The sequence below is a fragment of the Hyphomicrobium sp. CS1GBMeth3 genome (assembly GCF_900117455.1).
In the GTDB taxonomy this organism is placed as follows: Bacteria; Pseudomonadota; Alphaproteobacteria; order Rhizobiales; family Hyphomicrobiaceae; genus Hyphomicrobium_C.
In genome coordinates this window covers 1193646-1249542 of record NZ_FPHO01000003.1, presented here as the reverse complement: position 1 = coordinate 1249542, position 55897 = coordinate 1193646, and the positions used below count along the sequence as shown (strand labels likewise).

Below are 55897 nucleotides of genomic sequence, written 5' to 3'. Positions count from 1 at the left end.
ATCGATCCGGCAGCCGGTACGGAAAGCGGCCGCATCGGCAACCTCAACCCGCAAAGCGCTCTCAAGAAAAAATAATCCGATCGACACGCGATCTCAAAGAAACCTGCCCACAAGGAGACTTGTATCCATGACCAAAGCACTCGATGGCATCAAGATCATCGACTTCACGCACGTGCAAGCGGGACCGGCCTGCACCCAACTTCTCGCCTGGTACGGCGCGGACGTGATCAAGGTCGAGCGTCCCGGTTCCGGCGACGTGACGCGCAACCAGCTTCGCGATATTCCGGAAGCGGACGCGCTCTACTTCACGATGCTGAACTCCAACAAGCGCTCGCTGACGCTCGACACCAAGAAGCCCGAGGGCAAGGAGGTGCTCGAGAAGCTGATCCGTGTGTCGGACGTGATGGTGGAGAACTTCGGACCCGGGGCACTCGATCGCATGGGCTTCACCTGGCAGCGCATTCTCGAGCTCAATCCGAAGATGATCCTCGCCTCGGTGAAGGGCTTCTCGGACGGTCACCACTACGACGATCTCAAGGTCTACGAGAACGTCGCGCAGTGCGCTGGCGGTGCCGCATCCACCACCGGTTTCTGGGACGGTCCGCCGGTCATCAGCGCCGCCGCGCTCGGCGACAGCAACACCGGCATGCATCTCGCGATCGGCATTCTCACGGCGCTTCGTCAACGTGATCAGACGGGCAAGGGCCAGAAAGTGGCCGTCTCGATGCAGGACAGCGTCTTGAACCTTTGCCGCGTCAAGCTGCGCGACCAGCAGCGTCTGGATCGCGTCGGCCACCTCGAGGAGTATCCGCAGTTTCCGCACGGCTCGTTCTCCGATGTCGTGCCGCGCGGCGGCAATGCGGGCGGCGGCGGTCAGCCGGGCTGGATTCTGAAGTGCAAGGGATGGGAGACGGATCCCAACGCCTACATCTACTTCACGATCCAGGGTCATGCCTGGGAGCCGATCTGCGATGCTATCGGAAAGCCCGAGTGGAAGACCGATCCGGCGTACACGACGGCAAAGGCGCGCCAGCCGCACATTGTGGAGATCTTCGAAACGATCGAAGCCTGGCTCGCAGACAAGACCAAGTTCGAAGCGGTTGACATCCTCCGCAAGCACGACATCCCGTGCGCGCCGGTGCTGTCGATGAAGGAGCTGGCGAACGATCCGTCGCTGCGCGCGAGCGGCACCATTGCCGAGGTCGACCACAAGGTCCGCGGCAAATATTTGACGGTTGGAAGCCCGATCAAGTTCTCGGATATGCAGGTCGAGATCACTGGTTCTCCGCTGCTCGGCGAGCACACGGAAGAGGTGCTGGCGGAGCTCGGCTACACCAAGGACCGCATTCAGCAGCTCCACGCGGCGCAAGCAGTTTAACCCCTAGTCGATTCCTCCCCTGGGGTACCTCGCGACGCCGCAAGGCGTCGCCTTTTTTTCTGGCTCGGATTTTCGAGGAGGTCCGATATGAAAACGACTGTCGATCTCGATGCGCTGGTCTCAGCGATGGGCGATGCGGTCGTCGTCAGCGACGTCGATGGCATCATCACGTTATGGAATAAGGCGGCGGAACGTCTGTTCGGCTACACGGAGGCCGAGGCGCTCGGCCAGTCGCTCGACATCATGATCCCCGAGCGCCTGCGCGAGCGGCACTGGGATGGCTATAGCGTGACCATGGAGACCGGCGTCACCCGCTATGGCACCGAGGTGCTGCAGGTGCCGGCTATCGACAAAGCGGGCCGCTCGTTCTCGATCGCGTTCACGGTGGCGCTGCTGCATGCACCGGATGGCAAGGTCTCGGGGATCGCGGCGGTCATCCGTGACGATACGCGGCGTTTCGAAAGGGACCGTGCACAGCGCAAGCGGATTGCGGAGCTCGAGCGCACAGCCAATGCCGCGGTCGCTTCGGTGCCAACTACTGTTATGCGTGGCGAAGCGACGGGATGTCCTGTGCGAGCGGCAGATCGAGGCTGAGAGCATCGATATGCAAAACGCGCCGGACTCCCAGTGGAACCTGGCGCGCTGCCTACTGCGGAACTACGAGAGTCAGTCAAAGATGCCTTCGCTGTGCTCATCGACGTAGGTGGCGAGGCCCAGCGTATGATCGCGGGCCAGCTTTTCGGCGAGCTCCGTGTCGCGCTTTTCGATCGCCTCTATGATCTTGAGGTGATCCTGGATCGACCGCTTGGCGCGGTCGTCACGTCCGATCGTGATCTGGCGGATGCCACGAACATGCAGCAGAAGGTTCTCCGTCATTTCGGCGAGAAGCGCTGATCCCGTCAGCTCGATGATCGTCTGATGGAAGCGGATGTTGGCGGCCGAGTACTCGCTAACGTGGTCCTCGGGTTTGTGCTTCTCGTTGAACTCTTTGAAGAGCGCTCGCAGGCGCGCGATGTCGACGTCGCTCGCGCGTAGCGTGACGAGGCGGGCTGCCATGCCCTCAAGAGCCGCCCACACCTGGATCATCTCGATGACTTCGCGCTTCGTCTTCTTGACGACCATGATGCCGCGGCGGGGCACCGACTTCACGAAGCCCTGCTGCTCCAGCATGGCGATCGCTTCGCGGACCGGCGTACGGCTCACGCCGAGGCGCTCGGACAGTTGGCGCTCGTCGATCCATGCCGGTTCGGACGAGCTGTAGATGTCCATGTTGATGATGGCGCGCTTCAGCGCATTGTAGGCCTTGGTCTTGTATGTTTCCTCGGGCGCAAAGGGTTTCAGGACGAGGTCCGGGGTCGTTGCCTCGCCAACCGGCCAGCGTGCTTGGGCTTGGGAATTGTCAGCCACGTATTTGTCTCCCAATGGCGTCGGATTTGTTCTCTGGCATACTATAGACCATAGGCGAGGTTTTTCCCACCACGGCCGACGGTTATTGCGCACGGAGGCTCGGAATCCCGACAAAATAGCCTGGGGCGACGTTGCTGCGCCGCCCCAGGCTTCCGAGCAGACAGGGGACTGTCGGCTTATCGTTGTGCAGTCGCCAATTGGCCGCTCATCACCATTTTTCCTCGATGGTCGAGAACGACGCCATTCTGAGCATGGTGGCGGCGGAGCAACGGCCTCAGGATGAAGACGGCGGTGAGGGCCGCGGTGATATCCATGGCGCCCATCATATAAAGCACGGTCGACCAGGTTCCTGTGGCTTCCATGAGTAGGTTGCCGAGAGGTACGAGCAGTGCGGCAATTCCTTTGGCGCAGTAGAGAACGCCGTAGATCTTGCCGATGTGCTTGGTGCCGAACGCGTCGCCGGCCGTGGCGCTGAAGAGGCTGTACACCTCGCCCCAGGCCAGGAAGACGATGCCTGAGAGGATCACGAATGCCCACGGGTTGTGGCCGAAGGTGCCGAGCGCGAGGATGCCGATGCCCTCGATCATAAAGGCGATAAACATCGTCCTCTCGCGGCCGATATGGTCGGAGATCCATCCGAACAGTGGCCGCGAGATTCCGTTCATGACGCGGTCGGCCATGAGCGCGAGCGGCAGTGCAGCCATGGTGAAGAAGTAGACGTTGACTGGCATTTCGCGGACGCCGAGATCCTGGGCGATCACGCCGAGCTGTGCGACTGCCATCAGTCCACCAGTCACCGTTCCGGTGAACATGGCCAGCATGACCCAGAAGACCGGGGTGCGCAGTGCCTCGCCGAGCGTATAGTCACGACGCGACTGCATGACCTGGTCGGAATAGACCGTCTCCCCTTCTTTCGGTGCCCGGAGGAAGCCAGCAACAAGGAGGATCGCAAGGCCCTGGATCAGGCCAAAGGTGAAGAAAGCGTCCTGATAGCCGCTGCTCTTGATCATGTTTGCGATCGGGATGATCGTAACGATCGTGCCGGAGCCATATCCCGCTGCCGTCAGGCCCGCTGCGAGACCGCGACGATCCGGGAACCACTTGAGTGCGTTATTGATGCAGGTCGCGTAAACCGCGCCGACGCCGATGCCACCCAGAATGGAGCCGACGTAGAAACCGGTGAGGGTCGTTGCATAAGAATTGACGACCCAGGCGACGCCGACGAAGAGACCGCCGATGAGCACGACGGTGCGTGGGCCGTACTTATCTACGAAGTGTCCGACAATCGGGGTGCCCCACGTCTGGACCACGACGAAGATCGTGAATGCAGTCTGGATCGCGGCGCGGGTCCAGCCGTGAGCCTGTTGGATTTCAGGTACGAAGAGTGTCCAGGAATACTGGATGTTGGATGCCGCGACCATACAAGCGACGCCGACGATGAGCTGTATCCAGCGGCTTGATGGGGGGTGCCCTTGCACCTCTGCGGGTGCACCGATAGTGGCCGACATTGACCGTCCCTCCTTCGTTCGAGCGATTCGTTCAGAGGAGTGACGATTCCCTCTGGGCTCGCCCTTTCTACAAAGATTTAACCGCGACATCCTGGTATATTGAATGCCAGATGGCAAGTCAGAATTCCGTCATGACGGGCTTGGGAGCGCTCCAAACGGCCAGATTTGACCGTTCAGCCCGCATCGTCAGATGCCGCCAGGGTTTTCAAATACAATGATAATTTGTCGCAGGCGAGCGCTAGCCGGAGGGGACGAAAAAAAATTGAAAATAATTCACCGGTGCCCTTCCGTCCGGGTTGGAGGGGGTTGAGCTAGGCCACTGTGGTCGTCGTCCGAATGGAGAGATTGCGTGCGTGTGTTGTCGAAACTTTTCCGGGAAATGTCTTTTCATCAGTAACTTAAGGCCGCCTTCGGTGGAAAAGGCGGCCTTCAATCGCGTGGTTCAGGCTGAGAAGTACAGCCAGGACAGGCGCTTCGGCTCCTTGGAGCCTTTGCGGCTGTAAATCTCCCCCAACCTTGCCGACAGGGCGGCGAAGAGCGCACTCCACGTAAAGCCGTCCTGGGTTTCGTGGCCTGAGGTGCGGCGCAGCAAAGTGGCGGTGCTCATCATTCGTCTCCTTTGATTTCGGCCTCGGCGCCCCATGGCGCGGGCTGCTCATGTGCTGGTATCTAGCATGCCAGACGCGTGTGACCAGATTTCCTACCGCATTGCAGCGATGCGAAAAGCGCATAACTCGCGGGTTCTCATGCGCAAAATGAGCGTGGCTGAATGTCACATCTTCAATTGACATACTGGTATTTGGTATGCCAGAGTTGATGTATGTCGCAGATGTGCTCGGCTCTTGCGCACGCGGTGGTTGGGCATTCGGGCTGCCCCGTCGCACCGACGGTATGGGGCGCAGACGAAGGAATGCAGACCAATGGGATCGCTCGCCGCAGGACGGTTAGGCATCGCGACGTTAAGCGACCGCGGCGGGTGCCCGGGATCCGAGGTGGCTGCCCTATGAACATGACCGGACGCAGACATTGATCCCTGCCGAACGCAACAAACAAAAAATACTCGAGGAGGAAACATCGATGGGGAAGGCGCTAGAGGGGATCCGCATCCTGGATTTCACGCACGTCCAATCGGGGCCCACCTGCACGCAGCTTCTGGCCTGGTTCGGCGCCGACGTCATCAAGGTGGAGAAGCCGGGTATCGGCGATGTGACACGCACACAGCTGCGCGACGTGCCGGACGCCGACAGCCTCTACTTCACGATGCTGAATCACAACAAGCGGTCGATCACTCTCGACACGAAGAACCCTACCGGTAAGGCTGTCCTCGAAGCGCTGATCAAATCCTGCGACGTGCTGGTCGAGAACTTCGCCCCCGGTGCGCTTGATCGCATGGGCTTTTCCTGGTCGCGCATTCAAGAACTCAATCCGCGCATGATCGTTGCGTCCATCAAAGGGTTCGGACCGGGACCCTATCAGGACTACAAGGTTTACGAGAACGTGGCGCAATGCGCGGGCGGCGCGGCGTCAACGACAGGCTTCGAAGATGGGCCTCCGGTTGTGACGGGCGCGCAGATCGGCGACTCGGGCACCGGTCTTCATCTGGCGCTGGGCATCGTCACGGCGCTCTATCAGCGTACGGTGACGGGGCGTGGCCAGCGCGTGGATGCAGCCATGCAGGACGGCGTGCTCAACCTCTGCCGCGTCAAGCTGCGTGACCAGCAGCGGATCACGAAGGGCCCGCTCACCGAGTATCCGCAGTATCCAAACGGCACGTTCGGCGAAACCGTTCCGCGCGCGGGCAACGCCTCGGGCGGCGGGCAACCGGGCTCGATCCTCAAGTGCAAGGGCTGGGAGACGGATCCCAACGCGTACATCTACTTCATCACGCAGGCGCCTGTATGGGGCGCGATCTGCAAGGTGATCGGCAAGGAAGAGTGGATCACCGATCCCGACTACGCGACGGCGGCGGCGCGCCTCCCGAGGCTCAACGACATTTTCGCGACCATCGAGGTATGGACCAAGACCAAGACCAAGTTCGAGGCGATGGACATCCTCACGGAATACGACATTCCTTGTGGCCCGATCCTGTCGATGAAGGAGATTGCCGAGGATCAATCGCTGCGCGACAGCGGAACCGTCGTCGAGGTGGATCATCCGGTGCGAGGGACATACCTCTCGGTCGGCAATCCCATCAAACTTTCGGACAGCCCGACAGAGGTGACGCGCTCGCCGCTGCTTGGCGAGCATACGGAAGAGATCCTGCGCGATGTGCTTGGGCTCGACGCGCAGGGACTTCGTGAGGTTCAGGCAAGCGGTGCTCTCGGCGAAAAGGTTCCCCTAGCCGCTGAGTAATTCCCGCCGCAAGCCTCGGCGGCGGGGATTGCTCTTCCCAATCTCCGCCGCCTCTTCGGTCGTATGACTCGAGCTCAACAGGAGACGCACATGCAGCTCCACGAGTTTCAAACGAAGCAGATCCTGTCGGATTTCGGACTGGCCTCACCTGACTGGGGCGTCGCGATCACACCGGAGCAAGCGCACGCTATTGCGGCCGGTCTCGATGCATCGCGCTTTGTCGTCAAAGCACAGGTTCCTGGCGCACGCCGTGGGCGTCTCACGGGCGCGCATCTGGTGAACTCTCCGAACGAAGCGGGCCGGACGGCGCGCGAGCTTCTCGGACAGACGGTCGAGATCGATCCGGCTCGCTCGCAGAGCCAGACCATCAAGCGCGTTTTGGTGGAGGCTGCCATCAGCACGGAGCGCTCCGTCGCGCTTCATCTTTTTGTCGATCCGTCGGCTGGGGGCATCGTGCTTTCGGCAAAGGATGCGATCGTGGCGGGCGAGGTTGGCGTACGCCGGTTGTTTCTCGGGACCGGCGAAGCCGTCTCTGCGGAGGATATCGCGCAGCTCTCGCTTAAGCTCTCCATTCCGGAGACCGTGGTTCCGGCCTTCGCGGATCTTGTCGATGGGCTTCTGCGTGCGTTCGTTGCTCTCGATGCGACCCGCATCGAAGTCGATCCGCTTGCCGTCCTGCCCGATGGTCGAATGCTGGCACTGGGGGCCCGGCTCACCGTCGACGACAACGCGCTGTTTCGCCAGCCGACGCTGCTCGCGCTCCGCGCCGAGGACGAGATCGAGGTCAAGGCGCAGCACCATCAGCTCAACTACATGCGGCTCGATGGCGACATCGGCCTCGCTGCAAACGGCGCCGGCCTCGGCCTCGCCACGCTCGACATGGTGCGTGCGGCCAAAGGCCAGCCGGCGAACTTCATGGACATCCGCACGACCGCGACCAGCCTCGATATCGCGCACGGGTTCGGGCTCATTCTCGACAATCCGAAGGTTCGCACGCTGCTCATCAACGTACACGGCGGCGGCATGCAGCCCTGCGATACCATCGCCGACGGTCTCGGCATTGCCATGCGCCGCACCGGGCGCTCGCTGCCGACGGTCGTGCGGCTGGCCGGCAACAACGCGGCGTTCGCGCGTACACGCTTCGAAAATTTCGGATGCCCGATCATCGACTGCCCCGACATGTGGACAGCGGCAAAGGAGGCCGTCGCCGCAGCACGCTAGTCATCTGCTTCTGCCGAACCGGCAACACTCCAGGAGGAGACCATGGCTATCCTTGTCGATCGCAATACCCGCGTCGTCTGCCAGGGCATGACCGGCTGGGCCGGCACGCATCACACGGCGAAGATGATCGAATACGGGACAGCGGTTGTTGCCGGCGTGACGCCAGGAAAAGGGGGGCGGACGCATCTCGGCTTGCCGGTATACGAGCGCGCGACCGAGGCTGTTCGTGAGACGGGCGCCAATGCCAGCATGATCTTCGTGCCGCCCGAGACTGCGGCCAAGGCCATGATCGAGGCGATCGAGGCCGAGATTCCGCTGGTGGTCACGGTGACGGAACGCGTGCCGGTGCTCGACATGGTGCGCGTTCTGCATGCACTTGATGGGTCGCGGACGCGGCTCATCGGACCCAACTCACAGGGCATCCTGGCGCCGGGGCTCTGCAAGATCGGCGTCATGGCGACGGGCAACGAGAGGATCGGCTCGGTTGGCATCATCTCGCGTTCGGCATCACTTGCGAGCGAGGTTCTAGCGCAGGTTTCGGCAGCAGGTCTTGGGCAGTCCACGACGGTGGGAGTCGGAGGCGACCCTGTGCACGGGCTCAGCATGAAGGATTGCCTCGAGATGTTCCTGGCCGATCCGCAGACAGAAGGCGTGGTGTTGATCGGGGAGATCGGCGGCATGGAGGAGCAGGATGTTGCGGACTACATCCAACAGGTGAAGCCGAAAATTCCGATCGTTGCGCTAGTCGTCGGTCGCTATGCGCCGTCCGAGCGGCGCATGGGGCATGCGGGTGCGCTGATGACGCGCGGGCGCGACACGGCGGCGGCGAAGATCACGGCGCTTGCCGAAGCCGGTGTCATTATTGCGCCGGGCCCGCATCTCGTCGGCGAGGCGATCGCAGACGCACTTCAGGCTGATGCAAGGCTGCGGCTCGCAGTCGGTTGAAACTCATTCCGAGGGGTGTCCCGCCGCAAAGCGGGGCTGAGACGGCAGATGCCGAACCCTATGAACCTGATCCGGATCATGCCGGCGAAGGGACGGAACTTCAAAGCGCCAGAGATGGTGTCCGCCCTCGCGTCATCCCGGATCGCTCAGGCAGATGGCAGGAGAGATCCATGAACGCACCTACCCGTCCGAAGCAACTGCAAGCCGCTCCCGACACCGTCACCACGGGGCCGGTCGCGGGCTCGCACAAGGTCTATGCGTCTGTGCGCGGGCGGCCTGACATCCGCGTGCCGTTTCGCGAGATCACGCTGTCCGATCCCAAGGAAGCGCCGGTGCGGGTTTATGATCCGTCAGGCCCCTACACGGAAACCAACGCGCGGATCGATCTCGCCAGCGGCCTGCCGCTGGTGCGAGACGCGTGGATTGCACGGCGCGGTTTCGAAGCCATCGCGGGCCGCGCGGTGAAGCCCGAGGACAACGGCAATGTCGGTGCCGATCGGCTGGTTCCGCAATGCCCGGCGCCGCGCGCCCTGCGTGCCGGAAAAACGGGGCAGCCTGTCACTCAGTTCGAATTTGCGCGGGCTGGTATCATCACCGAAGAGATGGTCTACGTCGCGCATCGCGAAAATCTGGCACGCGAGGCGGCGCTCGAAGGAGCGCGCGAGCAGCTTCGTGATGGCGAAAGCTTCGGCGCGTCGATACCGGAGCATGTGACACCCGAGTTCGTGCGGGATGAGATCGCGCGTGGGCGCGCGATCATTCCCGCCAACATCAATCATCCCGAGCTCGAGCCGATGATCATCGGTCGCAACTTCCTGGTGAAGGTCAACGCCAACATCGGCAACTCGGCGATCACGTCCGGGGCTGCCGAGGAGGTTGAGAAGATGGTGTGGGCGATCCGGTGGGGCGCCGACGCGGTTATGGACCTCTCGACGGGCCGCAACATTCACAACATCCGCTCCTGGATCCTACGCAATGCGCCGGTGCCCATCGGCACGGTGCCGATCTATCAGGCGCTGGAGAAGGTCGATGGAGATCCGATCAAGCTCGACTGGGAGGTGTTCAAGGACACGCTGATCGAGCAGGCGGAGCAGGGCGTCGACTATTTCACGATCCACGCCGGCGTGCGGCTTTCTTATGTGCCGCTCACCGCCACTCGCGTGACGGGCATCGTCTCGCGCGGCGGGTCGATCATGGCGCGGTGGTGCCTCGCGCATCACAAGGAGAGCTTCCTCTACGAGCGCTTCGACGAGATTTGCGAGATCGCGCGCCGTTATGACGTGTCGTTCTCGCTTGGCGACGGATTGCGGCCGGGCTCCATCGCGGATGCCAACGACCGGGCGCAGTTCGCAGAGCTCGAAACGCTTGGCAAGCTGACGCGCATCGCGTGGGACAAAGGCTGCCAGGTGATGATCGAAGGTCCCGGCCATGTTCCGATGCACAAGATCAAGGAGAACATGGACAAGCAGCTTCGCGAATGCGGGGAAGCGCCGTTCTACACGCTCGGGCCGCTCACGACCGATATCGCGCCGGGATATGACCACATCACGTCCGGCATCGGCGCGGCCATGATCGGTTGGTTCGGCACGGCGATGCTTTGCTACGTGACGCCGAAGGAGCACCTCGGGCTTCCCAATCGCGATGACGTGAAAACAGGTGTCATAACCTATCGCATCGCGGCGCATGCGGCGGATCTCGCCAAGGGGCATCCGGCGGCGAAAGTGCGCGATGATGCGCTGTCTCGCGCGCGGTTCGACTTCCGCTGGGAAGATCAGTTCAACCTGTCGCTCGATCCCGATACCGCGCGTGCGTTCCACGATGAGACGCTGCCCAAGGACGCACACAAGGTCGCGCACTTCTGCTCGATGTGCGGCCCGAAGTTCTGCTCGATGAAGATTACGCAGGATCTGCGTAAGGAGGCCGAAGCGCTCGCCGGGATGGAGGCGAAGTCGCAGGAGTTCCTGGATCGGGGAGGCAGCCTTTACGTGCCAGCGGCGGAGTAGCGGCGATGACGATCATCTGGAACGGCGCTGAGCAAGAGGTGCAAAGCCAGAGCCTGGCGGAGGTTCTGCGTGAGCTTGGCTATCAGGACGATGCGGTCGCAACGGCCGTAAACGGCACCTTCGTGCCGGCTCGGCAGCGGGGAACGCTTCTTCTTAACTCAGGCGACGCGCTGGAAGTGCTCGCACCGCGGCAGGGAGGCTGAGATGGAGGTCTATGGGACGAAGCTCGCGTCACGCCTACTGCTCGGGACGGCACAGTATCCGTCGCCGCAAGTGCTGGCTGATGCGGTGCGCTCATCCGGTGCGGAGGTGGTGACGGTATCGCTTAGACGCGAATCCGCACGCTCGCGCGCCGGCGACAGATTCTGGTCGATTGTACGAGGGCTTGGGGTGAACGTGTTACCGAACACTGCCGGATGCTACTCGGTCAAGGAGGCTGTCACGACGGCGCAGATGGCGCGTGAGGTTTTCGGCACCTCTTGGATCAAGCTCGAGGTGATCAGCGACTTCGATCTTCTCCAGCCGGATGTTTTCCAGCTTGTGGAAGCGGCGAGGATTCTTACCTCAGACGGTTTCCAGGTGTTTCCGTATACGACCGATGATCCGGGTGTTGCCGAGAGATTGCTTCTGGCCGGTTGCCAAGTGCTGATGCCGCTTGCCGCGCCGATCGGTTCGGGGCGTGGTCTCAACAACCCATTCGCGCTGCGGGTGTTGCGCAACCGTTTTCCGGATATCCTGCTTATCGTCGACGCCGGGATCGGGCTGCCGTCACATGCGGCTGCTGCGATGGAGCTCGGCTACGACGGCATTCTTCTCAATACTGCGGTGGCAAAGGCCGGAGATCCGGTGGCCATGGCCGAGGCTTTCGCCAAGGCTATCGAAGCGGGTCGCGCGGCTTATTTCGCGGATCCGATTCCGGCGCGCGATATGGCGGCGCCTTCGACGCCGCTTGCTGGAATGGCGATGCTGTCCTGAACTGGGCAGACTTTTCGCAGTCGCGAGAAAGCCTTGGCCCATCAGACACTTTGCCGCTCGACTGTGGCATGCCAAAATTGGTATACCACTGAAAACGAAAAACGCGGGAGGACACCATGAAAGTCTGCATCTACGGAGCGGGCGCCATCGGGGCGCATATCGGCGTCCTCATGAAGCTCGCAGGCGTGGATGTGTCGCTGATCGCGCGCGGCGCGCACCTTGCGGCAATCCGCGAGAATGGCCTGACGCTCGAGATCGGCGGCGAGACCAAGATCGCGCGTATGCCAGCTTCCGACAATCCCTCCGATCTCGGGCCGCAGGACTACGTGATCATTGCGCTGAAGTCGCATCAGGCGTGGGAAACGGCCGAGCAGGTGAAGCCGCTGCTCGGGCCGGAGACCGTCGTCGTCACGGCGCAGAACGGCATTCCGTGGTGGTACTTCTATGGCTTCGAAGGACAGTACGCGAACCTGCAGCTCGAGAGCGTCGATCCGGGTGGGCGGCAGTGGAAGGCGATCGGGCCTGAACGCGTAGTTGGCTGCACGGTCTATCCCGCGGCCGAAATCGTGTCGCCAGGTGTTGTCAGGCACATCTACGGCGATCGCTATGGGCTCGGTGAGCCGACGCGGAAAGTTACGCCGCGCGTGAAACGGCTCGCCGACGCGTTCGAAGCCGGCGGCTTGAAGCCGTCGATCTATCCCGAGATCCGAAACGACATCTGGCTGAAGCTCTGGGGCAACCTCTGCTTCAATCCCATCTCAGCGCTGACGCATGCGACGCTCGACGTGGTGGCGACCGACACCGGCACGCGCGCGGTAGCACGGCAGATGATGGAGGAAGCGGAGATCGTTGCGCGGCGGATCGGTGTGCATTTCCGCGTCAACATCGAGCGGCGCATCAACGGTGCGGCCTCTGTCGGCGCGCATCGCACGAGCATGCTGCAGGATCTCGAGAAGGGGCGCGCGCTTGAGCTCGATGCGCTGCTCACCGTCGTGCAGGAGATTGGCCGATTGGTTGAAGCGCCGACACCGACGATCGATGTCGTGCTGGCGCTTGCTCAGCAGATGGGGCGTGTTGCTGGCGTCTATCCCACGTTTCCCGAGGTTGTGCTCGACGACGACCGCGCAGTCGCGGTTCACTGAGTGGGTAAAGAGGGCGAGGCTATCCGCTGTTCGGCGAATTGCGGAAAGTCTCAGTCGTTATGTTCTACGCGTGGTTGGCGATCACGTCGTTCCACTCCGGGTGCTTCTTGTACTGTGCCTGCACATACGGGCACAGAGGGATAACCTTGAATCCCTTGGCGCGCGCGTCGGCGATCAGGTGTTCGACGAGCGCCAGAGCAACCCCAGTTCCGCGCAGGGTGTCGGGGGCTTCGGTGTGATCGGCACTGATCACATCTGCCGCGCGAACCGTGAAGGTCAGCTCCGCCTCGCCGTCCTTGCCCTCGACCGTCGCGGCGTAACGGCCGCCATGAGAGGTCGTTTCCTTCCGGATCGATATTGCAGTCATTCATGACCTATTCGTTTTGTTTGCGCCGTTCGCGATCATGCCCGCGTGGGCAGCGTGCTGTAAACACGTGATCGCTGCAAATCATGAAGAGCACTCCGGAACCATTGTCTTCTTGCCGCCGTTCCCAGCGGAAAGGAGGATGCCATGCCAAACACGAAAAGTCCTGAGCACGCGTTCCGGGTGGAGCACGGTAAGCGCGCAATCAGCCGCCGTTTTGACAATGATAATACGGACCTGGACCCGACGCGGCAGGAGGCGCCCGATAAAAACGAAGTTCCGGACCGGATAGGCCGTGCGGCGCCTTCGAAACGCCAACCTGGCGCTCTCGACGAGGAGGAATGACGCCTTGCGCCATCATCGAAATCCAAACTCATTTGTGATTGAGCGGTTGCCGTTCGCCATCAGATTGATGCTCGCTCACTTGTATCGTGCAGAACAACAGAACGAAATCGGAAGCGTGGCGGCACGAAGCGACAGGTCAAAGGCTGTCGTTACTTACGAAGCAACGCGCGGTTAGAAAGCCGCTTGAAGTAAGCTGTTCCTTTTACGATCGGCTCAGCTTTACAAGCCCGTCAGTCCGCGCGGGTTTGCTGTGGGCTTGGGTGCAGCGGTGCGATTGCTCATCCATGGCGGATAGATGAAACGCTCCGTATTGTAAGGCTCGGGAGCGATCATCGACAGCGGCTCGCGGAAATCCTGGATCTGGTAAAAGATGTGCGGCATGCCGAGCGATGGATCGCGCGTCACGACGGGGTAAGGCACGACTGCCTGCCAATCGGGATGATAACGGATTGTGCCGTGAACCGTGCGATAGATCATTCCCTTGAGCGCAAACGCTACTTTCTTGTTCTGCTCGAAATCTCCGGGCGGCCCCGATCCTCCGGCCATCGCGGCGCCAACCGCATAGTGGTGCAAATTGCTATAGGTTTGGCAGCCGATCGTCGGCGTGGAGCCTGCTCCGAACCGGGCTACGTAGCGCGCCTCGAACCGCTTGCCCATCTCATCGCGCAGGAGGCCGATGACAGACGAGACGATGACGCCCACGCTTGCTTCCTGTGCGATGTCGATGAAGGTGCGGTGCACGGCGCCGTATTGAAGATAGACGAGGCAGTCTATGGGCTTTGCGACGAACTGCCGTTGAAAGTGTGCGAGGTCGCCGGCGTAAAAATGGGTGTTGGCGAGCACGGCCGGGTTGGTGGCTCGCACTTCCTCGATCACGTCCCGCCATTGGCTGGTCGGGGTTTGCACGATCCTTGGGCCGAAGCAGACATTCCAGCCGAAGCTGCTTGCTGCCTTCGCCATGGCATTGGCGATGACGATGCTGTAAGGCGTCGACCCGGAAATAATCGCGAGACGATCCGAGCTCGGCGTCCACTGCCCGCTGTCTCGCAGCCAAGACAGGAATTTTATGAACCCTGGTCCGTACCAGTAATCCGCAGGGTCAGCCATAAAGCAGCCGAAATAGCGGTCTGGATCGCTCATCACCGTGTCGTGGTGCTGAAGCAGTGTGTTGGCATGGACGTAGATGATGCCGGCGTCGGCGATCGGCTCATACTCTGAGTTCTGTGCGCCGATGTTGTAGCCATTTACGATGGCGTGAACTTCGTGTTTCTCGATCAGCCATCGGGCAGCGGCAACGACTTCATTGGCTGTTTGGCGACATGTGTCCGCAAAGATCGGTTGAATGGGACGACCGAGGAGACCGCCGCGGGCGTTGATCTCCTCGCAGGCGAGGACGATGCCGTTCCTGAATTCTGCGCCATCTGCGGCCGACGGGCCGGTAAGCGGAATCATGCTGCCGATCGGCACAGGTTTCGTACGGTCACTCACGCGAGGCTTTGTCCTTCACTCAGGTCTTTGGTTATCCGTTGCATCGGAATGGTTGGGCTCGAAGAGCAGTTTATGCATCAGCACTCTGAGGCGCGGTGGGCTGACGGGCTTGATCAAAACCGGGACGCCAGCGTCGCGGATGCCGCTTATCACTTTTGGTTCCGCGTCCGCAGTCACAACGAGCGCAGGAACATCGTCTCCCACCGCGGCCCGTATCGCATTTATGACGTCGAGACCTGTGCGGGCCTGAAGATTGAAATCGGCGATAATGACTTTCGGGGTGACGCCAGCCTCTGAAACGAGCGCCAATGCTTCTTCTTCATTGGCGGCGGCGTGTACGTCAACGCCCCAGCGGCGCAGCAGCCGGACCATGGATTCGCGCAGGATCTCGTCGTCCTCGACGAGCAGCACCGGCGTTCCCGCAAATTCGCCTGCCACGGCTTCGCTGATGTCAGCCGCGAAACCAGTATCACTATGCCAAATGTTTCCGAGCGGAACCCATACAGAGAAGGCCGAGCCCTTGCCGAACCGAGAGCGCAACTTGATCGGATGCTCCAGCAGCTCTGCCAACCGGCGCACGATATTGAGCCCGAGCCCGAGTCCCTTCTTCTGTGCGCGGTTCTCGTCCGCCACGCGATAGAACTCGTCGAAGACGCGCTCTCGATGCTCTTCCTTGATGCCGCGTCCGGTGTCGACCACCTCTATTCGCAGCCCCCGGCCATCCTTGCGGCAACCGACCAGAACTCCACCCACCTCCGTGAAGCGGATGGCGTTCGCGACAAAATTGCTGAGGATGCGTTCCAGCAGCGCGCGATCTGTCGATACGGTTTTGTTCGGGGTTACGAACCTAAGTCGAATACCTTTCGACTGCGCCTGATGACCGAACTGGATTTGCAGGCGCTCAAAGAGATCCGCGAGCTGGAAGGACGTGATGCGTGGCTGGATCCGTCCAGCATCGAGCTGACCGATCTGAAGCAGAGCACCGAGGAGGTCTTCCATGATCGAGGTTGCCACGCTCATCGCGTGGAGCGTTTCGACTCTTTGCTCCTCGTCCTCTTCGCGGAGGCAATTGTAGATCAGGATTTTCAGTGACGCGAGCGGCTGACGAAGATCGTGGTTCGCCGCTCTGAGGAAGCGTGATTTTGCTTCATCGGTCGCTTCCGCCGCCTCTTTCGCCTCGCGCAGCTCCCGTTCATTGCGTTTCACCGCCGTGACATCGGTGAAGATGACGACCATGCCGCCGGTTGTTGGGATCGGCCGCTGCGCAACATGCATGAAATGACCAGTTGCCAGCTGGTAGTCGGCATCCTTGATTGCCGCGAAATCCGCGATCTTCTCGCGCGCCCAGTCCTCGGGTGTTCCTGGAATCACCCACTCGCTCGAATAGGCGAGCGCGGCGATATAGTCGTCGTACTGCATGCCGAGCGTGACCGGCAGGTCGCAGTTCCGACGAAAGCCTTCGTTGATGTAAATCAGCTGCCGATCACTCGACCAGATGAGGATGCCGTTGTCGACGACATCCAGCCCGGCCCATACAACATCAGTTATAGGATCGCTCGCACGCGGAGCACTGCTGTTGTCAGTTAGCGGCATCAGTGGTTCGGCCGAAGTGCGTGATCGCGTAATGGACAGCGCCTGACCGGTCCTGAATGTTCAGCTTCTTCATCGCATTTCCAAGATGAATACGAACGGTTTGGCTGCTCAGCCCAAGCCGTTCGGCGATGTTTTTCACAGATGCCCCGCTGCCGAGCAACGCCAGCACGTCACGCTCTCGCTCGGTGAGCTTGTCGAGATCGCGATCGCTGGGTGCCTCCTTCTTGCGAGCCGGTGGCGCGGAGGAGCGCTCGATGATCCTGCGCGGAAATGAAACCTCACCCGCAAGCACGCGCTCGAGTGCGCGTTCAACCTCGGCACCGTCTGCCGACTTTGGGATGTAGCCGATGACGCCCTGCTCTACGGCGCGGATGACGTGGTCGACATCCTCGTGCACGGACACGACAACGACCGGAACGTCGGGAAACTTCGTCCGCAATGCGCTCAGGCCGCCAAGCTCCTCGAACCCCGGCATCACCAGATCCAGCAGGATGAGACTGACGTCCGGATGCTCCTCCAGCAGCTGCGTGAGTTCGCCGAAGGTTTCCGCCTCGTAAGTCTCAAGCGTTTGGTCCAGTCTTCGCACAACGTGCTTGAGGGATTGCCTGACCACCCAATGGTCATCTGCGATAATGATCTTCATCCCTCACCTGCCAGTCCCCTTCGGACCGCCCTACGCGCGCTGTCGTATGCGTTACGTCTAGCGACATTTTTGATTCTGTTCCTGCGATACACGTCTTATTCACATTTCGCTTGCGCTTCTGGAGGCGGGGACGCCGCCTGATACGGCATCCAGATGTAGGGTACATTGTAACTTTCGCTGCTATCCATCATCCGTTGGGTTCACAGCCGGACATACGCTGCGCGTTAAACGAGGCATTTCATCTAGATACCTATTATGCCCTTCGTTGCGGCATGTTGCACGCATAAAAAGCTGCGCTTGCACTGCAATTTAGCAGTGCCTCGCGGCGCTCAATAAATTTTCCTCCTGGGCAAAAAAATCGATTGACGCTGCGTCGCAATATACGCAAACGTCTAGACGTGAGGTGTGTGGCCTTGCATAAATATCTAGCGCCGCGTGTCGCAACGATACGCTCCCTTCCGCATCCGGGAGACCTGACCAACATGGACTTCACCCGCCGAAAGGTTCTCAAGACGACTCTGGCCGTATCTGCCGCAGTCGGCATGCCTCACCTGTGGCTGCCGACCTCCAAGGAGGCCTGGGGAGCGACCCTCAAGAAGGGCGAGCCTATCAAGGTCGGCCTGCTGTTCTCTCTTACCGGCGCGCTTGCTGTGCCGGAGGAAGATTCCACCCTGGTGCTCCAGTACGCCTTCGACGAGATCAACGCGAACGGCGGGATCAACGGTGTGCCGGTCGAGCCGGTCATCGTCGATGCAAAGTCGGACTTCAATGTCTATACGGATAAGGCCAAGGAGCTCATCCTTCGCGAGAAGGTCATTGCCCTCTTTGGCTGCTACACGTCGGCCAGCCGGAAGGCCATCCTGCCGACGGTGATGCAGCGCAATCATCTGCTGTACTATCCGACCTGCTACGAAGGCGCCGAGTGCACGCAGAACACCATCTGCACCGGTCCGCTTGCCAACCAGCATTCGAAAGACCTGATCCCCTTCATGGTGGAGAAGTTCGGCAAGAAGGTTTTCTTCGTCGGCTCCAACTACGTGTGGCCGAAGGAATCGAACAAGAACGCCAAGATCTGGCTCGAGCAGGCCGGCGGCGAACTGCTCGGCGAGGAATACATCCCGCTCGGCAGCTCCGAGTTCGGGCCAGTTCTGAACAAAATCCGCGACACCAAGCCCGACTTCATCTTCTCGACGGTCGTCGGAGCGTCGGATATCGCGTTCCATAAGCAGTTCAAGCAGGAAGGCTTCAAGGTGGACTCGATGCCGATCGCGTCGCTCACCACTGGCGAGATCGAGACCCGCGCGATGGGCGCAGAATTCGGAGCGGGGCATTTCCTCTCAGCGCCGTACTTCCAGACGCTGGACAATCCCACAAACCAGAAGTTTGTCGAGGGCTTCCTCAAGAGCAAGTACGGCAAGAACGGCACGACACACTACAACATGGAAGAGACGTACCTCTCGGCTTACGTCTTCAAGGCCGGCCTGGAGAAAGCTGCGGCCGCCGTGGGTGTCGAGAACGTCACGCCGCGCGCCATTCGTGATCACTCTGGCGGCATTCGCATCGAGGATGCGGTGTCTCCCGAAGGGCTGATCTGGATCGACGAGAACAACTTCAACACCTGGCTGAAGCCGAAGATCGGCCAGTGCCAGGCCGACGGCACCTTCAAGATCGTGAAGTCCGCCGAAGAGCACGTCGCTCCGGATCCCTACTCGATTTATCCCGACATCGGCACTTGCACGAAGGATGGCTTGAAGGCCTCTGACGGCAAGGTCCGCACGAACGTCATCTGACAACGCAGCGGGGCCTGCGCCGCCTGGCACTGCAGGCCCCGTTCCATCGAGCTGAGCCGAGCTGAATGCAGACTCTGCCGAGGGTGGCGGATGAGCGGCCGACTGCGCTCTGTCCGCAAGGAAAAAATTGCAATGGATCTAGGTTCGCTTCCGAATGCGCTCATCCTCGGTATCAGCATCGCCAGCATCTGGCTCATAGCGGCGCTCGGTCTGACAATCATCTACGGCACCGCCGGCGTGATCAACATGGCGCATGGCGAGTTCATCATGCTCGGCGCCTACAGCACCTTCATGCTGCAGGCCTACCTTGGGCTACCCTTTCTTCTCTGCATTCCTGCATCGTTCGTGATCGTAGCGCTGGTCGGACTCGCGATCGAGCGTGGGCTCATTCGATATCTCTACAATCGTCCGCTCGATACGCTGCTCGCAACCTATGGCGTCTCGCTCGTGCTGATGCAGGGTGTGCGGCTGATTTTCGGTAGCGACCCGAAGTTCATTGCGGCGCCCGCGATTTTCTCGAGCAATATCGAGATCGGGCCGGTGTCGATATCCACGTTCCGGATCTTCATATTGCTCGTCACGGCCCTTCTGGTGCTCGCGCTGTGGTTTCTTTTCTACAAAACGCGGTTTGGCGTTCAGCTGCGCGCTGTCGTGCAGAACAAGGAGATGGCCGCCTCATTCGGGATCAACTCCGATCGAATTTACATGATGACCTTCGCGCTCGGCGCCGGATTGGCCGGTATTGCCGGCTCTCTCTTCGGCGTGCTCGCAATCGTGCTGCCGACCATGGGTCTGAGTTACGTGGTGCAGGCCTTCCTGATGGTGGTCGTCGGCGGTGGGTCTCTGGCGGGCACTGTCGTGGCGAGTGGCGTGACCGGCGAGCTGCAATCCGTGTTCGCGTCGTTCACCAACGATACCTTCGCGCGCTTCATCATCTTCGTGTTGATCGTCGTGTTCCTGAGGTTCAGGCCGCAGGGTCTCTTCGCGCAAGGGGGCGTGAGACGATGAAACGAATAACGCGACACGATCGAGGGGCCACTACGTGATGGACAACATCTACCACAACAAGACGGCGCAGTGGCTGACCTACACGGCATTCTTCGTTGCGATCGGAGCTATCCCGCTCATGGTCGAGGATGCCTTCCTGCTCAATCAGCTGGCAACCTACGGCGTCTTCGGCATGCTCGCATTGTCGATCAGCCTGTGCTGGGGCTTCGGCGGCATCCTCAATCTTGGGCAAGGCATTGCCTTCGGGCTTGGCGCTTACGGCATGGCAATGACCATGCAGATGCAGATGCAGACGGACTCGAATCCGATCCCGCCGTTCATGTTGAACAACGGCCTCGACAGCCTGCCGTTTCTCTGGATGCCGTTTCAGAATACCGCAGCCGGCCTCTTCCTTGCGGTTGCCGTTCCGACCTTTTTTTGCGCGCTCTTCGGCGGGACCATGTTCCGCGCGCGAGTGTCGGGCGTGTTCTTCACCATCATGACGTTGGCCATGCTGTCGGCGTTCTACACGATCGTTCTCGACCAGCAGCCGTACACGGGTGGCGCCAACGGCTTGACGCCTCCGTCCGCATTTCAGATTGCGGGCTACGAAGTCGATCCCTACAGCCCGGCGGCATACTGGATCGTGTTTCTCTGCCTTTGCGCGGCGACCGTGCTCGCGAAGCTTATCACGCAAAGCTCCTTCGGATTGGTCACGCAGGCTATCCGCGACGATAGCGAGCGTGTGCGCTTCCTTGGCTACAACGTCGCCGGCTACGAGACCATGATCTATACGATCTCGGGCCTGATCGCCGCGGTCGCGGGCTGTTGCTGGGTTCTGCTTGTCCAGTATGTGTCGCCGGCGCAGCTCGATGTCGGCTTCAGCATCTCCATGGTGATCTGGGCAGCGATCGGCGGACGTCTCTCGCTGCTTGGCGCGATGATCGGTGCCTTCATCATCCAGGGCGCGCAGAGCTACCTCGGCGACGCGTTTCTCTCGACCTGGCTGCTGCTTCTGGGCGGCTTCTTCATCGTCGTCGTGCGCTTCCTTCCCAATGGTCTCGCGAGCCTCGTCGAGCTTGGTCTCGGGTTGTTGAGCTCGAAGATTGGCGCAATGCGAAAGGGCTATGGCGCTGTCGCGCCCGTGTCCGCCGAGCAGAAGGGGGCATACCGATGAGTGGGCTTCTCGAAATCCATAACCTGTCGAAGAGCTTCGACGCCACCAAGGTGATCAACGATTTCAGCATGAGCGTTGATGAGGGGACGATCTGCTGTCTTGTCGGTCCGAACGGTGCCGGCAAGACGACAACGATCGACCTCATCACGGGCCGTGTGAAGCCGACCTCCGGCCAAATCCTGTTCGCCTCAACCGATATCACGGGGCTGGAGGAGCATCTCATTGCGCGCGCCGGCATCGGGCGCAAGTTCCAGGTTCCGGCGGTGCTTCGCGACATGACGGTGAGGCAGAACCTCGAGGTCGCCTACAGCCGAGAGACAAATCCGCTGTGGAACATGTTCAAGTTTCGCCGGGCCGGGCTCAAGGAGAAGCTTGGCGAGGTTGCGACGATCGCTGGCCTCACCGAGCGTCTCGACATCCGAGCCGGAATTCTGTCGCACGGTGAAACGCAATGGCTGGAGATCGGCATGGTGCTGATGCAGGAGCCGCGTCTCATGCTCATGGACGAGCCGATCGCCGGCATGACGGAAGAGGAGATAGAGAAGACCGCGCGCGTCTTCAAAGAGCTTCGGAAGACGACAACGTTGATCGTCGTCGAGCACGACATGGGTTTCGTGCGTGAGATCGCCGATGTCGTGACCGTTATGCATATGGGCGCGCTGTTGGCTCAAGGGAGTATCGCGGCGATCGAAGCGAACCCGCGCGTGCGCGATGTTTATCTCGGCGAGCAGGAGGCGGCATGAGCACCCTTCTGGAACTCAAGAACGTCACGTCGTATTACGGCGCGACCCCGATCCTCAGGGACTTCTCCTTCGAGCTCAAGAATGGCCAGTGCGTTTGCGTTCTGGGCCGCAACGGTGTCGGCAAGACGACGCTGATGCGCACCATCATGGGCCTCACCGACAGGTCGACCGGCGCGATCAGCATCAACGGCAACGAGCTCGTAGGCAAGCCGACACACGTCCGCGCCACCTACGGCCTCGGCTACGTGCCGCAGGGACGCGGCATTCTCTCCGACTTCACGGTGCGGGAGAATATCCTGCTCGGCACGTTCGCGCGCACCGATAACGTATCGGAGATTCCAGACATATGTCTCAGGATCTTTCCGTATCTCCGCGAGAACCTTGATCGACGCGCTGGCTTGCTATCAGGCGGCCAGAAGCAGCAGCTTGCCATCGCGCGGGCCCTTGCGGTCGATCCGCAGATTCTCCTCCTCGACGAGCCGACCGAAGGCATTCAGCCGAACATCGTGCACGAGATCGGCGAGATCCTGAAGATGCTGAACCGGGATCTCGGCATCAGCCTGATCCTGACGGAGCAGCATATCAAGGTCGCGCGAAAGCTCGGAGATGCGTTCGTGATGGTTGATAACGGTCGCGTCGTCGCTCGCGGCCCCATCTCGGAAATGACTGACGAACTCGTTGAGCGGCACATGACGATCTAGGGAGCGGGGCGGCAGGGAACGGCACTCGTTCGGGATTGCTCGAGCCGGTGAGTGCAGCAGGAGTTGATACGAGCTCGAGCGCAAACATACGGAGGACGAATGATCTCAATTCCGAAAAAAGGTACGCCGGAGCGGGAAGAGCTCATCCGCCAGCACTGGGAATGCGTCGAGTCCATGAAGGGCGTCGCCGGGTTTTCGGTGCTGAAGTGCGAGACGCCTGGCGATACCACGGTCTTAAGCGGCGGCGTTCACGAATATCCGCTGTTGCGTCGTGTGCTGCTGCGTATGCGAGGCGAGTCGCCGAAGGGCAAACTCATCGTCATCTGCACCAAGGTCGACAAGGAGTGGCGCATCGGGCGTCTTTCCGGAATCCGCGGCGTGCCGCCCGTGTTCGTCAACGACAAGGTCTACACGGACGAGCAGGAGATCCAGCACGACATCTTTTTGATGCGTCTGGACGAGCTGCCCGAAACGGCCGGCATGCCCGAGCACTACCATGATGGATGGAAGCGCCGGGACGACAATTGGCCGGTGACCTGATCTCGCTCGGCCAAGGCTAGGGCGCGCGGGCGCCCCGGTTCAACAATGAGAAAAATCCCTGCCACGTCTTCGCTCGGGGACGTGAACGGCGAGGCTGTGCGCGGGGAGCCTTACAAAATCGGAGACTACCATGTGTGCCATGAGGCTTACGGGATACGCGGACAAGTTTGGCGTTCACCCCGGCGATAAGATCAAATTCTACATCAATTGCGATGGCCCGTCGGAATTCAAGGCCGAGGTCGTTCAGATGATCCACGGCGACACCAACCCTCGCGGCCCGGGCTTCATCGAGAAGCCGATCGATGCGACGGTGGCTGGCGTCTACAAGGGCCGCAAGCAGATCATTCATGGCGGATCATACGGGTACGTCGCGGACGCTCCGCAGCTCCACGTCGATAGCTTCACGCTTCAATGCTGGATCTGGCCGACAACGCCGAAGACACACCCGCGCTACTGGAAGCACGGCGCCCAGGGGCTTGTGACCAAGTGGATGAACGGAAAAGGTTACGGCCTCTTCATCAGCGAAGAGGGCTTCGTCGAGCTGCGCATCAACGAGCACAAGATTACGACCGGCGTTCCGATCCGCGACCACGCCTGGCATTTCGTCGCCGCGAGCTTCGATGCTGCAACGGGTGAAGTGGTGCTCTACCATGAGCCGCAGATCGTCTACGCGCTTGATCCCGTGATCGAGCCGGTCAAGACCGCGATCAACACCAAGGTCATTAACACCGCTGCTCCCGTCGCGCTCGCGGCCTACGTCGACAAGATCGACGACGATCCACTGGGCAAGTCCTCGCTGCCCGCAGGTGTGTGGTTCACCGGCAAATACAACGGCAAGATCGATAGTCCGCGTATCTGCAACAAGGCTCTCAATCGCTTCGAGATCGAGCAGATGAAGGGTGGTGCACAGCCGGGTCTGACCGAGCGTCGCAACTCCGGTCCGACAGGTGCGCTGTCTGAAGCCATCGTCGCCGCGTGGGATTTCTGGGATGGCATCGACACCATCACGGCCAAAGACAACGGGCCGTATCGCTTCGACGCTCAGTTGGTCAATTGTCCGACACGTGCTCTGACGGGCTATAACTGGTGCGGTCAGAACTTCGATTGGAAGTATGCGAAGAAGGAATACGGCGCGATCCACTTCCATGACGACGATGTCGACAATGCCCGCTGGGAGGTCGATGTCGAGTGGGACGTTCCGGCCGACGGTATCAAGAGCCGCTTCTACGCGCTGAAGCTCACGACCACAGAAGGCGATGAGGATTACATCCCGTTCTGGGTCGTTCCGAAAATCGGCCAGGAGCAATCCAAGATCGCCGTCATGGTGCCGACCATCAGCTACATGGCGTATGCCAACGAGCATGTGGCGTGCAACGCTGGCGGCGCGGAGCTGTTCGTCTACCGCGTGCCGATCATGCAGCACCAGAACATGTTCCTGGCCGAGCATCGCGAGTATGGCGGCTCGATCTACGACACGCACACCGACGGTTCGGGCATTTGCCTCTCATCGCGGCTGCGTCCGATCCTCTCGATCCGGCCGAAATACGATCACTTCCTCGCGCAGGCGCCGTGGCAGTATCCCGCCGATCTCCATCTGATCTACTGGCTGGAGACGATGGGCTACGAGTATGATGTCATCACCGACGAGGACGTCACGTATGACGGGCTTGCGCGACTCGAGAACTACAACGTCATCATCACCGGCTCGCACCCGGAGCATAATTCGGGCACGCAGCTGGACGCGCTGCACAACTACACGCAGCGCGGCGGACGCCTGATGTACATGGGTGCGGACGCCTGGTACTGGGTCCACTCCTTCCATCCGGCTTACGACAAGCTCGGCCGTGGTGTCGTCACGGAGATGCGCCGTTGCGAGTCCGGCATCCGCACCTGGCGCGCGGAGCCGGGCGAGTACTACCACCAGGGCACCGGTGAGCTTGGTGGCATGTGGCGCTACCGCGGTCGATCGCTCTACTCGGTCGCGGGCGTCGGCATGACGAACGAAGGCTTCGACGTCTCGACCTACTACAGCCGCACTCCGGACAGCCTTGATCCTCGCGTGGCCTGGGCTTTCGAGGGCATCACCTATGACGAGCCGATTGGCAACTTCGGTCTTGTCGGCGGCGGTTGCGCGGGCCTCGAACTCGACATCGTCGATGTCACGCTCGGCTCACCGCCGCACACGCTTGCGGTGGCGACGTCGGCCGGACGGCACACGGAAGCCTATCTCCTCGTCATGGAGGACTTCGGCTTCAACCAGCAGGGCCTCGACGGCACCACGCATCCACGCGTACGTGGCGATGTTGCCTTCCACGAGACGCCGAATGGCGGTGCGTGCTTCGCGTTCTCGTCGATCGCTTTCTGCGGCTCTCTGCCGTGGAACAACGGCCAGAACAACGTATCGCGCCTCGTGAAAAACGTTCTCGATCGCTTCTCGAAGGACGGCCCGCTGCCGCCTCCGCCGGCGGATGCGGTCAAGCATCGCGGACGCGCGGATTACGAATCCCCGGCCCTTGCCTCTCAAAGCTGAAGGCGGGGTCCCACGATGGTGCCCACGGATCTCTCCGTGGGCACCATTCCCGTCGGACGTGCCAATTGGCAGCTTGGAATAGGGGATCGCTCGTATGCTTCATCGGCCCGATCTCGGCTTCTATGACGAAGGCCAGGATCTTTCGAGCATCGATTTCTATGCCAAAGCACTTGGCAGCTTTGGCGAGGCTCGTGTATTGCCGCCAACTGCATTCCGCTCACTCCAATTCAGTCTGCTTGAAGACGAGATGATCTGGACGCGGGATTGGACAGCCGTCGGCTGCTCGGATGAGATTGCCGAAGAGGGAGACCTTCTGCCGTTTACCGTCGGTATCCACGGCATCCATGTGCAACGCGTAGGCGGTGCGTTCAAAGCGCGCTTCAACAAAGCGCAGCACGGCGGCTGCCGTGCGATTCCGCAGCAATGCCAGACGGGCAAGAAGACCAAATGTTCTTTTACGTCGTGCGGCTACAGCCGGGATCGCGATGCCATTCCCGCACGCGACCTCGGCGACGATACGCCCGAGATGCAACAGTATCTCGGCCTCCGGCCGGAGCGGTTGCTGACGGCTCATGCCGATACCTTCGGTCCGCTTATCTTCGTCAATCTCGATCTCCAGCCGGTTCCGAACGGCGTGGCGTTGGCGGAGCTCAATCGAGCGGGGCGCTTTTTCGAAGGTTCGGCGCACCGCGCAGCAGCGGGAAAACTGGAATTTCCTGCGAACTGGAAGCTTCTTGGCCAGCACCTCGCGGCGGGCGAAACGATGTCCGAAAGCGACGATGGGTCGTGGCTCCTCGCTCGCAGCTCTGTCGACGGGCGGTCGGCTGACGTCGCCTGGTTGTTTCCCAATCTCGTTCTGATCCGCGCGGAGCGCGTGACTTGCGCCATCGTCCTGCAGCACACGGCGATCGGCCAAACGCTTTGCCGCTACTTCGTCTACGGGACGGCGGGCGAAACCTCTTCCGCCTTCTGGTCCCGGGAGATCGGGCGTCGCGCGGCGAATGCGGCAGCAGATCATCACGCGACGGTGCGTTGGGGGACGAACTTTCGTCCTGAGACCAAAGGCGCTGCGCTTCCGCTGCAAGCCAGTCCTCAAGGACTGTGGATGCAGCGCTTGCTCGCCCGCCGGGCGGTGCAGGTGTCGAACGGACATTTTCCGCAGCCCATCTTTCAGCACGCCGGAGGTTGACCGAGATGCTCTCTTTGAATTTGACCGTCGACGCAACATCCGCGCTCTCCGATGCGGTCGAGGTTTACGCACGTGGCGAATTCGTCGAAGCGTTCGGATTGTTCTGCGAGCTGGCCGAGCAGGGTGACGTTGATGCCAAAGCTTGGCTTGCCGCCATGTATGCCAATGGCGAGGGCGTCGCAGCGTCGCTGTCGAAGGCTGTCGAGCTCTATCGCGAGAGCGCGGAGGCGGGAAACGTGCTGGCGCAAACAAATCTCGGCGCGATGCTCGCGATGGGGCAGGGCGCGCCGCGCGATGAGGCCGAGGGGGTCATCTGGCTGACCAAGGCGTCCGAGCAGGGCGATCTGTTTGCGCAATACAATCTCGCGACGCTGTACTCGAAAGGCGAAGGGATTCCTGGCAATCAGGAGCTTGCAGTCAAGTGGTATCGTGTGGCTGCAGAAGCGGGCCACTACCCCTCGCAAGCGCGGCTCGGATATTTTTACGCCAACGGCATCGGCGTGAAGCAGGATCGCGTCGAAGCCTATGTCTGGCTGTCACTCGCCGCGCAGCACGGAGTTGGAACTGCGTTAAGTGCGCTCGAGGCGATCGTCTCCCAGATGTCCGCGGACGAAAAGTGCCGAGGCGCCGCGGCGGTGGAGGCTTGGCGCTCGCGCACACCGGACGCGTCGAGCCACGCTCGCCTTCACCCCAAGCCGGCGTGACGCGCGATGGTCTTCAGCCCGCAGCAGATCAAGTTCGAGCTCCTGAGCTACATCAAGGAGTTTGGCGGACGCCCCGAAGAATGGTGTGTCGGCTGTGCGGTCGACGCTCAAACCGCGATGTTCGAGCGCGAAGGCGTAGACCGCGAGCGGGACATTTGGGTCTGGAAGCCCGCGCTGTCGCCGAACGCCGCCCATATCGTCTTCCGATACCTGACGGAGCAGCTGCACGTGCCGGTCGCAGAAAGCGCGACGCGGGGCGCCAGTATTTTCCTCTTCAAGAGGATGCCCGGCTGCTGAGCGCCAAGAGGGGCAAAGAGGCCCCGTGCTGCACACAAACCACGCAGTGGGTTATAGCCGCAACAGCTAGCTGCGAATTCCTATATCGAGATACTTTGTCTAGATATAGACTCTAGAATCTCATCTAGACTAAAGTTCTTAGTCTCGGAACAGGGGTTTTTGACCAATCATGTCCTCGATCAAACTGTCCTTCATGGCTGGCGTTCTCGCATTGAGCGCCGTCGCCTCGCCCGCAGCCGCCAGCGATCCGTCTCCGCCCGCTCCGCTGCCCTTCGACATCTCGTTCGGAACGAAGATCGCAAACGAATACAATTTGCGCAGCGTTTCGCAGACGCGGGACCGCCCAGCTCTGCAAGGCTATGTCGAGCTCACGCTCAAGAACGGTCTTTATGCCGGCGTCTGGTCCTCGAACGTGGACTTCCAAGGCACTGATCCCTACGCCGAGTTCGATTACTACGGCGGCATCCGTCGTACGTTTGACCGCCTCTCGCTCGACGCTGGGTACGTCTACATCGACTATCTCGGAGAGAATCCGGGTCACGAGCTCGATTTCTGGAAGGTCTACGGCATCGCGAAATATGCTGTCTCGGACGATCTTACGGTCGGCGCCAACGTTTTCTGGACGAGTTCTTTCATCGGCTACAACGGCATAGACGGCACGCACTCCTCGCTGTTTGGCCGACTGGCGTTGCCGGACTTTGGCCTGCCGCAGGGCGTCGGCTCGTATGTGTCGGCCGAACTCGGCAAGCAGTGGGTCAGCGACGACTTTGCGCCCGACTACGTATATTGGAACGCCGGCTTCGGCCTGACGTACAAGGCCATGACGCTCGACCTGCGCTACACCGGCGCCGATATGTCCGATAGCGAATGCGCCGCGTTCATCGGTCAGCGCGACTCGTGTGGTGACCGCTTCCTGATCAGCCTCTCGTTCGACACGTCTCTTAGCAAGCTGCCGTAAAAAGCGGGGCCTCTTGGCGAATGCCGGCAGGTGTCCGGCGCTCGCCGAGAGGGGTGCCGGTCTCAAGAGCCTAAAGATCGGTGCGCGTTGCGTTGAGGATGCGAATGATTGCGCTCGATACGATCATCGGAAACTCGAAGGATATCGATCTGGCAGATCGGCTGCATAAGCTCGATCATGACGGTAGGGTCGAGTGGATACTGATGAAGACCGCCGACTTCGGCCGGCGACGTCTTTTGTCGGTCACGGATCGCGGGTCTCAGTGCGCGATCACCCTGCCTCGCGCGGAGCGCCTCTTCGACGGCGCCGTTCTCATGCTCACCGAGGATCGAGCCATCGTCGTGCGGGCGGAGCCTGAGCGCTGGCTCGAATTCGGAGTTCGCGATGCGGCCGCTGCCCTTGAGCTTGGCTACTTCGCCGGCAACATGCATTGGACCGTGCGCTTCGACGGGCCGAGGCTTTGCATCGCAGCGGGCGCAGAACCGCGCACTATTGTTGACCGCTTGCAGCACCTCATTGATCGCGGATCCGTCCATCTGGTGGACGACGCCACATGATCGGTGGTTGGTCGGAGCTGCTAAGCGCGTTGCGATACGGAGATTCGTTCTTTCCAAGTGGTGCGATCGCTTTCTCGTGGGGCCTCGAGACCCTGGTAGCCGACGGCATCGTGCGTGACGCGGCCACCGCCGAAGCGTTTCTGCGGGGCCAGACACTGCGGCGATGGGATACGTTCGATCGGCCTTTCGTTGTGGCGGCGATGAGGGCCAGAGATGCGTGCGCCTATAATCTCGATCGGGACGTTGAAAGTCTGACGCTGGTGCGCGAGCAGAGAGAGGCATCGGCGCGGGCTGGTCGCTCACTGCTGGCGGTGCACGAACGGCTCGGGACGCCGGGCGCAGCCGAATACCAGCGTGCCATTCGCTCGAAGCGCGCTCACGGGCACGTGCCAGTCGTGCAGGGATTGCTGTTTGTACGCGCCGGACTTTCGCCGGGCATCGGGCAGGCGATGTCGGCTTATGGCGTCTGTGTCGGGACTGTTAGCGCTGCAGTTCGACTCGGCGTGCTTGGTGCGATTGACGCCCAGAAGGTGCTTTCTTCGGTTCTGCCCGATATCGCGGTTCTTCTCGAAACGTCTGCCCGTGATCCGCAGGAGGCCTTCGCCTATGTTCCACAGGCCGAGATCGCCATCATGCGCCACGAGGAACAGTCAGGCCGACTCTTCGCAAGCTGAGCCAAAAGGACAGCAATGCTTCTTACACCCACGGAATACGAGCGTCTTACCATCTACACGGCAGCAGAGCTCGCGCGTCGCAGGCGGCAGCGCGGGAAGCTTCTCAATCATCCAGAGGCAACGGCGATCATTGCCGATGAGATTCTCGAGGGTGCGCGGGACGGGCGCAGCGTTGCCGACCTCATCGGTTTCGGCTCGACCATTCTCACAACCGACGACGTCATGCCGGGTGTGGCCGATCTCATGACCATCATTCAGGTCGAGGCGACGTTTCCGGATGGGACGAAGCTCGTCACGGTCCACGACCCCATCCGTCCGGGACAGAAGGCGATTGCCGCCGCGGACATGATCGCCCCGGGCGAGATCATTCCAGCGGAGGGCGAGATCGAGCTCAATGCCGGGCGGGCAAAGGCAACACTGCGTGTCACGAATACCGGAGACCGCCCGATCCAGATCGGTAGTCACTATCACTTCTTTGAAGCGAACAAGGCGCTCGATTTCGATCGTTCTGCTGCGTTCGGATTCCATCTCGACATTCCGGCTGGCACGGCGGTGCGTTTCGAGCCCGGCGAGACCAAACAGGTTGAGCTGGCTGCCTTCGGCGGCACCGGAGAGCTTTATGGCCTCAACAATCTGACGGACGGCTTTTCTCGGCGGCCCGAGACGAAAGCCTCCGCGCTTCAACGCGCTCGCGACCGCGGCTTCAAGGGAGCGTAATGCGATGGCCAAGATGACGCGCCGCGAATACGCCACGCTTTACGGTCCTACGACCGGAGATGCGGTGCGCCTCGGCGATACGTCCCTCGTCGCCGAGATCGAGCACGATTATGCCGTCTATGGCGACGAATGCCTGCACGGCGGCGGCAAGACGTTGCGCGACGGACTTGGGCTTGTCCCTGGCCTCGATAGTGCGGCGGGTTCTCTCGACATGCTCATTTCCAACGCTGTCGTGATCGATCCTGTCCTTGGGATCGTCAAAGGAGACATCGGGATCAAGGAGGGCCGGATTGTCGGCATCGGTAAGGCCGGCAACCCTGCGATCATGGACAACGTGCACCCGGATCTGATCTGCGGAGCGGCTACGACTGTCCGTGATGCGGAAGGTTTGATCGCCACACCCGGCGGTATTGACGTTCACGTGCACTTCGACAGTGCGCAGCTGTGCGAGCATGCGCTCGCGAGCGGTATCACGACTATGATTGGCGGTTCTCTTGGTCCGATTACCGTCGGCATCGATTGCGGCGGTGCCTGGAATGTCGGGAAGATGCTGCAGGCCTCGGAAGCCTGGCCGCTCAATTTCGGCTTCCTGGGCCGAGGCAATACCTCGAAACCCGCTTCGATCGTCGATCAGATTGCGGGCGGCGTGATGGGGCTCAAGCTGCACGAGGACTGGGGCACGATGCCTGCTACCATCGACACGTGCCTGTCGGTGGCCGACGACTACGATGTGCAGGTGCAGATCCATACCGACACACTGAACGAGAGCGGCTTTCTGGAAGATACGCTCGCGGCCATCAAGAATCGCACGATCCATATGTATCACACCGAAGGGGCCGGCGGTGGGCACGCGCCCGACATTATCCGCGTTGCTGGCGAGCAATATTGTCTGCCGTCGTCGACGAATCCGACCAACCCCTACACCATCAACACGTTCGATGAGCACCTCGACATGATCATGGTGTGTCATCACCTCAATCCCAAGGTGCCGGAGGACGTCGCGTTTGCCGAGAGCCGCATTCGCGCGCAGACGATCGCTGCCGAGGATGTGCTTCACGATATCGGTGCCATCTCGATGCTCGGCTCCGACAGTCAAGGCATGGGGCGGATCAACGAGGTGATATGCCGGACGTGGCAGCTTGCCTCCAAAATGAAAGACCAGCGCGGGCGTTTTTCGGAGGAGACGAGCCGTATCGGCGACAATCAGCGCATCCTTCGGTACATCGCAAAATACACGATCAACGCGGCCATCACGTTCGGTATCGCGGATCATGTGGGTTCGCTGGAAGCGGGGAAGCTCGGCGATATCGTGCTTTGGCGCCCGGGCTTCTTCGGCATCAAGCCCGAGTTGGTGATCAAGAGCGGATTCATCGTCTGGTCGGCGATGGGCGACAGCGCGGCATCGCTGATGACGTGCGAGCCGCTGGCGATGCGTCCGCAGTGGGGCGCGTTCGGAGAAGCCAAGAAGGCGCTCGGCGTCAACTTCGTGTCTCAGGCTGCGGTCGATGCGGGTGTTTCCGGCAAGCTCGACCTCACAAAAAGGCTGCTGCCCGTCAGGAACACGCGCAAGCTCGGCAAGGCGGACATGTTGCGCAACGACGCCTGTCCGACGATCACCGTTAACCCGCAGACGTTCGACGTCTTTGTCGACGGAGATCTCGCAACCTGCCAGCCAGCAAGGAAGGTGCCGCTCTCGCAGCGGTACATGATGCGATGACCGTGCCGTCCCCAGCGTCTCCAGCAAAATCGATCGGGGCGGCGCGCGTCGGCATCGGCGGTCCCGTGGGCTCCGGCAAGACAGCGCTGGTCGAGCAGCTCATTCCGCGTGTGATTGAGCGAGGCATCGACCTCGTGGTCATCACCAACGATCTCGTGACGCGCGAAGATGCCGAGCGCCTGAAACGCAGCGGTCTCATCGATCCGGCCCGCGTTGTCGCCGTGGAGACGGGGGCCTGTCCGCATACGGCGATCCGTGAAGATCCGAGCCTCAATATGCAAGCGGCTGATGAGCTGCAACTCGAGTTCCCGGGCGCAGAGCTCGTGTTGATCGAAAGCGGCGGCGACAACTTGGCATCGTCATTCTCTCTCGATCTGGTTGATCACTGGCTCTTTGTCATCGATGTGGCGGGTGGCGACGACATTCCGCGCAAGCGCGGGCTTGGCGTCCTGCAATGCGATCTTCTGGTGATCAATAAAGCGGATCTCGCCCCTTACGTCCGTGTCGATCTTGATCGCATGGTCGAAGAGGCGCGTGCTGTCAGGAGCGATCGCGCCGTGCTCGTGACCAACTGCGCGACCGGAGACGGTGTCGACGCCGTGCTCGATCACATCGCGGACGCTGTGCTGTTTCGGAGCTGATCATGGCCGCCGACGGTTCCGTTTTTCCGGAGAGTTGCGCCGATTTTGCGAGTGGAGAACGGTGTGCCAGGCTCCATTTCGCGAGTTCGCCCGCGGGTCGCACATTTCTTCGCAGACAGCATGTGGCGTATCCCTTTCATATCTGCCGCCCCTTCATGGTCGAAGGAGATCCCGACGGCATGGCGAGTCTCTACCTGCAATCGTGTGCGGGTGGCATTTACGAGAACGATCGCCTGCACCTCGACATTTCCGCGGATGCGGACAGCCGCGTTCATGTGACGACGCAGGCATCGACGATCGTTCATACGATGGCCGGCGATTCCGCCCGCTTGGAGACGACGCTTCGGGTCGGAGCGAACGCGTGGCTGGAGATGATATCGGATCCTTTGATCCTGTTTTCCGGTTCGTCGCTCTCATCAGACGTTCACCTCAGCATCGATCCGACAGGCCTCGCCGTTCTTGTGGATTCCTTTCTTCTGCATGATCCGCAGGGCACTGAGCGGCCGTTTTCGCGCTTCGTATCGGACACATCGATCGACGTCGACGGACGCGGGTGTGTCGTGCGCGATCGCTACAGCGTCACGGGGGCCGTGGTGTCCGAGAGGATTCCCGGCATCACCGGGCGGTATCGCGTGCAGGGCACTTTTCTTGCCGTGGCGCCCGATGGCCGTCTCGCTCCGTTCGAACGGGATCTGAGACAGGTGCTTGCAGATGCGCGCGGGATTTACGCGGGGGTGTCTCAGCTTCCGGGGAGCGCAGGTCTTTGGTGCCGCGTGCTCGCGGATGATGCGGTCGCACTCAGGGCTGCGCTGAACGGCCTCTGGTCGATCTTGCGCGAGAAGCTTGCTGGCCGGCGGCCTCGCCCGCGCAGAAAATAGACAGACGATGCAACTCAGGCAGAATATTAAATTAATGCCCCGGCAGTCCCTGCAATCCACGCTGATCGCAGCAGCGCTCGCATCTCTTGAGAAGCTGAGGAAGTGGACATCAGAGTGCGTGTCGCAAGCACAGACTTTCCCGGCTGCGGCTATGCCGGTGGGCAGCGCATAGCGTACGCAGCACGGTGGTCCACGAGCGATGAGGCACGAGCAATCATCTCTGGTAATGCAGAAGGCACTCTCAACCTTTCACGGCATTAATATTGAATGCTGTCACAGGCCTCGCAAAACCCTTGAGATGCAGTTCGCCCACGGGTTCGGCGTCGACCAGGTGCTCGACATCGCTTAGAGTTTTGCGGCTGGTCAAGATTTGTCCGCCCTTGGCTTCGCCGCAGAGGCGGGCGGCAAGATTGGTCACCGTGCCGATCGCGCCATAGTCCATGCGGTCCTCGAAACCGATGGCGCCGATAGTAGCGTAGCCCTTGGCAATCCCTATGCCGAGCGCGAGATCATGCTCATGCTTGCGCCATGACTCGGTGAGGCTGACCACACGCTCCCGCATGGCCAAGGCCATGCGAATGGCTCGCTCTGTTGGATTGGGAATGACGACCGGATCATTGAAGAAGATCATCATGCCGTCTCCGGTGAACCGCTCGAGCGTCCCCTCATATTCGTGGATCAGCTTGCCCATGGCAGCGTGATATTCGCGCAGGACGCTCATAACCTCCTCGGGCTCCGCGCTCTCTGCAAAAGCAGTGAATCCGCGCAAGTCGAGAAACACCACGACGACCTCGCGCCGGTGGGTGGCGAGCGGATCAGCGGCTCCGCCGGCCAGAATCGCGTCGGCGAGCTGCGGCGAGAAGAATCGCTTCAGCTGGGAAAACGTCTCGAGTTGACGTAGCTGCTCCTCGACCCGGCGCTCAAGCGTCGCGTTCCATTCGGCGAGCTTGGCACTCTGCTCGCGCACAGTGTCGGTCAGCCCCTTGATGCGTAGCATCGACTTTACTCGGGCCACCAGTGCTCCGTGATCCACGGGCTTTGTCAGGTATTCGTCGGCTCCGGCATCGAGGGCGGCGACGACATCCTGTGTGGCTGATTTTGCCGTCAACATGATGATCGGCATGAATGGAAGAGCAGTGTCAGATCTAAGATGCCGGCATACATCGACGCCATCCATCTTCGGCATCATCACGTCGAGAAGGACCAAGTCCGGATGTGTTTCCCGTGCTATCTCGAGCGCCTGCTCTCCGTCCGTGGCAGTTACGACCTCGTAGCCGTGAGCGGCAAGACGTGTTCGGAAAATCTCGAGATTGTCCGGATTATCGTCGGCGATGAGGATGCGTGCGGGCGGGCTCACATGTCAGTCCTCCCTGCGAATATCGGGTCAGGAAAGATGCTTCTGGATCGTCGCCAGGAGACTGCGCGGGCTGAACGGCTTTGTGATGTAGGCAACGCAGCCTGCCTCATACGCCATTGTATCGTCGCCACTGAGCGCAAATGACGTGACGGCGATGATTGGGATAGGGCGGAGCTCCTGAATTGCCTTGATCCGCCGCGCCGCCTCGTATCCGTCGATGATCGGCAGCTGAATATCCATGAGAATGAGGTCCGGACGGTGCTCGTCGGCCGCTGCGACGCCCTCGATTCCATTCACCGCCTCGATGAGCTCGAAGCCCGCGCTTGTGAGGAGGTCGCGCAAGATGCGCCGGTTGTCCTCATGATCCTCCACGATGAGGATGCGCCTGCTCATGTCGCCTCCCTGCGTGGCTCGACATGGACTGGCAATGTGAACAAAAATGTGGAGCCCTTGCCCGGCGTCGAGTCGACCCAGATGCACCCACCTTGCAGCTCGACGATGCGTCTGGAGATTGCCAGGCCAAGTCCGGTTCCGCCCTTTTTTGAGACACGTGCGTTGTCAGCCTGATGGAACTCCTCGAAGATTTTTTTTTGCTCCTCAGGCGCGATCCCAGGTCCAGTATCTGCGACGGAAAAATGGAACATGTCATCCGCAACCGAGACTTTTAGACGAACTTCTCCCCCATCAGTGAACTTGATGGCATTTCCAAGCAGATTGAGCAGCACCTGAGTGGTGCGCCGCTCATCGCCTCGGGCTTTAGGAAGCGTCGACGGCACCTCTGTCTTGAGCTCTAGCTTCTTTTCCATCGCGAGCGAACCGACGGCTGACACGGCGGCCTGGACCGCCTCATTTATTGAGAAATCGGAACAGGACAGCTTGATCGAGCCAGCCTCGATCTTGGACAGGTCAAGGACATCGTTGATCAGTCCGAGGAGATGGCGTCCGTTCTTGTCGATCCGAAGCAGGACCTCTCGGACCTTTTCTGGAACGTCACCGTAGAGGTTATCCAGGATGAGCTCGGAATAACCGAGGATCGCGTTCATAGGCGTTCTGAGCTCGTGGCTCATGTTGGCGAGGAACTGCGACTTGTGCTTGTTCGCGAGCTCGAGCTGGCGGCCTTTCTCCTCGATATCCTGGAACAGCCGCGTGTTGTCGATGGCAAGAGCGAGCTGTTGGGCCACGGGATCGACAAGCGCAACATCCTCCTCCGTGTAGGCACCCAAAGTCAGGCTGTCCAAGAAGAACACTCCGACCGTCACGCCGCCAGCCTGCAGGGGCATCAAGAGGCTTGATCGAATGCCTTCTGCGGCAACGAACGCAGAATCGGCGAAGCTCTGTTGCGCGGAGAGGTCCTTCACGACAAGTGGTCGGGCGTTCTCCAACACCCATTCCACCGCAGTGCCTTCGATGTTCTCCCAGACTTGTCCTTGCCAGCTGGCAAGCGGCGGCTCGGCAACCGACAAAGCCATGACCAGAGAGGAGCCTTGGGGCACGACAACGCCGATCCGATCGTAGGGAAGTAGCGCTTTCACAGCTCGCGCGAATGCGGGATAGACCTCAGAAAGGTGGAGCGAGCGGCTGATAACCGGTTGGGCAGCCGCGTACAGCCGGGCGTGCTCCAGCGCTATCGCGGCCTGGGTGGCCAACCCCCTCAAGGATTCCAACGTGGACGCCTCGAAGGGCACTCGGTTGCTCGTTCGGTCAGCCGCCAGAACCCCGACCGCCTGACCTTGCACAATGAGCGGCACAATGGCGAAAACGCTGGAGCGAAGCGACTTTATTTGATCGTAAGGTGGCTTCAGGCGCAGCAATTCGGGAATGGGTGTGGATCCGTCGCTAACGATCGTTTCCTTGGTCAGGTAGGCCTGTGCCAGGCCGCCACCTTCCGGTCCTATGGGAACGCGGATTTCCTCCAGCGGCTCCTCCGTTCCGGTGGCGGCCGTGGCCTGGAGCCACTGTTGTTGCGGACAGGCACGCAGGATGCTCAGCCTGTCAAGGCGGAGCACTTCTCGTCCCGACTCGAGGATGCTGTCGAGCTTCTTGAGCGGCATCGGGGAGCTTCGCTCCAGGCTCGCCGCATAGAGCTCGTGAACGGCCTCGGCGAGCTTGCGATGGGTAATGTCCGCCCATGAGCCCACGATCTCAGATGGGTTGCCGTCTTCGCCTCTGAGTACCTGGAACGTATCCTGGAACCATCGATAGTAGCCCCCTTTGTGCAGAAATCGATACTCCAGGTTTCCGCCGCCCTGCGAAACGAGACGGGCGAACTCAGTCAGCACCCGTGGCGCATCCTGAGGGTGCAAGTGGCTCATCCAGAAGTTTGGCTCGGCGAGCATTTCCTCCGGCTGATATCCCATGATCTGTTGCGAGCTTGCGCTTGCAAATGTGCACGCAAAATCCCCGGTCGCCTTGGTGACATATGTGATCGCGGGGCTGACGGTGAGCACATGGGCCAGCCGCTGCTGGCGATCCTTGAGCTCTTCCGTCCGCTCCTCGACACGCTTTTCCATCTCGGCGTAGGACTTCTGAAGCAGATCCTGCGCCATCTTGCGCTCGGATATGTCTGTCCAGGCTCCGACCAGCTCCAGCGGGTTTCCGGTCTCGTCGTACGTGACTCTGAAGCTGTCTTGGATCCAGATGTAATGCCCGTCCTTGTGGCGGAAACGGTAGTCGACGGAACCACCCCCGCGCTCGATCAACGCCGCTACCTTGTCGAAGACTTGGCCAGCGTCCTGCGGATGGAGATTGGCGGGCCAGTGCTTCGGATCCCTCGTCATTTCGTCGGGTGAGTATCCGATCACGGTGCGAAGATTGTCGCTGACGAAGGTACACGCGCAATCCCCTGTGGCGCGCGTGGTATAAATCACAGCAGGGCTGGCGGAGAGCATGTGTTGCAGACGGGCATGCGGTACGCCTATGTCTGCCATGGAGCCGCCGGGTCCGTCCGTAACCGTTTTACGCTTACCCAGACCAAGCGCTGCGAATATTCCCGTACTCTCACTCTGGCCTGACATTGCGCCACTCCAACGAACGCAATCTCAATCACGACAAAGCTTCAGGGCCTCACATTGACATGGCACGGATATGATAACTCATTCCTCGAGTCTGCCACGCGTTCCAGCCTGCAAAAGGTGGCGCGGATTTGATCCCATTTCGGGGATAAGCGGCCTCAATCGACAATTGTCCAGCCACTGTTTCATGACTTCGATCCGCTCGCTTTTCACGCAATTGTATAGCGTGACAAACTTAGCGATATCCCGTCAGCGCGCATCGCGTCCGCAAGCCGAGATCGTGACCGCTAATCCGAAAGCAACCACCGCTTTTTCTTATTTGAATAACAGTTGCCACCATGCGTAACAAATGTTTTTCGTTTTCGACTTGGCGCCGCCGCTGCTCGGGTCGGCTGGCTCTTTGGAGTTATATGGTAACTGCTTATAGGCCATGGAAGATTGCTCACCCTCCGATAAACGACTCGTCAACCTTGCGCTTCAGGGCGGTGGGTCTCACGGGGCATTCGCCTGGGGGGTGCTAGACCGCCTGCTCGAGGATGAGCGGATTATGGTTGAGGGCATTGTGGGCACCAGCGCGGGAGCGATGAACGCGGCGGTGATGGCCTCGGGGCTGGTTCGCGGCGGCAATAGGGAAGCGCGCGCCGCGCTCCGCCGTTTCTGGGAAGCCGTATCGATGACTGGGGCGTTCTCTCTCATGCAGCCATCCTGGCTCGATCGGCTTGCTCATCCGGGCAGCATGGACTTTTCACTGGCCTGGAACATCATGGACGCGCTCTCGCGCATGTTGTCTCCTTACCAGTGGAATCCGACGAACTATCATCCTCTCCGGAACATCCTGAATGAGCTGATCGATTTCGAGGCCTTGCGCCAGTCTCGCTCCGTGAAGCTTTTCATATGTGCCACCAACTTGAAGACAAACCGTCTGCGGATTTTTGAGCGCAACGAGCTTTCGGCCGACGCCGTGTTGGCATCCGCCTGCTTGCCGTCGGTATTCCAAGCGGTCGAAATCGACGGAGAGCATTATTGGGACGGAGGGTTCATGGGGAACCCGCCGATCTTTCCCCTCATTTACAATTGCGAGTCGCGCGACGTTGTCATCGTGATGATCAATCCAATTACGATCGATGAGGTCCCGCGCAGCGCTCAAGCGATTCTCGATCGCATAAATACGCTGAGCTTCAATTCCAGTCTGCTGCGCGAGATGCGGGCGATCGCCTTCGTCACCAGGCTCGTTGACGAGGGTTTCGATGACGACGGGCGCCTCAAGAAGATGTTCATCCACTGCGTCGACTCTGAAGACGAGATGCGGCGTCTTGGCGTGTCCAGCAAGCTCAACGTCGAGTGGGATTTTTTAAGCTGGCTTTTCGAGCTTGGGCGCAGCCGCGGCGATGCGTTTCTGAGACAGCACTTTGATAAGCTTGGGAGGCAGTCGTCTGTGTCCATAGAAGAGCGCTTTCTTTGAGAATTTTTTTGCGTTATTCTTCAGACAAGTGGTGCGCGTCGCCCCGACATAGGATAAAAATTAGCACGGAGATATTCGATGGGGGCCAGTCATGGCAGCCTCGGAATCCAGACAGTCGGACCGATCCCTTTCAGGGATTGCCATCTTTGCAAGTCTTCCGGCACCTACCCTGCGATCAATTGAAGGCCGTTGCTCCTGGCGAACCTACGATCCTAAGCAGGTGATAGTCGAATACCTCAAGGAGTCAGACGACGTTTTTTTCGTCGTTGAAGGGCGTGCGCGCGTCCTTCTCTACTCGCAAGCCGGTCACGTGGTGAGCTTTCGCGATTTGACACCAGGAGACACGTTCGGCGAGCTTGCGGCGATCGATCGGGGTCCGAGATCAGCCAGCGTCGAGGCGCAAACAGATTGCCTGGTCGCGGCGCTTCCAGCCGCAGTTTTTCGTGAGCTTCTAAGCACCGAGCCCTCAGTCGCACAGGCCGTGCTGCGCCAGCAGGCCGGCACAATCCGGCGTCTCACATCGCGTGTCCATGAGTTCAGCGCCGCCGTGATGTCCATCACAGGACGCAAGATCTACAGTGAGATGCAGACCCTCCGCTCCGAGGACGCGTATCCTGATGAGGAGATCAAGGCCTATCTCTTGGACAAGTCGTTTCCCGCCAGCGCCGAGGAGATGACCCTTCGGCTATCGAACGTTACTGCGGCGTTCTATGGACTGATGCTGAAGAATGTCGGTGAGCAGTTCGGCTGGGGTGAGGTTGACAAGCTTTCCAGGCGCGTTTTCCGCGAGCTGGGCCGGCTCAAGACGCGGGAAGCGATCGAGACCGGAATCGCTCTTCCCAACGATTGCCGCGCCCTAGCCGTCGTGTTCATCACTGCGGTGCATTCGGCGTCGCCAGAGTACAATTTTCATGTCCTCGAGTACCTGCCGGAGGACACTGTGGTCCACGTTTTTGGTGTCTCGCGTTATGACCGGATCGCTAAGAGGCTCGACATCGAGCAGCACCTGACCTGGCCAGAGCTCACGCCTTTTTTCGAGGGGATCGCCGAGGAGTCGGGCGTCAAGTGCAAGGTGGCAACTGACCTCAAGGAGCTTGGTGACGCTGGCCGGTACGACTGCACGTACCGCTTTACCGCCGCCTGATCGGTGCCTGCGCGATCAATTCCGGAGCTGCAGCCCTGATGCTCAACGGCAAAGTCGCACCGGTCACGGGCGCGGCCAGTGGCATCGGCTTCGCCATTGCGAGGCGCTATGTGGGTGGGGGCTGGAGGTAGAGTCGCGCTTGGGGGTGAATCGATTATTGTGAGCCATGGGTGGCACATGAACTAGGTCCCCGAGGCCGTGGCGCTGGCGCAACCAATTAGGCCCGCGATTTCTATCGCCACCATTCGCAATGTCAGCTTTCAGCTTTGGTTGCGGACGGGCCGCGTGGCCCAGTTCGCGCCGCAACGGCCTGAATAACTGAACCCAGCACTCTTCGTTCGCAGGAAGCACAGCCGGGGGAGGTTGCCATGCGCCTCTCGCGCCTCATCCGACTGGGATTGGTCTCATAGCTGGGCGCTATAGAAACGAGACCGAACCGGCATTTCACCTCCCCCGATTTCCCGAGCATGATCAACACCAGGGCGAAATCCAACGATTGCGCCCGCGTACATCCCTCTGTTCATCCGGGCTCGCACCCCGTTCCTCATTCGGGAGATCACTTATGTCCTCTGCCGTTAAGACTGTTTCGGCCGCAGCCCTCGCCGGCGCCTGGCGACCGCGACCGAGCTTACTATGCCGCTGCTACTCTGGTCGGGCTTTCTGACCCGCTTTGCGGCGACGGTTCTTCTCCTAATGACGCTGGTCATCGAGATCTTTGTCTTCCCCAATGCCTTTGACACGCATGGCGTCTGGGCTGTGACTCTGCTCTACCTAATGAAATACGGTGCCGGCCGGTTCTCGCTCGATTATGCTCTCGGCACGGACTGCAGCTTGCCCGGCGCGCTGCGTCGACGAGAACAATAGACCTCCCCTCGCCGGGGCGGCGAACGTTGGGGATAGACTTGAAACAAGCAAGAACCCTCGCTGAGACCTTTGAGGACATCTGCGTGATGGAGGCGCCGCTCAACGAGCGGCTTGCCGCCTACGCCGAGAAGCTGCGCGAGCTCAGCTTCCCATTCGCCGAAGCTTACGACGCCCTCGTCGCCCGACTTCTGGCGGGTGAGATCGGTACCACGGCTCCGGCGGTCGGTGAGGTGATGCCCGACTTCATCTTGCCAAGCAAATCCGGTCGGCTTCTGGCCCTGGATGACGTAATCAAACGCGGCCCGGCCGTGATCAGTTTCAATCGCGGCCACTGGTGTCCCTTCTGCAAGATCGAGCTCAGAACCATCGCCGAGCATCACGCCGAGCTTGAGGCCACCGGAACAGAGGTCGTCTCCATCATCCCGGATCGGCAGGAGTTCGCGGGCAAGTTGCGCGCGGCCGCTTTCGACCAGCTACACGTCCTGACCGATGTCGAGAACGGCTATGCGCTCTCCCTGGGGCTGGTGCTATGGCTGGGCGATCGCATCAAGGGGCTGATGCAAGGGCGCGGCCATCACCTGGAAACTTATCAGGGTGCCGACGGCTGGTTCGTCCCGTTGCCGGCAACATTCATCGTCGGACCAGATAAGCGCGTTCTCGCCCGCCACGTAGATCCCGATTTTCGGCGGCGCATGGAAATCGAAGAGATCTTGAGGACAGTACGAGCGGCCAACGGATCTCCGTTGAACCCGCCGCTCCCTCTTAACGGCGAGGGCGGCGACGGTTAAACTGCCTCCACTCAAGCCGCGGGCTGGTGTGACATGGCCGAAAAGGTACTCGCCGACGAGCTTGCAGCATGCACCGAGCGCTGCCGCAACATGGACGCTCTCTTGCCGGATCGGCTTGCGGCCTTCGCCACCGACGTGCGGCGCCTGAGCCCCGAGTTTGCGGATGTGGTTGAGCGCATGATTGCTCGTTTGGGTGCCACAGGTGCTGGAACCGAAGCGCCGAAGCCTGACGAGGCCATGCCAGACTTTCTTTTGCCCGACGAGAGCGGGCGACTCCATTCGCTCGGGGAGTACTTAGCGCGGGGACCGCTCGTCATCGCCTTCCACCGCGGCCATTGGTGCCCATATTGCCGCATCAGCGCGACCGCACTCGCCGAATCCTACCCGGAGATTAGGCGGCTCGGCGCTGAGCTGGTCGCTATCACGCCGGAAGCGGAGAAGTTCAACGCTGAGCTTAAATCGGCATCTGGCGCGCCCTTCGCCGTTCTCTCCGACATGGACAATGGCTATGCGCTGTTGCTCAATCTCGCGTTCTATGTCGGCGATGAGAAGAAAGCGCACATGTCGGCGGCTGGCTGGGACATCACGCCATTCAACGCGAGCGACGCCTGGACCCTTCCGATCCCCGCCACCTTCGTTGTGGGCAGAGACGGCCGTGTCAAAGCCCGCTTCATTGATCCCGATTATCGCAAGCGCATGGACATCAACGACATCCTGACCGCACTGAAAGGCTAGGCGACTTTGGGGACGCCGGCCTGCGAATGCGGCTCGATGCTCGACCAGTCGGCGGCACGCAGCATCTTGATGAACGTGCTTGCTGCGAGCGACCTTTGCCTGCCTGACACCGCGTAGACTGATACAGTGCGAGTGATATTGAACCCCTCAAGATCGAGCGACCTCATCCAGAGGCGGCCCGCAGAGCTTTGCGGCATGATGCTGACACCGATGTTGTTTTGGAGTAGCGCTGCGACGTCGGCATCGTTGCAGACTTGGTGCGTGTCGGGCCGCATTCCAAGATTGGTCACGAATGCGGATACCTCTGCGAGATGCTCGCAATGTGTGCGGCCCACCAGGCGCGCCTTGGTCACGTCCTCGCTGCTTATCGCCCCTTTGTTGGCGAGCGGATGCTCTAGACCCACGACGAATTTGTAGGGCTCAGTAAAGAGCGCCCAACTCTCGAGTCGATCCCAGGTCTCGCCAACTGAGCCCGCAAGCGCGACCTCGACCTCGCCCTTCTTCAGGAACTCGGCAACTTCGGGCCCGGTACCGCGCATGAAGCGCAATTCGAGTCCCGGTAGCGAGCGCACCAATTCTGTCACGAACGTGATGACGAGGGTGATGTCCACGGCTAGGGACAGACCGATGGCGAGCGGAGCCACAGCACCTGCCTTGATCGACTGCGCCAGCGTCTTGGCGGTCAATGCGCTATCGTAGCATTGCTGCAGCATGGGCAGCATGCGTTGGCCGAGATCTGTCAAATGTGTGAGATTCCGCTCTCGGCGGAAAAGATCGCCACCGAGCTCCGCCTCAAGCTGCTTGATAGCGCGCGTGAGCGAGGGTTGCGCTACATGGCACTCCTCGGCCGCACGAGTGAAGTTGAGCAGCCGTGCGACAGCAAGGAAGTATCTCACTTGGTGCATTTCCATTGCGCAATCCCGACCAGATACAGCGCGCCGAGAAAACACTCTTAAAGCAACGTGCCATAGCGCAAAGCTATCGAAATATACCGCAAAGGATATTTTTGCTCCAGGGGTGAGAGTCGTACCATCCATGCATCGAAGCCCGACACGAAACCATGGAGGCAGTCATGACAACGAAATTTCTGGCGCTCCTTACAGTGGACGAGGCGACCGCGCAGCAAGCCCTTATGGCGCCCGCCGTCCACGGTCCGGCGGCTGAAAAACAGGTTAACTGCAGGCGTCTTGTTCCCTCCACCGAGCGCCTGCGCTCAGAGACCCGGGAATACGTGCTCCCCCCGCAGCTGGTCCCGGGTCTCCTTTCCATCTGGCTCCGCTGATCGGAGTCTCGGGAGTTCACCATGCAAAAGTTGACCACGCCTCGCGCCGAGGAGTCCACGCGCGGCTGTCTAGTGGGCAAGTCAGCCATCGTCACGGGCTCCACCAGCGGCATCGGGCTCGGCATCGCGCGCGCCTTAGCAGAGGCCGGGATGGACGTGATGTTCAATGGGCTCGGAGCCTCGGACATCGATGACATCCGCGCCGGCATAGAGCGCGAGTTCGGAGTGGCGACAAACTACTCTGGCGCCGACATGTCGGAGCCAGACGAAATCTGCGCCATGTTCGACGATGCGATTGCGAAATTTGGCAAGGTGGATGTCCTCGTCAACAATGCCGGCATCCAACACGTGGAGGCGATCGAGACCTTTCCGCCGGCGAAGTGGGAACAGATTATCGCCGTCAATCTCTCGGCAGCCTTTCATACAATCCGTGCCGCCGTGCCCGGCATGAAGGCGCGCGGATGGGGCCGCATCATCAATGTCGCCTCCGCCCATGCTCTTGTCGCATCACCGTTCAAGTCGGCCTACGTGGCCGCGAAGCATGGCCTCATCGGTTTGACGAAAACCGTGGCACTCGAAACCGCCGAGTTCGGCATCACGGTCAACGCCATCTGCCCCGGCTACGTGCTGACGCCGCTGGTCGAGAAGCAGATCCCCGAGACGGCCAAGGCGCGCATGCTGACCGAAGATCAGGTGGTCCGTGACGTGCTGCTCAAGGCGCAGCCGACCCGGCGCTTCATAACTGTGGATGAGATCGGCGCCGTGGCCGTCTTCCTTTCAACCGACGGCGCAAATTCAATCACAGGAGCAGCGCTGCCCGTCGAAGGTGGCTGGACGGCTCAATAGTTTCCGTCGCCGTTGTGACCCCATATGCCGCACCTTAAGAAGAGGCGCGACTTTGTGTCGGCCAATAGCCTGCCGCTATGGAATTGAGGCCGAGCCGATATTTCAAACGCACGCATGGGTCGCGCCATTCTCTCCCAGTCAGCGGAGCCCCGAGCCCGCCCTCATTGTTCACTCTACGGAGAGACATCATGACTAGGACAGTTCGCACCACCAGCGATTATGGAACGGGTCTTCTCGCGCTTTGCCTTGCCAGCGCTCTCTCGGCCGCGCTCCTGTTCGGCTCGACAATCGCGTCTGCCGGCGAATGCCCGGCCGGAAAGATCACCGCCCACGGCCAGAAGCCCGGCGCCACCGCACACAAGGGAGTCGCGGAAAAGCTGCTTGGCCAGATCGACCTCGCGAAGGAGAAGATCGCGATCTCCGGCCGTCACTTCCGCATGCGCCGTCTCGAAATCAAGCCGAATGGAGAGGTCGCATGGCACAGCCATGAAGATCGCCCGGCGCTCATCTATGTCGTCTCTGGTTCCATTACCGAGTATTCAAGCCATTGCGCCGTGCCGATCGTGCACAAGGCAGGTGAGCTCTCCGTCGAGCAAGCAGGGCTGTCGCATTGGTGGAAGAACACCTCCAAGCGTTCAGCGGTCCTGATCTCGGCGGACATCGCCGCCGACCCCGACCACCCCGGCATGTAATCGACGTCGCACTGAAATGCGCATTCCAGCGGATTTCTCCGCCGGAATGCGCGCCGGCTCATGCCAGGGACAGCAACGATGCGCCTCGATCAAGTTATCGCCGTCGAACGAAGGGATGCGGAGAGCAAGCCGCAAGCGCTTTGGCACCTGGCCCTTATTTCGCTGATTGCCTTCCTCACCGTCGTCGATCTGTTTGCTGCCCAGGCTTTGCTGCCGACGCTCGTGGCACACTACGGCGTGAGCCCGGCCGCCATGGGGCTTGCCGTTAATGCCTGCACGCTCGGCATGGCCGTCGGCGGCCTCGGAATTGCCTTTGGCGGATACCGCGTGCCGCGCCGGGGCGGTATCGTTCTGAGCCTCTCACTTTTAGCGCTTCCTACACTGCTACTGTCGGCCGCTCCGAACCTTATCGTCTTCTCGCTACTTCGGATCGCACAGGGCCTCTTCATGTCGGCTGCCTTTGGTCTGACGCTCGCCTACCTCGGCGAGCGATACATGGCGGAACGTTCGGCAAGTGTCTTCGCCGCCTACATCACGGGCAACGTCGCGAGCAACCTCGTCGGCCGTCTCATTGCCACTGCGGTTGCAGACTACGCTGGCCTTTCCGCCGCATTCGCCGTCTTCGCGCTTCTCAATCTCTCGGGGGCAGCGCTCGTCTATTGCACCATCGAGAACATTCCACGCGGGCACGGAATGATGACCCGCGCGACATGGAGCAGCGCCATCGATCATCTATTCGATCCCACTCTGCGCGCCGGCTTTGTCGTCGGCTTCTGCATCTTGTTCGCGTTCATCGGCACCTTTACATACATCAACTTCGAGCTGGTGAAGCCGCCGCTCGCGCTCGGCATGATGGAGCTTGGCATCATCTATCTCGTTTTTCTGCCATCGATCGTGTCGACGCCGTTCGCAGGACGCGCCGTATCGGCGTTTGGCGTTCAGCCGTCACTTTGGGTTGCCCTCGCCATCGCCGCGCTCGGCCTGCCCATGCTGCTGAGCGGGAACCTCCCAACTGTAGTCTCGGGCATGGCACTCGTCGGTGTGGGCACCTTCTTCGCCCAGGCGATAGCCACCGGGTTTGTGAGCAGGGCTGCCAGGCACAACAGATCCGCGGCTAGCGGTATCTACCTGACAAGTTACTTTCTTGGCGGCCTTGTGGGCAGTGCCATTCTCGGGGCTCTCTACGTGCGCCTAGGCTGGCTTGGCTGCGTGGCGGGAATCGGCGTGGCTCTTGCAGCCGCAGCGCTGTTCACGGCCAAGCTGCGCCTAGGCTGAGTTCCAACAAGTTGGATCGACGAGACACGTCTGCTGCATATCGTGAGATGAAAAGAAGTTGGAGAGCGCTTGCTAAGCAAGCGGCTCTCCATGCGTGGATCAAGATGTGAGCTTAATTGTTGCCGGGCAGATCGTGCATCGCCTTGCCAGAAAGGCTCGTGGTGTCGCCATTGCCCTGAGTCCTGGGTGTCGTGCCGGCGCCGTTGTTGCCGGGCAGGATGCGCATCGCTTGACCGGAGAGGCTCGACTCGTTCGGCTTGGCGGTCGGATTAACGGTGCTGCCGGCGCCATTGTTGCCGGGAAGTTCGCGCATCGCTTTGCCCGAGAGGCTGTTGTCAGCGAGGGCGAGAGTGCTGGACGTTGCGACCAGAACGGCCGCGAGAATGGACTGAGCTTTCATTTGGGTTCTCCGTTTTGGAATGCCGAGAGAGAGGAATGGGGTCTCTCTTCAATTTAACGTTGGCCGCGGCTCGAGGGCTTTGCGGTCGAGGAGAACGCTATCGAGAGGCAGGCAATTTCTGAAATGCCGTTTGAATATCGAACTCATAGCTGCCGGCTATTCCGGCGCGGGCGCGTCGGGCCTCTTTCGGAACCGTCATGTTGGGTTTTGCAGCTTCACGTCCACAAGTCTGCATCGCTGCGACCTCGATAGCGTCGTTCTATCGATACGCGAGCCAATTGCTATTTCAGCTTTGACGAGGGCCCGGCCAAGGTTGCAGCCGAAATTTCGAAGGCACCTTCGCAACCCAAACCGGGAGTCCTCTCATGCGTCATCGGATCTCCGTCTCTCCTACGAAAATTTTGGCGAGCCTCGCCGCCTGCGCGTTCCTGATATGGGGTCTCACGGGTTATAGCTCTACGACCACCGATGACGGGATCGTCAAAGTGCGAAGCGCCTATAGCTTCGACGAGACCGTCGCGCACCTCAAGGCCGACATCGATAAAAAGGGCATTAAGTTCTTCCTCGCTGTCGATCAGGCGGCACTGGGTGCAGACGCCGGAATCAGTATCAATCGGTCGACCCTTCTGATCTTCGGCAATCCTCCGCTTGGCGTGCAGTTCCTGACGTCGAACCCGAATGCCGGGTTGGATTGGCCGGTTCGCCTTCTGGTCGGCGAAGACGACTACGGGCAGGTCTGGACCGTCTACAACGACTTCGGCTGGATCGCGCGGCGTCACGGCATCAGCAACCGCGAAGCCCAGTTCAAAATGGCCTCTGACGTCATGGCGTCCATTACCTCGAGCGTTGCGAAATAGTGGCTGCCTCATCCATGAAGCGGAACATTTCGATGAGCAACCTGTCGAAGCCTGATACATTCGGAGCGATCGCGGCGCGGGAAGCTGCGGAACCACGTAAGACCCATACGGACTGTGGACAGATCGTCGTCGTGCTACAGGGCGGGGGCGCGCTCGGTGCCTATCAGGCCGGCGTGTACAGCGCCCTCCACGAAGCAGGCATCGAGCCAAACTGGATAATCGGCACTTCGATCGGCGCGATTAACGCCGCGCTCATCGTCGGCAACGAGCCCGGTAACCGGATCGCCGCGCTCGAAGAATTCTGGCGGCGCATGGCGCACAAATCGATGGCTTGGGCTTTATGGCCGCGGCTGACTCAGTACGTCGCCTACGGCACCACGTTAACGGCAGGCCTGCCGAATTTCTTCGTTCCCAATATGCTGGCGTTCATGGGACCGCACGTGCATCTCGGCGCCGAGAGCGCCGGCTACTATTCCACGACCCCGCTCGAGAAAACACTTCTTGAACTCGTGGACTTCTCGCTCGCAGCGCGCAACAAGCCGCGCCTTACGGTCGGTGCGGCCCACGTGACTACCAGCCAGATGCGCTACTTCGACAGCCGAGAAACCGAGATCGGCGTCAAGCACATTATGGCTTCCGGCGCACTGCCGCCCGCCTTCCCTGCCGTGCGCATCGACAATGAGCTTTACTGGGACGGCGGCATACTCTCGAATACGCCGACGGAAGTCGTATTCGACGACAAACCGCGCCGCAACTCGCTCGTCTTCGCAGTCCACATGTGGAACCCGGTAGGTCTCGAGCCCAAGACCATGTGGCAAGTCCTGCATCGGCAGAAGGACATCCAGTATTCTAGTCGCGTCGCGGCGCACATCCGCAGGCAGGCAGACATACACCGCTTGCGCCATATTATACGGGAGCTTTCGGCACTGGTACCGGACGAAACACGATCGAGGAACGACGTAGCCGCGCTCGCGGCCTATGGCTGCTCGACGCGTATGCACGTCGTGCGGCTGTTATCCCCTGGCCTCGACCACGAGGACCATACCAAGGACGTCGACTTCAGCCCCTCGGGAATCCGCAGGCGCTGGAACGCGGGTTACGAAAAGACGATGAGAGCAATCGATTGCGCCCTATGGGCTGTAGAAAGCGATGCTATAGACGGCGTTTTCCTGCACGAATTCGAATGAGCGTTGGGCGCGCTGATTGCGCGCACCTCAATAGCGCGCAGTCGTAACAATCTCCGTGCCCTTGATCATGTCGGCCGCATTGCCCCTATAAGCAGACTTGTCGGCAAGTGCACGGGATGCACCGACAAAGCTGCGGCAATGACCGCAATTGGGGCGGAGCGCCTTCGCGCGGCGCGCTGAAAGGATTGCTTGGCCTGACTTACCGGTTGCGTTCGCCGTCGGCGTGTCAGCTGAGAACAAGCTGCCGAAACCCGTAGCGACTCCACTGGGTGGAGCAAACCTGCCGTCTGAATCGCGTCGGCTGATGGGCAATTTTGCCCCAGAGCGCTCCACATTCGAACGTCCAGCAGCAGACATCTATGCCCTAGCCGGCTCTCCCGTTTTCGACGTAGACAGCCAGTTTATCGAGCGTCTGATAACCGAATTCGACTGCACCGAACCCGATCTTTGCATCGCGCTGCGCTTTCGTTGGATGCAACTGCCGCAATGTGATGACCGTCTTGTTGTCGCCCTGCTGATCGAATGTGATAGTGGTGCGGAACATGCCAGGATCGTTGTCCGTATCACCCCCATGATCGATCTCGATCAAGCGCGACCGTTCGATGTGTCGGAATTTCATTCGATTCGGATATCGCTTGCCGTCAGGTGCGATCATATCGAACCGCCATTCTCCGCCGACACGAATGTCAATCGACTTGGTTTCAACCTGGAAACCTGCCGGACCAAACCATTGTGGTAGGTGCTTTGGATCAACCCAAGCGGTGAACACCAAATCTCGCGGTGCGTTGATCACGCGTGACAGAACTATCTCTCGGTCAAGCTCCCATGTGGAAAGGGGGGTTTCATCTCGACTTGGGTTTACGGGCACTGAGCTTCTCCTCGTTCTTTAATTTTTCGACGTAGTTTTCCAAATGATCCAAGCGTCGTTCCCAGATTTTCCGTTGACCAGACAGCCAATCTTCGATGGTCTCCAGTGCTTCGGGCTGCAGAGCACACGTTCGGACCCGACCGATCTTCTCGGAGACGACAAGGCCGCTGTTCTCGAGAATGCGGATGTGTTTCATCAGGCTCGGCAATGCCATTTCGAATGGCTTCGCCAGCTCCCCAACGGACGCCTCGCCTGCACACAGACGCATAACAATGGCGCGTCGCGTCGCGTCGGACAGGGCACCGAAAACATGGTCGAGTTGCATTGTTTGGTTAGCCATATAGCTAACTATATTACTGACGCGAACGCGCGTCAACAATTGTTATCTTGTTGGCTAACTTATGGGACGTCCGACGCATCGTCGGGCGAAAGCGATGCGCTGATCATGTACCTGATCGCGTCTGGACCTGGGGAGCGAAGCACAATCTAAGAACCCAGCCGGACCTCATGGCGTTGCGCTTCGACAGCAAAGGCCTGCGGGTCATCGCGGCTTTGTTGGTGCGGCTAAAGACACCTCGACCGCGCGCTCAGCGCACGCGGACGCTTACAAGATCGCCAAGGCCCGTGCTGAAGCTGCCGCCGCCGAGCTCAAGACCCTGGCCGCAGCGTCGAAGGGCAACCGCAAGAGGGAAGCGAAACGCGCCGAGCGGCGCTCCGAGTTCGAGATCGCGGTACGCAACGCACAGAACGTCATGACCGCGCGCGCCGGCGTTGCTGCGGCCGATCCGGTCGCTGAGACTATCGTCTCCTATGCCGGCGCCCTCGGTTGGGAACTAGAAGCCACGAAGCTCAGCCTTTGGCTGACACTGCTCGCCGTCGTGTTTTTCGAAGTCGGCGCCGCGTCGTCGTTGATCGTCGTTGCGGCGCTCTCTGACGCCCCGGCCGTGCGAAGCCGCTTGATGACGTGATGACAAAGCTAAAAGAGGCAGGTGGCCAGCTCAGCTTATCGCGATCGTCGGCACTCGGGACGCCCACGACGATCAGGGTCACCAAGTTCACAAGGCATAGGTACAGCAAGATCCTGTTTGCCACCCGATCCTGTGCAAGTCCGTACGCTGCTAAAAACCCGAACGTAAGCGCCAAAGAGAGAGTGAGCGCCAAGTAGTACAGTCCGTTCACATCGACGTACTTCTTCGCCACTCGGGGGAACGGCGCATGTGGGTTCTCCGGTGGTTCGCCCATCAGACACCTGCCAACGAGCTATGCCCTGCCGACGCGCGGCTGATCATTCGTCCCAGCGTTTTCGCGCCACCGCTCATCCCGCAACTGCGCCGTCGTTCATGACGAGAGTGGGAAAGTGACGAGCGCTGTGATCGGCAATGGAATCTTCTAATCCTTTTGATTGCGTCCTTGGCCTTCGGATGCAGCGGATTAAAGCCAGCCTCGGAGATCATGCGGCCATAACCAAGCAGGTCAATCCAGCAAGCGACCGAGACCTGAAATGGAAAAGAGGTGCCCTTGCCGACGATCGGCGATTTCGTCATGGCGGAGCGGCTCCCGCAAACGTCCTTGCGTAGGCGGCTTCTATTGCCTCAGCTTCGTTGGCGGTAAGCTGCTCGAACTCCCGCTGTCTCGCTCGCTGGGATAGCCTGCCGTTGTTTTGCCTGAGCATGCGAAACAGCAGATCAATTCTCTGATCGGGCATGTCAACGATCTGCTCCACACCCGCCTTGAACTCATCGTAGCGGCGCAGATAATCCGTCTCGGCGGGCAGCTCTTCCTCAATAGTCTTTCTCACGCACTCAAACAGGAACTCTGTCTGAGGGGTGGCATCGAAGGACCTGTAAAAGTCTCCGGTATCGTTGAGAACGCGCACGTTGCCTTGCGGTGTCGGTTGCCACTCGACCACAGGCAGGACACGTGTCGAATAGGCCTCCAGCACGTCGCGGTACTGATCGATGCTGTTGAGGATGGCAGACGAAACCGGGAACACGAGGCCGGGCGGATTGAAGCCGCGCCGGGCCAGTACGTGGTGGATAAGATATCGATGAATGCGGCCATTCCCGTCTTCAAACGGATGGACAAACACGAAACCGAATGCCAGCACCGCCGCCCCGATGACGGGGTCCAGGTGCTCGGATACAGCGCGGTCAAACTCCGACATGCCATTGATCAAGCTGCGCAGATCTTCGTGTCGCGCGCTGATGTGGTCGGGGATCGGCCCTCCGGTATCGCGGTCATGCTCTCCGACGAAACCACCCTCCTGCCTCAGCCCTAGATGGACAAACCGCGCATCTCCGATGACGATCTGCTGAAGCCGCAGCAGTTCGTCGAGATCGAGCGGCCTGCGTCCGGCCTCGCCGATTGCCCGCCCCCATCTCTGAATGCGGTCTTGTGGCGGGTGCTCACCTTCGATGACGTAGCTCGACTTGGAGTCCTTCAGCAGCAGGAACGCGGCCGTGCGCGCGAGCAGATCGCGTGGTACGTCGGCGACAACGGCCCGCGCGCGCTCGGCAAGATTGCTTGCGATGAATTCCTCGATCTTTGCCGTTCTGAACACGAGCGGACAGAATTCGGGAGTGCCGGGCAGATTATTCTTCACCCGGTGACGGCTTGAGTTCACCGCTGGAACGCCGAACTGCAACTTGGCATCGAGCACGGTGACATACGCGCCAGCTGTTGCGTCCGGCAGGTTCAGCCGGGCACCGGTCAGCCACTCGTAGAGAAACCAGATGCGCCGCGCGTAGCGCCCTGTCGGCTCCGCGCGGACAAGTGCTTCGACTTCGGCTGCTCCGACCGAGAGAAACAGGCGCTTTAGCGCGCAGAGGTCGAGGCCCTCATGTTTCAGGGCGAAGGTCAGGTGTCCTTCGAGCGTCGCTTCGGGGGCATAGCGCGGGCCGAAAATGCGCCAGCCTTGTTGTTCTGTGCGGCGGTGGCGGGTTCCGATTGCCGAGAGAGTCGCAGGAATGGGGACCGCCAGGCGGTAAGCGTCGATCAACGCCGCGTAGCCAGCGAGTGTCGCAGCTTCAGGCAGCCGTCTCTCGTGAAAAACGGTAACTGGGCCTGAAAAACGGTTCTGCGGCGCTCTGGCCATGTAAAAACGATGCCTTCCTGTGAAAAACGATACAAGAGGCATCTTACCATGAAAAACGATACCGAACCATGAAAATCGGTACTCTAGCGCGCCAGTCTGTGAATTTTGATACAAATCGGCGCGATTCGCAAACGCAGGGTAAGCTGTGCTATTTCAATGAGTTATAGTCAAATCTATGGGGTAGCGCTTGCCAGCACCAAAGTCCGCAAAGATCAATCCGGCGATCTCGGGCCTGCGACGTGCTGCCCGTTGGTGAGTGCGGAAGCATGGAATCACAAAATGCTTCACGTTCGCAAGTTATTCTCTTCTTCTACTTGCAGTCGCCTGTAGGCTGCTACGAGAACGCCCTTCTCAATTTTCAGCGTTCCCGTAATGGGGTCTACAAAAAATGGCAGCTTTCTCCGACCCTTAGCATCCAGGTCCGCCGCTCGTTTCATCTGGCGTTCGCTAAGCGCAACGCCGAGGGTTGCTAGTAGTGTTCGTGCCTCTCCCAGACCAATATAAGTGGGCGTTTTCATGTATATCCGCAGTGTTTATAGTATTATTATGGCAACTCCTGGTTGCCAATTAGTTAACGCCGATTAACTGGCCGCTGGTGATTGACCAGTCCGTGGCCAGGATAAAGCGCCGAACCGATCCCACTTCCGGCGCATGCAGCGCCACTCAAACTTGCCTGACACCGAATATACCGAGATCACAGATGACCTCGGTGACGACCTTCCTGTCAGCATGCGAGAGTTGGACGCGGTCGAGGCATTTCTTCTGGGATTGATCGAAGCAACTCTTGGGGCCGACGACTTGCCCAGCTTTCCAGTCGACTCTGAAGCGCCGCAAAAAGCTGCTCTGTCTGAGCGCGTTTGAGTGGAGTTGGAGATGGCCGAACAGGTCCTAACCCAAGACGGGTCGCAGGTATTGCGGGCTGCCCTGTACCTTCGCGTCTCAACGGGTCGGATCTATCGATCCCGGATCAGCGCCGACAGGCGCTAGCATTCTGCAAGGCCCGCGGCTGGGATGTGGCTATTGAGTTTGTTGAGCCGGGCGCGAGCGGAACTGACGACCGACGCCCTGAGCTTCAACGCCTGCTCGATATGGCGACTGCCGGCGACGCGCCATTCGACGTTGTCATTGTCCACTCGTTTAGCCGTTTTGCGCGCGATCACTTTCAGCTTGAGTATCATGTCCGCCGGTTGCGGAAGGCGGGTGTGCGGCTTGTAAGCATCACGCAGGATCTCGGGGACGATCCGATGAGCGCGATGGTTCGGCAGGTGTTCGCGCTGTTCGACGAATATCAGTCGAAAGAGAACGCAAAGCATACACTGCGCGCGATGCAAGAGAACGCGCGGCAGGGGTTTTGGAATGGATCGCAGCCGCCCTACGGTTATTGCGTCATTGAAGCGGAGCAGCGGGGATCGAAGACTAAGAAGCGGCTCGCTGTCGACCTCGTCGAGGCGGAAGTCGTACGCTTGATCTTCAAGCTCGTGAAAGAAGGCGACGGAACGTCCGGGCCGTTGGGTGTAAAGGCTGCCACATCATGGCTGAACGAGTGTGGCTATAGAACGAGACGTGGCGCAAGGTGGGGAATAGGACCGCTTTATCTCATCCTGACGCGGACGACGTATAAGGGCGAGCACCGCTTCAATCGCAAAGTTTGGAAAACGAGAGAGGCAAAGCCCGAGGCGGATCAGATCACCGTTCCTGTTGAGCCGATCATCGAAGCTTCATTGTTCGATGCCGTGCAGGCGAGGCTTCGGGAACGAAATCCGAAAGTCACGGCACCCCGCGTAGTGAGCGGCCCAATCCTTCTGACAGGGATTGCGACGTGTGCAAGTTGCGGCGGAGGAATGACTCTGCGCACAGGAAAATCGGGCCGC

Annotated in this window: 57 protein-coding genes, 1 pseudogene and 1 riboswitch (2 of these 59 only partly in view); of the genes and pseudogenes, 42 read left to right on the top strand and 16 right to left on the bottom strand. The window is 60.3% G+C overall.

Annotated features, from left to right (window positions below; translation table 11 throughout):
* From oxc to CS1GBM3_RS13175, 3 genes are all read left to right on the top strand, one after another.
* A protein-coding gene (gene oxc / locus CS1GBM3_RS13185) for an oxalyl-CoA decarboxylase (RefSeq protein WP_072397490.1) crosses the window boundary here: on the top strand, positions 1-75 show its final stretch. Its footprint begins 1638 nt before the window's first position; the window shows 75 of its 1713 coding nt (coding positions 1639-1713); the start codon falls outside the window, past its left edge; it ends in the stop codon at positions 73-75.
* 52 nt (positions 76-127) lie between these two features.
* On the top strand, positions 128-1378 hold the full coding sequence (gene frc, locus CS1GBM3_RS13180) for a formyl-CoA transferase (RefSeq protein WP_072395852.1): 1251 nt from the start codon (positions 128-130) through the stop codon (positions 1376-1378).
* Between the two features lie 87 nt (positions 1379-1465).
* Positions 1466-1972, top strand: coding sequence for a PAS domain-containing protein (locus CS1GBM3_RS13175; RefSeq protein WP_072395851.1), 507 nt, complete (start codon positions 1466-1468; stop codon positions 1970-1972).
* A gap of 72 nt (positions 1973-2044) precedes the next feature.
* Here CS1GBM3_RS13175 and CS1GBM3_RS13170 read toward each other — a convergent pair whose 3' ends face one another.
* From CS1GBM3_RS13170 to CS1GBM3_RS19825, 3 genes are all read right to left on the bottom strand, one after another.
* On the bottom strand, positions 2045-2785 hold the full coding sequence (locus CS1GBM3_RS13170) for a GntR family transcriptional regulator (RefSeq protein ID WP_072395850.1): 741 nt from the start codon (positions 2783-2785) through the stop codon (positions 2045-2047).
* Positions 2786-2961: 176 nt separating this feature from the next.
* Positions 2962-4293, bottom strand: a complete 1332-nt coding sequence (gene oxlT, locus CS1GBM3_RS13165) for an oxalate/formate MFS antiporter (protein WP_072395849.1) — start codon at positions 4291-4293, stop codon at positions 2962-2964.
* 442 nt (positions 4294-4735) lie between these two features.
* Positions 4736-4900 (bottom strand): hypothetical protein, encoded by a 165-nt coding sequence (locus CS1GBM3_RS19825; RefSeq protein WP_171946494.1) that lies wholly within the window; start codon positions 4898-4900, stop codon positions 4736-4738.
* Between the two features lie 470 nt (positions 4901-5370).
* Between CS1GBM3_RS19825 and frc (CS1GBM3_RS13160) the strand changes: the two genes are divergently transcribed.
* The 7 genes from frc (CS1GBM3_RS13160) to CS1GBM3_RS13130 all read left to right on the top strand — a co-directional run bounded on the left by frc (CS1GBM3_RS13160) (position 5371) and on the right by CS1GBM3_RS13130 (position 12931).
* Positions 5371-6645, top strand: coding sequence for a formyl-CoA transferase (gene frc / locus CS1GBM3_RS13160; protein ID WP_072395848.1), 1275 nt, complete (start codon positions 5371-5373; stop codon positions 6643-6645).
* Positions 6646-6735: 90 nt separating this feature from the next.
* On the top strand, positions 6736-7866 hold the full coding sequence (locus tag CS1GBM3_RS13155) for an ATP-grasp domain-containing protein (RefSeq protein WP_072395847.1): 1131 nt from the start codon (positions 6736-6738) through the stop codon (positions 7864-7866).
* A 42-nt stretch (positions 7867-7908) separates the two neighbouring features.
* A complete protein-coding gene (sucD, locus tag CS1GBM3_RS13150; RefSeq protein ID WP_072395846.1) occupies positions 7909-8811 on the top strand; it encodes a succinate--CoA ligase subunit alpha in 903 nt (300 codons plus the stop codon).
* Position 8812: 1 nt separating this feature from the next.
* Positions 8813-8921: riboswitch (TPP riboswitch) on the top strand.
* Between the two features lie 60 nt (positions 8922-8981).
* Positions 8982-10814: a phosphomethylpyrimidine synthase ThiC gene (gene thiC, locus CS1GBM3_RS13145; RefSeq protein WP_072395845.1), complete on the top strand. Its 1833-nt coding sequence runs from the start codon at positions 8982-8984 to the stop codon at positions 10812-10814.
* Between the two features lie 5 nt (positions 10815-10819).
* Positions 10820-11017: a sulfur carrier protein ThiS gene (gene thiS / locus CS1GBM3_RS13140; protein ID WP_072395844.1), complete on the top strand. Its 198-nt coding sequence runs from the start codon at positions 10820-10822 to the stop codon at positions 11015-11017.
* A 1-nt stretch (position 11018) separates the two neighbouring features.
* Positions 11019-11789, top strand: a complete 771-nt coding sequence (locus CS1GBM3_RS13135; protein ID WP_072395843.1) for a thiazole synthase — start codon at positions 11019-11021, stop codon at positions 11787-11789.
* 116 nt (positions 11790-11905) lie between these two features.
* Positions 11906-12931: a 2-dehydropantoate 2-reductase gene (locus CS1GBM3_RS13130; RefSeq protein ID WP_072395841.1), complete on the top strand. Its 1026-nt coding sequence runs from the start codon at positions 11906-11908 to the stop codon at positions 12929-12931.
* 64 nt (positions 12932-12995) lie between these two features.
* On the opposite strand, the gene CS1GBM3_RS13125 is transcribed toward CS1GBM3_RS13130, so the two are convergent.
* Positions 12996-13298: a GNAT family N-acetyltransferase gene (locus tag CS1GBM3_RS13125; protein WP_072395839.1), complete on the bottom strand. Its 303-nt coding sequence runs from the start codon at positions 13296-13298 to the stop codon at positions 12996-12998.
* A 144-nt stretch (positions 13299-13442) separates the two neighbouring features.
* On the opposite strand from CS1GBM3_RS13125, the gene CS1GBM3_RS13120 reads away from it, so the two are divergent.
* Positions 13443-13640 (top strand): hypothetical protein, encoded by a 198-nt coding sequence (locus CS1GBM3_RS13120; RefSeq protein ID WP_072395837.1) that lies wholly within the window; start codon positions 13443-13445, stop codon positions 13638-13640.
* Positions 13641-13859: 219 nt separating this feature from the next.
* Here the strand turns inward: CS1GBM3_RS13120 and CS1GBM3_RS13115 are convergent, their stop codons facing one another.
* The 3 genes from CS1GBM3_RS13115 to CS1GBM3_RS13105 are packed head-to-tail and all read right to left on the bottom strand — an operon-like array spanning position 13860 to position 17364.
* Positions 13860-15128, bottom strand: a complete 1269-nt coding sequence (locus CS1GBM3_RS13115; RefSeq protein WP_072395835.1) for an ABC transporter substrate-binding protein — start codon at positions 15126-15128, stop codon at positions 13860-13862.
* Positions 15129-15143: 15 nt separating this feature from the next.
* Positions 15144-16721: an ATP-binding response regulator gene (locus CS1GBM3_RS13110; RefSeq protein ID WP_072395833.1), complete on the bottom strand. Its 1578-nt coding sequence runs from the start codon at positions 16719-16721 to the stop codon at positions 15144-15146.
* A complete protein-coding gene (locus tag CS1GBM3_RS13105; RefSeq protein ID WP_072395831.1) occupies positions 16708-17364 on the bottom strand; it encodes a LuxR C-terminal-related transcriptional regulator in 657 nt (218 codons plus the stop codon). Before CS1GBM3_RS13105 ends, CS1GBM3_RS13110 begins: the two co-directional genes overlap by 14 nt.
* Before the next feature lie 482 nt (positions 17365-17846).
* On the opposite strand from CS1GBM3_RS13105, the gene CS1GBM3_RS13100 reads away from it, so the two are divergent.
* The 17 genes from CS1GBM3_RS13100 to CS1GBM3_RS13020 all read left to right on the top strand — a co-directional run bounded on the left by CS1GBM3_RS13100 (position 17847) and on the right by CS1GBM3_RS13020 (position 34164).
* The gene (locus CS1GBM3_RS13100) at positions 17847-19154 is read left to right on the top strand and encodes a transporter substrate-binding domain-containing protein (protein WP_072395829.1); all 1308 of its coding nucleotides are present in this window, start codon (positions 17847-17849) and stop codon (positions 19152-19154) included.
* A 132-nt stretch (positions 19155-19286) separates the two neighbouring features.
* Positions 19287-20162, top strand: a complete 876-nt coding sequence (gene urtB / locus CS1GBM3_RS13095) for an urea ABC transporter permease subunit UrtB (RefSeq protein WP_072395823.1) — start codon at positions 19287-19289, stop codon at positions 20160-20162.
* 37 nt (positions 20163-20199) lie between these two features.
* Positions 20200-21318: an urea ABC transporter permease subunit UrtC gene (urtC, locus tag CS1GBM3_RS13090; RefSeq protein WP_072395822.1), complete on the top strand. Its 1119-nt coding sequence runs from the start codon at positions 20200-20202 to the stop codon at positions 21316-21318.
* Positions 21315-22061: an urea ABC transporter ATP-binding protein UrtD gene (urtD, locus tag CS1GBM3_RS13085; RefSeq protein ID WP_072395821.1), complete on the top strand. Its 747-nt coding sequence runs from the start codon at positions 21315-21317 to the stop codon at positions 22059-22061. Before urtC ends, urtD begins: the two co-directional genes overlap by 4 nt.
* Positions 22058-22762, top strand: coding sequence for an urea ABC transporter ATP-binding subunit UrtE (gene urtE / locus CS1GBM3_RS13080; RefSeq protein ID WP_072395820.1), 705 nt, complete (start codon positions 22058-22060; stop codon positions 22760-22762). Before urtD ends, urtE begins: the two co-directional genes overlap by 4 nt.
* 99 nt (positions 22763-22861) lie before the next feature.
* Positions 22862-23302, top strand: coding sequence for a N,N-dimethylformamidase, small subunit (locus tag CS1GBM3_RS13075; protein ID WP_072395819.1), 441 nt, complete (start codon positions 22862-22864; stop codon positions 23300-23302).
* A gap of 130 nt (positions 23303-23432) precedes the next feature.
* Positions 23433-25832 (top strand): N,N-dimethylformamidase beta subunit family domain-containing protein, encoded by a 2400-nt coding sequence (locus CS1GBM3_RS13070; RefSeq protein WP_072395818.1) that lies wholly within the window; start codon positions 23433-23435, stop codon positions 25830-25832.
* 94 nt (positions 25833-25926) lie between these two features.
* A complete protein-coding gene (locus CS1GBM3_RS13065; protein ID WP_072395817.1) occupies positions 25927-27021 on the top strand; it encodes a Rieske (2Fe-2S) protein in 1095 nt (364 codons plus the stop codon).
* A gap of 5 nt (positions 27022-27026) precedes the next feature.
* Positions 27027-27725, top strand: coding sequence for a tetratricopeptide repeat protein (locus CS1GBM3_RS13060; RefSeq protein ID WP_139247914.1), 699 nt, complete (start codon positions 27027-27029; stop codon positions 27723-27725).
* A gap of 6 nt (positions 27726-27731) precedes the next feature.
* The gene (locus CS1GBM3_RS13055; protein ID WP_072395816.1) at positions 27732-28022 is read left to right on the top strand and encodes a hypothetical protein; all 291 of its coding nucleotides are present in this window, start codon (positions 27732-27734) and stop codon (positions 28020-28022) included.
* Between the two features lie 169 nt (positions 28023-28191).
* Entirely contained in the window at positions 28192-28980 is a 789-nt protein-coding gene (locus CS1GBM3_RS13050; protein ID WP_072395814.1) for a TorF family putative porin, read from the top strand.
* Between the two features lie 104 nt (positions 28981-29084).
* Positions 29085-29537, top strand: a complete 453-nt coding sequence (locus tag CS1GBM3_RS13045) for an urease accessory protein UreE (RefSeq protein ID WP_072395812.1) — start codon at positions 29085-29087, stop codon at positions 29535-29537.
* Entirely contained in the window at positions 29534-30211 is a 678-nt protein-coding gene (locus tag CS1GBM3_RS13040) for an urease accessory protein UreF (RefSeq protein ID WP_072395810.1), read from the top strand. The genes CS1GBM3_RS13045 and CS1GBM3_RS13040 overlap by 4 nt, the downstream gene beginning before the upstream one ends.
* Positions 30212-30226: 15 nt before the next feature.
* The gene (locus tag CS1GBM3_RS13035) at positions 30227-30928 is read left to right on the top strand and encodes an urease subunit beta (RefSeq protein ID WP_072395808.1); all 702 of its coding nucleotides are present in this window, start codon (positions 30227-30229) and stop codon (positions 30926-30928) included.
* 4 nt (positions 30929-30932) lie between these two features.
* On the top strand, positions 30933-32645 hold the full coding sequence (gene ureC / locus CS1GBM3_RS13030) for an urease subunit alpha (RefSeq protein ID WP_072395807.1): 1713 nt from the start codon (positions 30933-30935) through the stop codon (positions 32643-32645).
* Positions 32642-33286, top strand: a complete 645-nt coding sequence (gene ureG / locus CS1GBM3_RS13025) for an urease accessory protein UreG (RefSeq protein WP_072395805.1) — start codon at positions 32642-32644, stop codon at positions 33284-33286. The genes ureC and ureG overlap by 4 nt, the downstream gene beginning before the upstream one ends.
* A 179-nt stretch (positions 33287-33465) precedes the next feature.
* Positions 33466-34164 (top strand): urease accessory protein UreD, encoded by a 699-nt coding sequence (locus CS1GBM3_RS13020; RefSeq protein ID WP_072395803.1) that lies wholly within the window; start codon positions 33466-33468, stop codon positions 34162-34164.
* Positions 34165-34405: 241 nt separating this feature from the next.
* Here CS1GBM3_RS13020 and CS1GBM3_RS13015 read toward each other — a convergent pair whose 3' ends face one another.
* The 3 genes from CS1GBM3_RS13015 to CS1GBM3_RS13005 are packed head-to-tail and all read right to left on the bottom strand — an operon-like array spanning position 34406 to position 37968.
* Entirely contained in the window at positions 34406-35521 is a 1116-nt protein-coding gene (locus tag CS1GBM3_RS13015; protein ID WP_072395801.1) for an adenylate/guanylate cyclase domain-containing protein, read from the bottom strand.
* A gap of 27 nt (positions 35522-35548) precedes the next feature.
* Entirely contained in the window at positions 35549-35914 is a 366-nt protein-coding gene (locus CS1GBM3_RS13010) for a response regulator (protein ID WP_072395799.1), read from the bottom strand.
* On the bottom strand, positions 35911-37968 hold the full coding sequence (locus CS1GBM3_RS13005; protein ID WP_244534651.1) for an ATP-binding protein: 2058 nt from the start codon (positions 37966-37968) through the stop codon (positions 35911-35913). Before CS1GBM3_RS13005 ends, CS1GBM3_RS13010 begins: the two co-directional genes overlap by 4 nt.
* Between CS1GBM3_RS13005 and CS1GBM3_RS20140 the strand changes: the two genes are divergently transcribed.
* From CS1GBM3_RS20140 to CS1GBM3_RS12980, 6 genes are all read left to right on the top strand, one after another.
* Positions 37969-38310, top strand: a complete 342-nt coding sequence (locus CS1GBM3_RS20140; RefSeq protein WP_244534650.1) for a hypothetical protein — start codon at positions 37969-37971, stop codon at positions 38308-38310.
* A gap of 652 nt (positions 38311-38962) precedes the next feature.
* Entirely contained in the window at positions 38963-39994 is a 1032-nt protein-coding gene (locus CS1GBM3_RS13000; RefSeq protein WP_072395796.1) for a patatin-like phospholipase family protein, read from the top strand.
* Between the two features lie 91 nt (positions 39995-40085).
* Positions 40086-41138 (top strand): Crp/Fnr family transcriptional regulator, encoded by a 1053-nt coding sequence (locus CS1GBM3_RS12995; RefSeq protein WP_083567545.1) that lies wholly within the window; start codon positions 40086-40088, stop codon positions 41136-41138.
* A 609-nt stretch (positions 41139-41747) separates the two neighbouring features.
* Positions 41748-42002, top strand: coding sequence for a DoxX family protein (locus CS1GBM3_RS12990; RefSeq protein ID WP_280173510.1), 255 nt, complete (start codon positions 41748-41750; stop codon positions 42000-42002).
* A 38-nt stretch (positions 42003-42040) separates the two neighbouring features.
* Positions 42041-42790 carry a peroxiredoxin-like family protein gene (locus tag CS1GBM3_RS12985; RefSeq protein ID WP_139247913.1) on the top strand — a complete coding sequence of 250 codons (750 nt, stop codon included), beginning with the start codon at positions 42041-42043 and terminating at the stop codon, positions 42788-42790.
* A gap of 33 nt (positions 42791-42823) precedes the next feature.
* Positions 42824-43525, top strand: a complete 702-nt coding sequence (locus CS1GBM3_RS12980; protein ID WP_072395792.1) for a peroxiredoxin-like family protein — start codon at positions 42824-42826, stop codon at positions 43523-43525.
* Here the strand turns inward: CS1GBM3_RS12980 and CS1GBM3_RS12975 are convergent.
* A complete protein-coding gene (locus CS1GBM3_RS12975; protein WP_244534649.1) occupies positions 43522-44430 on the bottom strand; it encodes a LysR family transcriptional regulator in 909 nt (302 codons plus the stop codon). The two genes, CS1GBM3_RS12980 and CS1GBM3_RS12975, sit on opposite strands and share 4 nt — an antisense overlap.
* Positions 44431-44828: 398 nt before the next feature.
* Between CS1GBM3_RS12975 and CS1GBM3_RS12965 the strand changes: the two genes are divergently transcribed.
* From CS1GBM3_RS12965 to CS1GBM3_RS12955, 3 genes are all read left to right on the top strand, one after another.
* Complete coding sequence (locus CS1GBM3_RS12965; RefSeq protein WP_072395789.1) at positions 44829-45653, top strand: 3-hydroxybutyrate dehydrogenase; 825 nt, start codon at positions 44829-44831, stop codon at positions 45651-45653.
* A 188-nt stretch (positions 45654-45841) separates the two neighbouring features.
* Positions 45842-46345, top strand: coding sequence for a cupin domain-containing protein (locus CS1GBM3_RS12960; RefSeq protein ID WP_072395788.1), 504 nt, complete (start codon positions 45842-45844; stop codon positions 46343-46345).
* Positions 46346-46423: 78 nt separating this feature from the next.
* Positions 46424-47620 carry an MFS transporter gene (locus CS1GBM3_RS12955; protein WP_072395786.1) on the top strand — a complete coding sequence of 399 codons (1197 nt, stop codon included), beginning with the start codon at positions 46424-46426 and terminating at the stop codon, positions 47618-47620.
* Between the two features lie 112 nt (positions 47621-47732).
* On the opposite strand, the gene CS1GBM3_RS12950 is transcribed toward CS1GBM3_RS12955, so the two are convergent.
* The gene (locus CS1GBM3_RS12950; protein ID WP_072395784.1) at positions 47733-48020 is read right to left on the bottom strand and encodes a hypothetical protein; all 288 of its coding nucleotides are present in this window, start codon (positions 48018-48020) and stop codon (positions 47733-47735) included.
* Between the two features lie 365 nt (positions 48021-48385).
* Here CS1GBM3_RS12950 and CS1GBM3_RS12945 point away from each other — a divergent pair, with 365 nt between their 5' ends.
* Positions 48386-48877 (top strand): DUF302 domain-containing protein, encoded by a 492-nt coding sequence (locus CS1GBM3_RS12945; RefSeq protein ID WP_083567543.1) that lies wholly within the window; start codon positions 48386-48388, stop codon positions 48875-48877.
* A gap of 32 nt (positions 48878-48909) precedes the next feature.
* Complete coding sequence (locus tag CS1GBM3_RS12940; RefSeq protein WP_083567858.1) at positions 48910-50064, top strand: patatin-like phospholipase family protein; 1155 nt, start codon at positions 48910-48912, stop codon at positions 50062-50064.
* A gap of 364 nt (positions 50065-50428) precedes the next feature.
* Here CS1GBM3_RS12940 and CS1GBM3_RS12935 read toward each other — a convergent pair whose 3' ends face one another.
* Positions 50429-50866, bottom strand: a complete 438-nt coding sequence (locus tag CS1GBM3_RS12935) for an SRPBCC family protein (protein ID WP_244534704.1) — start codon at positions 50864-50866, stop codon at positions 50429-50431.
* Positions 50867-50906: 40 nt separating this feature from the next.
* On the bottom strand, positions 50907-51272 hold the full coding sequence (locus tag CS1GBM3_RS12930; protein ID WP_072395782.1) for an ArsR/SmtB family transcription factor: 366 nt from the start codon (positions 51270-51272) through the stop codon (positions 50907-50909).
* Positions 51273-51684: 412 nt separating this feature from the next.
* On the opposite strand from CS1GBM3_RS12930, the gene CS1GBM3_RS12925 reads away from it, so the two are divergent.
* Positions 51685-51900, top strand: coding sequence for a hypothetical protein (locus CS1GBM3_RS12925; protein ID WP_072395780.1), 216 nt, complete (start codon positions 51685-51687; stop codon positions 51898-51900).
* A 273-nt stretch (positions 51901-52173) separates the two neighbouring features.
* Here CS1GBM3_RS12925 and CS1GBM3_RS19820 read toward each other — a convergent pair whose 3' ends face one another.
* Together CS1GBM3_RS19820 and CS1GBM3_RS12920 are read right to left on the bottom strand one after the other, a co-directional pair.
* Positions 52174-52476, bottom strand: a complete 303-nt coding sequence (locus CS1GBM3_RS19820) for a hypothetical protein (RefSeq protein ID WP_171946452.1) — start codon at positions 52474-52476, stop codon at positions 52174-52176.
* Positions 52473-54026: a Fic family protein gene (locus tag CS1GBM3_RS12920; protein WP_072395778.1), complete on the bottom strand. Its 1554-nt coding sequence runs from the start codon at positions 54024-54026 to the stop codon at positions 52473-52475. The genes CS1GBM3_RS19820 and CS1GBM3_RS12920 overlap by 4 nt, the downstream gene beginning before the upstream one ends.
* An 857-nt stretch (positions 54027-54883) precedes the next feature.
* Here CS1GBM3_RS12920 and CS1GBM3_RS20310 point away from each other — a divergent pair.
* Together CS1GBM3_RS20310 and CS1GBM3_RS20305 are read left to right on the top strand one after the other, a co-directional pair.
* A pseudogene (locus CS1GBM3_RS20310) lies at positions 54884-55315 on the top strand (recombinase family protein); the annotation flags it as partial.
* Positions 55316-55489: 174 nt separating this feature from the next.
* Positions 55490-55897 carry the 5' portion of a recombinase family protein gene (locus CS1GBM3_RS20305; protein ID WP_348533610.1) on the top strand. It continues 345 nt past the right edge of the window, so 408 of the gene's 753 nt are visible here — the first part of the coding sequence; its start codon is at positions 55490-55492; its stop codon lies off the right edge, out of view.

Bases quoted from the DNA above. Each gene is read 5' to 3' on its own strand.
- CS1GBM3_RS13175 (WP_072395851.1), top strand. From the start codon at position 1,466: ATGAAAACGACTGTCGATCTCGATGCGCTGGTCTCAGCGATGGGCGAT.
- CS1GBM3_RS20140 (WP_244534650.1), top strand. From the start codon at position 37,969: ATGGGCCAGCCGCTGCTGGCGATCCTTGAGCTCTTCCGTCCGCTCCTC.
- thiS (WP_072395844.1), top strand. From the start codon at position 10,820: ATGACGATCATCTGGAACGGCGCTGAGCAAGAGGTGCAAAGCCAGAGC.
- CS1GBM3_RS13120 (WP_072395837.1), top strand. From the start codon at position 13,443: ATGCCAAACACGAAAAGTCCTGAGCACGCGTTCCGGGTGGAGCACGGT.
- CS1GBM3_RS19820 (WP_171946452.1), bottom strand. From the start codon at position 52,476: ATGACGAAATCGCCGATCGTCGGCAAGGGCACCTCTTTTCCATTTCAG.
- CS1GBM3_RS12960 (WP_072395788.1), top strand. From the start codon at position 45,842: ATGACTAGGACAGTTCGCACCACCAGCGATTATGGAACGGGTCTTCTC.
- CS1GBM3_RS13040 (WP_072395810.1), top strand. From the start codon at position 29,534: ATGATCGGTGGTTGGTCGGAGCTGCTAAGCGCGTTGCGATACGGAGAT.
- CS1GBM3_RS12930 (WP_072395782.1), bottom strand. From the start codon at position 51,272: ATGGCTAACCAAACAATGCAACTCGACCATGTTTTCGGTGCCCTGTCC.
- CS1GBM3_RS13035 (WP_072395808.1), top strand. From the start codon at position 30,227: ATGCTTCTTACACCCACGGAATACGAGCGTCTTACCATCTACACGGCA.
- CS1GBM3_RS13155 (WP_072395847.1), top strand. From the start codon at position 6,736: ATGCAGCTCCACGAGTTTCAAACGAAGCAGATCCTGTCGGATTTCGGA.
- CS1GBM3_RS13105 (WP_072395831.1), bottom strand. From the start codon at position 17,364: ATGAAGATCATTATCGCAGATGACCATTGGGTGGTCAGGCAATCCCTC.
- CS1GBM3_RS12940 (WP_083567858.1), top strand. From the start codon at position 48,910: ATGAGCAACCTGTCGAAGCCTGATACATTCGGAGCGATCGCGGCGCGG.
- CS1GBM3_RS13130 (WP_072395841.1), top strand. From the start codon at position 11,906: ATGAAAGTCTGCATCTACGGAGCGGGCGCCATCGGGGCGCATATCGGC.
- urtD (WP_072395821.1), top strand. From the start codon at position 21,315: ATGAGTGGGCTTCTCGAAATCCATAACCTGTCGAAGAGCTTCGACGCC.
- CS1GBM3_RS13020 (WP_072395803.1), top strand. From the start codon at position 33,466: ATGGCGAGTCTCTACCTGCAATCGTGTGCGGGTGGCATTTACGAGAAC.
- ureC (WP_072395807.1), top strand. From the start codon at position 30,933: ATGGCCAAGATGACGCGCCGCGAATACGCCACGCTTTACGGTCCTACG.
- CS1GBM3_RS13070 (WP_072395818.1), top strand. From the start codon at position 23,433: ATGTGTGCCATGAGGCTTACGGGATACGCGGACAAGTTTGGCGTTCAC.
- CS1GBM3_RS12920 (WP_072395778.1), bottom strand. From the start codon at position 54,026: ATGGCCAGAGCGCCGCAGAACCGTTTTTCAGGCCCAGTTACCGTTTTT.
- CS1GBM3_RS13135 (WP_072395843.1), top strand. From the start codon at position 11,019: ATGGAGGTCTATGGGACGAAGCTCGCGTCACGCCTACTGCTCGGGACG.
- CS1GBM3_RS13055 (WP_072395816.1), top strand. From the start codon at position 27,732: ATGGTCTTCAGCCCGCAGCAGATCAAGTTCGAGCTCCTGAGCTACATC.
- CS1GBM3_RS12955 (WP_072395786.1), top strand. From the start codon at position 46,424: ATGCGCCTCGATCAAGTTATCGCCGTCGAACGAAGGGATGCGGAGAGC.
- CS1GBM3_RS12925 (WP_072395780.1), top strand. From the start codon at position 51,685: ATGACCGCGCGCGCCGGCGTTGCTGCGGCCGATCCGGTCGCTGAGACT.
- CS1GBM3_RS13050 (WP_072395814.1), top strand. From the start codon at position 28,192: ATGTCCTCGATCAAACTGTCCTTCATGGCTGGCGTTCTCGCATTGAGC.
- ureG (WP_072395805.1), top strand. From the start codon at position 32,642: ATGACCGTGCCGTCCCCAGCGTCTCCAGCAAAATCGATCGGGGCGGCG.
- CS1GBM3_RS13100 (WP_072395829.1), top strand. From the start codon at position 17,847: ATGGACTTCACCCGCCGAAAGGTTCTCAAGACGACTCTGGCCGTATCT.
- thiC (WP_072395845.1), top strand. From the start codon at position 8,982: ATGAACGCACCTACCCGTCCGAAGCAACTGCAAGCCGCTCCCGACACC.
- CS1GBM3_RS13065 (WP_072395817.1), top strand. From the start codon at position 25,927: ATGCTTCATCGGCCCGATCTCGGCTTCTATGACGAAGGCCAGGATCTT.
- urtB (WP_072395823.1), top strand. From the start codon at position 19,287: ATGGATCTAGGTTCGCTTCCGAATGCGCTCATCCTCGGTATCAGCATC.
- CS1GBM3_RS12995 (WP_083567545.1), top strand. From the start codon at position 40,086: ATGGCAGCCTCGGAATCCAGACAGTCGGACCGATCCCTTTCAGGGATT.
- CS1GBM3_RS12965 (WP_072395789.1), top strand. From the start codon at position 44,829: ATGCAAAAGTTGACCACGCCTCGCGCCGAGGAGTCCACGCGCGGCTGT.
- CS1GBM3_RS13075 (WP_072395819.1), top strand. From the start codon at position 22,862: ATGATCTCAATTCCGAAAAAAGGTACGCCGGAGCGGGAAGAGCTCATC.
- CS1GBM3_RS13045 (WP_072395812.1), top strand. From the start codon at position 29,085: ATGATTGCGCTCGATACGATCATCGGAAACTCGAAGGATATCGATCTG.
- CS1GBM3_RS13060 (WP_139247914.1), top strand. From the start codon at position 27,027: ATGCTCTCTTTGAATTTGACCGTCGACGCAACATCCGCGCTCTCCGAT.
- CS1GBM3_RS12975 (WP_244534649.1), bottom strand. From the start codon at position 44,430: ATGCACCAAGTGAGATACTTCCTTGCTGTCGCACGGCTGCTCAACTTC.
- urtE (WP_072395820.1), top strand. From the start codon at position 22,058: ATGAGCACCCTTCTGGAACTCAAGAACGTCACGTCGTATTACGGCGCG.
- urtC (WP_072395822.1), top strand. From the start codon at position 20,200: ATGGACAACATCTACCACAACAAGACGGCGCAGTGGCTGACCTACACG.
- sucD (WP_072395846.1), top strand. From the start codon at position 7,909: ATGGCTATCCTTGTCGATCGCAATACCCGCGTCGTCTGCCAGGGCATG.
- frc (WP_072395848.1), top strand. From the start codon at position 5,371: ATGGGGAAGGCGCTAGAGGGGATCCGCATCCTGGATTTCACGCACGTC.
- CS1GBM3_RS13010 (WP_072395799.1), bottom strand. From the start codon at position 35,914: ATGAGCAGGCGCATCCTCATCGTGGAGGATCATGAGGACAACCGGCGC.
- CS1GBM3_RS13125 (WP_072395839.1), bottom strand. From the start codon at position 13,298: ATGACTGCAATATCGATCCGGAAGGAAACGACCTCTCATGGCGGCCGT.
- CS1GBM3_RS13110 (WP_072395833.1), bottom strand. From the start codon at position 16,721: ATGCCGCTAACTGACAACAGCAGTGCTCCGCGTGCGAGCGATCCTATA.
- CS1GBM3_RS12945 (WP_083567543.1), top strand. From the start codon at position 48,386: ATGCGTCATCGGATCTCCGTCTCTCCTACGAAAATTTTGGCGAGCCTC.
- CS1GBM3_RS13000 (WP_072395796.1), top strand. From the start codon at position 38,963: ATGGAAGATTGCTCACCCTCCGATAAACGACTCGTCAACCTTGCGCTT.
- oxlT (WP_072395849.1), bottom strand. From the start codon at position 4,293: ATGTCGGCCACTATCGGTGCACCCGCAGAGGTGCAAGGGCACCCCCCA.
- frc (WP_072395852.1), top strand. From the start codon at position 128: ATGACCAAAGCACTCGATGGCATCAAGATCATCGACTTCACGCACGTG.
- CS1GBM3_RS12980 (WP_072395792.1), top strand. From the start codon at position 42,824: ATGGCCGAAAAGGTACTCGCCGACGAGCTTGCAGCATGCACCGAGCGC.
- CS1GBM3_RS19825 (WP_171946494.1), bottom strand. From the start codon at position 4,900: ATGAGCACCGCCACTTTGCTGCGCCGCACCTCAGGCCACGAAACCCAG.
- CS1GBM3_RS12950 (WP_072395784.1), bottom strand. From the start codon at position 48,020: ATGAAAGCTCAGTCCATTCTCGCGGCCGTTCTGGTCGCAACGTCCAGC.